Origin of the sequence: Vibrio sp. YIC-376, assembly GCF_052353105.1 — a bacterium.
In the GTDB taxonomy this organism is placed as follows: domain Bacteria; phylum Pseudomonadota; class Gammaproteobacteria; order Enterobacterales; family Vibrionaceae; genus Vibrio.
This window is the reverse complement of record NZ_JBBWFK010000005.1, coordinates 1-57,671: the sequence shown is the minus strand read 5'-3', so window position 1 is coordinate 57,671 and position 57,671 is coordinate 1. Positions and strand designations below refer to the sequence as shown.

Below are 57,671 nucleotides of genomic sequence, written 5' to 3'. Positions count from 1 at the left end.
CCCTAGTGCATTTGAAGGATTAAGAGAAGAAGTCGCTCTACATCAAAATGCTGCTCGTGAATCCGGAGCACTCCACGCAGCACTGTTTGCCGATCTACAAGGTAATATTGTCGCGTGTCGTGAAGATATCGGGCGTCACAACGCATTGGATAAACTCATTGGGGCTTTGGCCAACAATGGTATTGAACCACAAAGTGGCTTTGCGATTATGACCAGCCGTTGCAGTTTAGAGTTGATACATAAAGCCGTGCGGGCGCGAATCCCAACTCTCGTTTGTCTTTCAGCTCCAACCGCCCTGACGGTAGAGTGGGCAAGAAGAAATCACCTTAATCTGATTCACTTGCCAAAGCATGGGGCTCCAAGACTTTATAGCCCTGCGCCTTAAGCCTTAAGCCTTAAGCCTTAAGCCTTAAAAAGGTATCTGTTATCTATTACAAATTAAAACTGAGACCTGCGGGTCTCTGTTTTTTTGCAACTGATGCATCCCCCGTTCTCGTAGACTTAATTGAATCCAAGACACGCCATATCAATCAATTTGCATTACTACAATCTCTCACAAACTAAAAGCACATTCGAAGATCAATAAACTCATGAGAGTTTTGTGTGACAGTTTTCACGCTTTTCCGCCTTCCTAAGTATTTCTAGGAATTTTTCCTAATCAATCTAGGCAAGCATCTCATGTGTCATCTAAAACCACTCTCTAGAATCACTCTCAGTCAAATGTAACAAGAGCGCATGACAGTCACCGTTATGTTTCTAAAACAATTACAAGAGAGTTCATCATGTTAAAGTTCCTCGCACAGGTGCGGAAGCCTACCCTAGATCTTCCTGTCAAAGTAAGAAGAAAGATGTGGTTTAAACCGTTCATCCAATCTTACTTGGTCGTATTCATAGGCTATCTAACCATGTACTTAATTCGTAAGAACTTCAATGTCGCGCAAAACGACATGATCTCCACTTATGGTTTAAGTATGACGGATCTAGGTTTAATTGGCCTTGGTTTTTCAATCACTTATGGTATTGGGAAAACCGTAGTTTCATACTATGCTGATGGAAAAAACACCAAGCAGTTCCTACCTTTTATGCTGATCCTTTCCGGTCTTGCCATGCTTGGGTTCAGCTTCAGCATGGGGGGTGGTAACGCAAGCCTGTTCTTGATGGTGGCTTTCTATGCACTAAGTGGTTTTTTCCAAAGTACTGGTGGTCCTTCTAGTTACTCAACCATCACTAAATGGACACCTCGCAACAAACGTGGCTCATACCTTGGTTTGTGGAACATGTCGCACAACGTTGGTGGTGCTGGCGCGGCAGGTGTTGCTCTTTTCGGTGCAAACTACCTTTTTGACGGTCATGTAATTGGTATGTTCGTCTTCCCTTCTATTATTGCGATTATCGTCGGCTTTATCGGCATGCGCTTTGGTAGCGACTCTCCAGAAGCATATGGTCTGGGTAAAGTAGAAGAACTATTCGATGAAGCAGTAAGTGAAGAAGACACCACTGCAGAAGAAAACCAGATGACTAAAAAGGAAATCTTTGTTGAATACGTTCTTAAAAACAAAGTTATCTGGCTACTTTGCTTTGCCAACATCTTCCTCTACATCGTTCGTATCGGTATCGACCAATGGTCAACGGTATACGCGTATCAAGAGCTTGGCCTATCAAAAGAAACCGCTATCTCAGGCTTTACTTTGTTCGAAGTCGGTGCACTTGTAGGTACATTGATGTGGGGTTACCTGTCTGATCTTGCGAACGGTCGCCGTGCATTAGTCGCGTGTGTCTCTCTCGGTTTGATCATAGTGTCTCTTGAGTTCTACCAACATGCCACTAACGAATTCATGTACTTGTCGTCTCTGTTTGTGCTTGGCTTCCTAGTGTTTGGTCCTCAACTTCTTATCGGTGTTGCTGCAGTTGGTTTTGTTCCTAAGAAAGCAATCAGTGTGGCGGATGGTGTGAAAGGTACATTCGCTTACCTGATCGGTGACAGCTTTGCAAAACTAGGCCTAGGTATGATTGCCGATGGTACGCCTATCTTTGGTCTAACAGGCTGGAAAGGCACCTTCGCTGCTCTAGATACCTCTGCGGTTGTGTGTATTGTTCTGCTTGCTTTTGTAGCTATCGCAGAAGAGAAGAAGATTCGCCACACGAAGAAGCTGCAACTAGCACAAAACGAAGCCTAGCTTCACTGCGCGCTTTACTCCGGTAAAGCGCGCAAGATCATTAAAAAACATTGATCATTTCAGTATCATTAAAGGTTTTTCTATTGGCTCCTTTAGGAGCTTATTGTGGTTTGTTGTCTGCTCTATTTGGTTGTAATGATGATTCATGTTGCTCTAGTTGATGATCACGTCATCGTGCGTTCTGGTTTCGCACAGTTATTAAATTTAGAAAGTGATATTACCGTTGTTGGTGAGTTCGGTTCTGTCGCCGAAGCGCGTACAGGCTTACCAGCGGCACACCCGCATGTTGTGATCCTAGATATTTCCATGCCCGATGAGAGCGGTTTCAATTTGCTGAGCGAGATTCCCAGTGGCATTGCATGTGTGATGCTAAGCGTGCACGACTCCCCTGCAATGGTTGAAAAATCATTAAAGCTTGGTGCTAAAGGCTACCTTAGCAAGCGCTGTAGCCCAGACGAACTTATTCAAGCCGTGAGAACCAGTGCTTCTGGCGGCTGCTATCTTACCTCCGACATTGCTATCAAACTGGCAACACCAATTGACAAAGCCGCATCGCTTTGCCACCTCACACGACGTGAAAATGAAGTGTGTCAATTGTTAGCTAAAGGACTTGATGTTAAATCTGTCGCTTCAGAGCTAGGTTTGAGCCACAAAACCGTCCACGTTCATCGTGCAAATGCGATCGATAAACTCGGCGTGAAAAACAACGTCGAGCTCGCCAAACTGTTTTCTCAAGAGTCCTTTTAATGCGAGCATATTCTGTCACGACGATGTGTGGCCTGTTTGTAACGGCCTGCGCTTGGTTCTGTCTGTGGGTGATCGCCTATTACTTTGTGAATGATCCAGAGCTTGCCATTCTGCTTTTCCCGTTCGCGTTAAGATTGGGTATTGCCCTGCACACTCGAACAATTTACTGGCCAACTATCTACGTATCAGAATGGGCGCTAACGATTGCACTTGCAACCCTACTAGAACAACCGCAATGGTTAACTGTGCTAATTGCCAGCGTCGCCAGCATCCCGATAACCTTGATCGCGAAAAAATATTACTATGGTGACCAAAACCGCCACTTAGCCGTTATGGCTGTAGTAATCATCATTACGGCTTTCATCAATGTCATGGCTGTCGGTTTCCACGTGCCTTCGGTTTACATGGTGTGGCTGGCAAGTATTTCTGGTGGGTTAATGTTAGTTCCTATGTGTTATCTGCTATGGAACTACCTATTTCAAAGTCGATGGTCTCCGCTAACCTCACATCTACTCAACAACACAGTGGTGTTTAGCATTCGCCACATCTTATTTTACGCTGTGCTTCTGATCGGAAGCATTCTGGTACAAACCATCTTACCCGAAGAGTTAAAACGATTTGCGCCATTTTGTATGGCAATTCCGATCATTGTGCTTGCGCTACGTTACGGGTGGCAAGGAGCCCTACTCGCCACCATGCTCAACAGTATCGCGCTTATTGCTGCCCGCAGTGGTGTATCAAATTTGGAAATTACAGATTTGTTGTTGTCTCTCTCGGCACAAACCATCACTGGCATCATGCTTGGTTTAGCAGTTCAGAAACAAAAAGATCTCAACCATAAGCTACGTGGCGAGTTAGCGCGCAACCAGAATCTGTCTCGTCAACTGATTAAAGCTGAAGAATCGGTGAGACGCGATATAGCCCGTGAACTGCATGACGAAATTGGTCAAAACATCACAGCTATTCGTACTCAGGCCAACATCATCAAGCGCATCAATAATACCGAAATGAGTTCGCATTGTGCCGACACAATTGAAGGACTTTCTCTCAATGTGTACGACACCACAAAGCGGCTATTGAGCAAACTCAGGCCCAAAATGCTGGACGATTTGAACTTGAGAGAGTCCGTCGAACAACTGACGCGAGAGATGGAGTTTGCGAATCATGGAACTAAGGTTCAACTGAACTGGCAAGGCGATTACAGCAGCCTAAGTGACACTCTCAAAGTAACTCTATTCCGACTGTGCCAAGAGTCGCTGAATAACGCTGCGAAATACGCACAGGCACACTTGATCAGCATTGGACTGACGATTGGTGACACCGCGGTTTCACTGGTTATTCATGACGATGGTATCGGCTTTAAAGTTCAGGACAGTATGAAAGGCATGGGCGTTCGTGGCATGCAAGAACGTGTTCACGCGCTAGGCGGAAAAATGATCATATATTCGACCAGCGATCAAGTTGTTGGTACACAAATCAGCATTACATTACCAAAGGTGTAACTCAAGATGTTTGGATTTTTACGTTCACCTAAATTTAATCAGCCTAGTTTAAGCGACGAGCAAATTGACCAGCGTTATCATCATTGGCGTTTGCACATTATGTTGGGGATGTACATCGGCTACGCTGGTTTCTACTTTACACGGAAAACCTTTAACTACGCTGCCCCAGCGATGATTGCCGATCTTGGGTTGGATAAAGGCGACTTGGGTCTGATCGGTACACTTTTCTACATCACCTATGGCTGCTCTAAGTTCATTTCAGGCACCATTTCGGACCGATCCAACCCACGTTATTTCATGGGACTGGGTTTGATTGCGACTGGCCTGATCAACATTGCCTTTGGTTTTTCCAGTTCACTCGCGGCCATTATTACACTGTGGATCTTAAACGCATGGTTCCAGGGATGGGGCTGGCCATCGTGCTCCAAGCTCCTGACCACCTGGTATTCCCGCTCTGAGCGCGGCTTCTTGTGGGCAATCTGGAATACCGCCCACAACGTCGGTGGTGCGCTGATCCCAATTCTGGTCGGTTATGTAACGCTGCACTACAGCTGGCGGGAAGGTTTCATCCTCCCCGGTGTTATCGGTGTACTATTAGGCTTGTTCGTTTGTTGGCGCTTACGTGACAAACCCACCACTATGGGGCTACCTAGTGTCGGCCAATGGCGCAATGATGCGTTAGAGCTCGCACAAGAAAACTATGGGCGTGGTCTAACCTACCGAGAAATCCTGAAGTCCTATGTATTTAACAACAAATACATCTGGCTACTCGCTTTCAGCTACGTGTTGGTTTATATCGTCAGAACCGCAATAAATGACTGGGGAAACCTGTACTTAACCGAGCAGCATCACTACAGCCTGATCAACGCAAACACCGCATTGTCGATGTTTGAGGTCGGCGGTTTTGTTGGTTCACTGGTTGCTGGCTGGGGCTCGGATAAGCTCTTTGGGGGTAACCGCGGACCAATGAACTTGCTGTTTGCCATCGGGATATTCCTGTCAGTGTCAGCGCTTTGGCTAATGCCTCTGACCAATTTTGCTTTCCAGGCGGCAGGCCTGTTCTCAGTTGGCTTCTTCGTTTTTGGTCCACAAATGCTGATCGGCATGGCGGCGGCAGAGTGTTCTCACAAAGATTCTGCAGGCGCTGCGTCCGGATTTGTTGGCTTGTTCGCATACATGGGGGCTGCACTGTCTGGCTACCCTTTAGCGTTGATCCTTGAAGCATATCATTGGACAGGTTTCTTCATCACGATTTCTGTTTGTGCGGCTGTTATCGGCCTACTGTTGCTCCCATTTTTGCAAGCACAACCATCAAGAAAACCACTCGAGCCAATTCCTCGCTTGTAAATATATTTATCGCCTGATTGGTAAATCTGCGAGTGATATAAGCGCACTCGCCCTCCTTATTTAACGTATTTCTGCTCAATTTTTCTTCCGATTCAGTTCGGAGGGTTAACTATGGGAAAAATCATGAATTTGAACTATATTTCATCGCATAGCTTCTTTGAAATGAACAACAAAATCCAAAACTACGCTTGGGGAAGCACCTCCTCTATCCACGAGTTGTTTGGTTTTTCCAACGAAACGAACGAACCACAAGCTGAAGTGTGGATGGGAACTCACCCAAATGGATGCTCTGAGGTTAGGGTTGAACAAAACTCGTTGCCATTGTCTGATCTCATCAAACAGAATCAGTCGGCTTACTTATCATCACAAACTGCAGAAAAGTTCGGTGACCTGCCGTTTCTGTTTAAGATCTTAGCTGCGGAATCCGCACTGTCGATTCAAGTGCACCCAAGTAAGCAAGATGCCGAAGTTGGTTACGAAAAAGAGCAAAATGCGGGAGTTCCTTTAGATGCAAGTCATCGCAACTACAAAGATCCAAACCACAAGCCAGAGTTGGTTTATGCACTGACAAGCTACCAAGCAATGAACGGGTTTCGACCTTACTCAGAGATCATTGAAGCATTTAGCCAATGTGATATTGCCGAACTGCATGCTCCGCTAGACACATTTAAATGCGAAACAAACTCGAAGGGCTTACGAGATTTCTTTGTACACATACTAACGATGGAAGGCGAAACGAAAGAGCGTGCGCTTGAACAGCTTGTCACTCACGCATCACGCCAATCAGCCCAAAGCTCTAACTTTGCCGTTTACGATCTTATCGTGGAATTAAGCGCTCAATATCCGGGCGATGTGGGGTTGTTTGCACCTTTACTGTTGAATGTCATTACTCTCAAATCAGGAGAAGCTATGTTTCTGAGCTCCCGAACGCCTCATGCTTACATTAAAGGGACAGGCCTGGAGATCATGGCAAATTCTGACAACGTACTACGTGCTGGCCTTACTCCCAAACACATGGATGTTGAAGAACTGGTTAAATGCACCGACTTTGTGCCAAAACCATATGGCACCCTTATTCTTGAGCCAAATACTGTTGATAACCAAAACCACTATCCAGTACCTGTCGCAGACTTTAGCTTCAGTATTTTAAATCAACCGAATCAAGTCTTAGTTAAGACGAAAAGCGCAGAAATTCTAATGGCAATAGACGAAGACGTAACCCTTATTAGTAATAAAGGCGAAACGCTAACTGCAGCTAAAGGACAATCCGTATTTATCCCTGCATACGCAGGAAACTACCGCATTCAAAGTGCTGGGCGCGTCGCACGAGCATTTAACTAACTCGATGTGCCTTTTGTCTGACTCAAAGGACTGGGTTGGGCTATCTTCCTTCTTTGCAAACGGATCATTTCCACTCACCATTAAAAAACTGCCCGTCTTCAGCAAACGCTCGCATTTTATATTAAATTATTTGGATAATAACCGCAGACAACCAGTGCTATTTGTTGCAAAACGTATCATCAACGTTGTAATCAAGGCTGAAATCAATACAATATCTGGTTCGATTTTTCAGTGAACGTTTGTATGCCGAAGTTAAGCCTAGATAGTACCGTCCAAAACTCCACTCTTTCTAATATCGAGACCAGCAGTAAGATCGAATCGGCATTAGCACCGAAGTACCGCAAACCAGAAAAGCGTCTCTGCTTAAGCCCAGGATTGTCAAATAAGCACTTATCACGTCGCTGGGCAGTACTGGGACAAACCACTGACAAAGATCTTCTACTCGATCCTTTTACCCAAGAACATTGCGAGTCGTATTCAAATAACATTGAGCATTTCATCGGCACTGTGAATGTACCTGTTGGTATAGCTGGCCCTTTACGGGTGAACGGCTTATACGCAAACGACGATTACTTAGTCCCACTAGCGACAACTGAAGCCGCTTTGGTCGCTTCTTACAACCGTGGAGCGAATCTGATTACCGCCGCTGGTGGTGCCAGTGCGTTACTGTTAAGTGAAGGTGTCAGTCGTACACCCATTTTTGCCTTTAATAACATGGCTGAAGCAGGTCAGTTTGTCAGTTGGGTTACGACCCAGTTTGAAACATTTCGTCAAATAGCCGAATCTACAACCGCACACGGTAAGCTTAAAGACATCAACGTGAATATCGAAGGCAATCACGTGTATTTGGTTTTCGAGTATGTTACAGGTGACGCCTCTGGTCAGAATATGGTGACCATTGCAACCAACGAAGTGTTCCATCATATTTTGGCTTTAAGCCCAATAAAACCCGCAAGCGCGTTTCTCGATGGCAACCTCTCTGGCGATAAAAAAGCAAATGCTCATACATTGCGCTCTGTAAGGGGTAAAAAAGTGTCTGCAGAAGTGACTATTTCCGCAGAGTTGATCAAGAAGTACCTGCATACCACACCAGAATCTATGGTTCAGTTCGTTAAAATGAGCACTGTAGGCGGATTATTAAGTGGCACAATAGGTATTAATGCCCATTATGCCAATGCTCTCGCTGCACTTTATATTGCTTGTGGTCAAGACGCGGCTTGTGTCGCTGAGTCTGCAGTAGGGATTACCCGAATGGATATTGACGCAAAAGGTAATCTATATGCCTGTGTTACTTTACCTAACATCATGGTGGGTACTGTGGGCGGTGGCACCGGATTACCAACGCAAAAAGCATGCTTAGATATCCTGGGATTACACGGAAATGGCAAAGCCAAAGCGCTGGCAGAAGTTACTGCTGCATTGTGTCTGGCTGGCGAATTGTCGATTGTAGGGGCATTCTGTGCAGACCATTTCTCCCGAGCACACCACAAGCTGGCAAGAAAATAAAATATTAACATCAGAGGAAAAGCTTTTTTCTCTGATGTTAGTTTTCCCTCTGTGTCGAGCTACGACTTATCTTTTCCCCCTTATTAATGACTCCTCACAGGCACTCATAAACCAGTTCCCCGTTACCTACTTCGCTTCAATTGGCAAATATAGTACTAATTTCATACTCGATACTTTTTTATTAATAGTTTCAGAATTCTATACTCGTACATGCAGTTGCTTGATTTTTCGACCTTTATATAAGCCCAGTTTAAAGACTTAAGTCCTTCCTTAGGTAAGCGAGTCAACGATGATACATCTTAAAAGTAATGGAATGTTGTATTGTTTAATAGGGTTATTAACCACACTTTTGTGGTCTGCTCAGCCCGTCTATGCCGGTGATGATGAATCAGACGAGATTGCGCGTATTCTCTACCAAACAACCTTTGGCCCAACCCCGACACTACAAAAGAACGTCGAACGCCTGGGTATAGAAGATTGGATAACTAAACAGATACTACTTCCTCCAACTTATCACCAACCTCTCTACAACACGCCCTTTACCAAAGGAGCACAAGCCAACCGTGAAAACGCCTGGTACCAAACTGTTGTTACTGCAGAAGACCAACTCAGACAACGCATGGCATTTGCTCTTAGCCAAATATTAGTGGTTTCTCGTTATGGTGGTGTTCTATCCAGCAAACCGGCCGGTTTAGTTAATTACTACGACGTGCTAATAGAAAACGCGTTTGGAAATTATCGGGATCTGCTTTACGACATCGCTATCCATCCCGTGATGGGAAACTACTTATCGATGATGGGAAGTGCCAAAGAAAACCCGACTACAGGAGCACTACCAGATGAAAACTTTGCTAGGGAGTTAGTACAGCTATTTACCCTAGGTCTTTATCAACTCAATCTTGATGGAAGCAAAAAACAAGATGCTCGAACGGGAAATCCCTTACCGACTTACGGTCAAGATGATATTCAGGAGTTAGCTCGTGCACTAACGGGTTGGAAGAACTCCGATATGAAGTTTGTGCAGCCAATGGAGGTAGTAAATAATCTTCATGATTCTGGGGAAAAAACCATTATAGGTACAACCATACCAGCAGGCTTAACTGGCGAAGAAGAGCTTTTAATGGTCATAGATATTTTGATGTCACACCCCAATATTGCCCCTTTTGTTTCGAAGCTTCTGATCCAACGATTCGTAACATCTAATCCAAGCCCAGAATACGTTAGCCGAGTTGCCACGACTTTTAATAACAATGGTAAAGGAGTTAAAGGCGATTTGAGTGCTGTTATCAAAGCGATACTGCTGGATGTTGAAGCGCGTAAGCAAATTAAACATCAACCACTAAAAGTAAAAGAACCTATTTTAGTGTTGACTAATTTCCATCGAGCTACAGGATTTACGCTAACAGGTGCGAGATACGATGACGCAACCACGGTTATGAATATCACCAACCAAGGGCCATTGCGTTCACCTTCCGTATTCAACTTTTTTTCTCCAGATTATCAACCGACTAAAGAATTTATGCAGCAAACCATGGTGTCACCGGAATCCCAATTACTTGATTGGTCTGTGTACACCGATCTGGTGAACTACATGCTTACCAGCATTCGCTCCGGCGGTGATAGCACCTATTCCCTTAATTTAGATGAATTTTATTCTCTAATAGATGACCACCAAGCTTTAGTTAAACTCGTAAACGAACGATTTTTTTCGGGGACCGCCTCTGCAGAGCTATTGGCACTTATGCTTAAGGTTCTAGACAATTTTAAATCCGAGTATGTACCAAAAGCGAAACTTGCAACGGTCATCTTCACCGCCATTTCAGGTGAAGAATTTTACCTTCAGTACTAGGAGTGAACGATGGATTATTCACGACGTAATTTCATAAAAGGTACGGTTTCTTTTGGAGCTTTGGCATCACTGGGACTACCGGATTATTCACTCGCGGCTCCGAGTAACGACTTCCGTGCATTAATCTGTATTTTTTTAGTTGGTGGCAATGATTCGATCAATACGGTTTTACCACGAACAGATTTTCACTATAACCAATATGCCAGTGTAAGAGGTTCACTTTCAGTCGCTAAAGAGTCAATCATCCCCACGGGGCTAAGCGTATTGGACTCCCAAGGCCATTCAGTCCCTATTGGTTTACACCCTAAACTTTCCGCGCTATCCCCGCTGTTTGAAAAAGGCGATGCCAATATTGTTATCAATAGCGGTATTCTCGATCAGCCTCTGACCAAACAAGGCATTGAATCCGAAACCTTACCACTACCAGAGCAGCTTTTTTCTCACAACTCTCAAACGGATTCTTGGTTACTTGGTGGAATGGAAGCATCTCAAAACTTAGGTTGGGCCGGCCGTATGCTGGATGTTTTAACTTCAAATTCTGAGATAACACCACTTTATAGCGTACATGGTGAATCCCTTTGGTTGAGGTCAATGGAGCACCGCCAAACAATATTGAAAGAGGATCGTGTCGTTGAACTCGCTGCATTAAACAATCCACAATACAAAGAGATCTACGATCAAGTGCTCTTGCAACGCAGAAATAACCCGTTTAGCAATCACTTTCATCTGATGCTCAATGAATCTATGCTCATGAGTAAAGTCTTGACTGAACAACTAAACCAAATAGAAAACTCACTACTTTTTACCTCTTCAACGCTTGGCCAACAGATGCAAACTGTGTTTAAACTCATCGCTAGCCAGAGTGCGCTTAGCCAACAGCGACAAGTATTCTTTGTAAAACATAACGGCTATGACCTTCATGACTCGCAACTAGCAAGGCATCCGGTATTGTTAGAGGATTTGGCAACAAATTTATATGCGATGTACCAAGCGGTGGATAAGCTAGGCCTGAGTAAGAATGTGACCTCTTTTACGATGTCTGACTTTGGTCGACGTATGACAAGCAATGGAAATGGCACCGACCATGGTTGGGGCGGACATCAACTACTGGTAGGTGGTGCCGTAAATGGTAATCAGCAAATTGGTACCTGGCCAGAGTTAGTTATAGATGGTGAAGATGACTATGCTAGAGGTCGGCTAATCCCCAAAATTGGAGCAGACCAAGTTGGCGCGACATTGGCTCAATGGATGGGAGTCAGTGACAACGCCGCATTGGAATATGTCTTCCCCAATATCCGTAAGTTTGCAAACTCTAATCTTGGCTTTATGACTTAGCACTACCGTATCAGAAACAAAAAGGGAGCGAACATGCTCCCTTCTTAAAATAACGGTACTCTATTTCGGTTACGCTTCGTCACGGCGACGCTGGTTACAAAGTTTGATTGCACGTTCAAGCAATTCTAGCGCTGGCTTGTCACATTCAGGTAGCACCGCATCACTTTCGGACATCGGCGTTACGCGGTCACCCCATTTGAGTACCGCCGCTCCCCAAGTTAAACCTGCGCCAAACGCGGCTAGTAGCAAATTATCACCAGGCTTAACGTAACCTTGCTCTAGCGCCTCACACAATGCAATTGGTACTGTTGCGGCTGACGTATTGCCATACTTCTGTATATTCACAAACGCTTTGTCTTGTGGGATACCTGAAAGGTCACATAGTGTTTGGATTATACGGATATTTGCCTGATGAGGGATAACAACATCAATTTCTTCTGTTGTTAACTGGGATGCTTTGAGAACATTTTTCGCGGCAAGACCCATGCCTTTCACCGCTCGTTTAAAGATCTCTTGTCCCACAAAGTTAAAATCCCAGAACCCGTTATCTTCTGCAAAACGATCCATACATGTGCCGAACTTTGGCACAGAAAGAATATCACGTCCTTTTGCATCACAACCGATTTGAGATTGAAGTAGCCCTGTCTCTTTTTCAGTTCGAGATAGGACAACTGCTCCAGCCCCATCGCCAAACAATACTGCGGTATCACGCATTGCCCAGTCGATGAAGAATGAAAGTCTTTCCGCACCGATGATGATTGCGTGACGATAATTGCCAGATTGGATTAAACGTGTACCCGTTTCAAGACCATAAACAAAACCAGTACAAGCAGCATTCAAATCGAACGCAGCCGCAGAGCGGATCTCCAGATTTTGCTGAACTTTAGAAGCGATATTTGGAATCAGGGAATCCGGAGAGCATGTCGCAACGATAATTAGATCAACTTCACTTGCTTCAATACCTGCGCGTGCCAGAGCATGTTTGGCTGCAACTGTTGCCATATCAGAGGTATTGACATGACTAATTCGGCGATTTTCGATACCAGTACGGGTCCGAATCCACTCATCTGAAGTATCAAGGAAAGTGCTAAGATCATCGTTAGAAAGTACTGTTGGTGGAATACATTTCCCCCAACCAGTAATTTCAGCGTAGTAATTTGACATCACAGACCTATTTATTGTTGTAATTTAATGGAATATCTTGGAACCTAAATAGGTTCAAACAATAGATACTCGCCATTTAATGAAGAGTCAAAAGTAAAGAAGAAATTATACGCTTTATGGAGTTGACTGATAAGTCAAGTTTTCACAAAGTTGTAATAAAGGAAGAAGTCATGTCATCGTTTAAAACTCGCTGCCCGTCTTGTGGCGGTTTAAATCGTGTACCAAACGAGCGTGTTGCCGAATCTGCAACGTGCGGAAAATGTAAAAGCCCACTACTGGATGGTGCGCCAATTGAAGGCACACCGGATAATTTTTCTGCTTTATTACAAAGCACTACACCAGTTGTCGTCGATTTTTGGGCTCCTTGGTGTAATCCGTGTGTCGGCTTTGCCCCTGTTTTCTCCGATGTTGCAGAAGAACAAGCAGGAACGGCTCGATTTGTTAAAATTGACACAGAATCGCAACAACAGCTTGCGGCACAATTTGGCATTCGTAGCATCCCGACAATCATGGTTTTCAAAAATGGTCAGCGTGTTGATATGATCAACGGAGCACTCCCTAAGACTCAGTTTAAGCAGTGGTTAAATCAAGCTCTTACTAAGTGATTTATCAAGCCAGCTATCTATTTAGCTGGCTTTTTTTACCTAGCAAATCCCACCCAAACTCAATAAATATAATTTGTCGATACGACTCAAATTAATCATTTTACTTAGCAGATGATTAGCCTCATATTCGCGCCCGATCACCATCAAAAAAACTAACTAATAGGCGCAAAGCAGTGGAAAACCCAGCCTTTACTCCAGCATCACCGCGAGTTACCGTACCTGTCATTGCATTATCTTTATATGCAGTGGCTTCAGGCTATTTAATGAGCCTTATCCCTCTTATGCTTGGTGAATACAACATCTCCGCTGACTACGCGAGTTGGCTAGCTAGTGTTTTCTATGTTGGCTTATTGATTGGCGCTATATTTTTCGAACGTATTGTGCGTTCTGTTGGTCACAGAAAAGCGTTTGTTGGATGCTTAGTCGCGTTCTCACTTACTATTGTTGCTTTGCCTGTATTTGCAAACGGCTTTGTATGGTTAGTTGCACGTTTCATCGCGGGAATTACCGTAGCGGGCGTTTTTGTGATCGTTGAGTCTTGGCTAATGTCAGGAGATGAATCATCAAGAGCGAAACGCCTGAGCTTGTACATGCTATCTCTATACGGCGGTTCTGCACTAGGTCAGTTTGGCATAGGTCTTCTTGGTGTCAGCGGTAGCGTACCTTTTATTGCGATCACAACACTGATCTTGATGGCGGTTTTGGTTCTTATGTTTATCGATTGTGAACAGCCAAATAGTCATGAATCAACAGCATTGTCGTTCAAGCAGATCATGAAGCTTAATCACGCAGCAATCATCGGTTGTATTGTGTCAGGGTTAACACTGGGCGCTATTTACGGTCTTATGCCACTTGAACTCCTTAATCGCCAAATCAGTCACCAGAGTATCGGTACTTTGATGGCATTGGTAATTCTAGGCGGGATGGCAGTTCAGCCGTTAGTTACCATGTTGAACAAATACATGAGTCGTACCGTGTTAATGGCTTTCTTTTGTCTGTTAGGCATGTTTTCTATTGGTCTAACATTCGTTTCACCGTCGAATGTTGTTTTAGCCGTTTCTCTTTTCCTTATCGGCGCGGCAACATTCGCCTTATACCCTATAGCTATCAACCTCGGTTGTGCAGGACTAGACGAGCGCTTTATTGTCTCAGCGACGCAAGTCATGCTCTTTAGCTACAGTATCGGGTCAGTTGTAGGGCCTGTGATAGCAGACAGTTTTATGGGTCAGCTACACGGTTTACTCGGTTATCTATTTGCCATTTTAGTTGCGACATGCATATATATGCTGCTAGCAGCGAGCAAAACCAAACACCAGATGGCTGCTGGCCTTTAGGGCAACTTACCCATATAAAAAAACGAGAGCTTTGTGCTCTCGTTTTTTTATATGGGTACAAGCCAGTTAATACATCCTCTGTGCTTTATTTACTCATTGACGACGCTTATAACGATTCGATGCATTAGCCTCTGGCTTGCCTGGTACACTTCTACGTTCATGAATCAAGTGTCTAATAGCCAATATGGGATGCTTGGTTAGCATTCTTGGTCCTGAATATCGCATGATTAAACGCATCTGCTCTTTTGGCTCTGGTTTATAACAGTGAATTGGGCATTTGTTACAAGTGGGTTTATTCTCTCCATAAGGACAGCGATCAAGTCGTAATTCTGCGTATTCCAATAACTCACGGCATTCTGTGCAAAGCTTGTTTGAAGTGCCATGATGATCACGACAATACACTTCCACCATCGCTTTAACCGTTTTAAATTCAGTGGCGAGTTTGCCTAGTAAAATATCGCTCATGGTTTTAGCCAAATTAAAAGTTGAGAAAATGCAGTTCTAACGTTCGCCCATTATCGTATCGCTGGTGTACTTGTTCAAACCTAAAGCCCAGCTTTTTTAGCAAACTTATACTCCGGTGATTGTAAAAGTCAGGCTGGTTATAGAGTTCCAATATAAAAGGCGCATCATCTACACTCACTAGACGGAGAGTCAAACGCTCAGTGGTCAGTGTTTTCATAAGTACTCCATAAAGGTTGTAACTTGGTGGAAAAATCACTATCCTGCCCCGCTAAATTTAAGGACCAGCACTATGAATCGCAAGAAGAAAATCAATCAGATTTTAAAAGCAAAGCAGAAGAAACATAACGCTAAGTTGCAGAAGAGTAATAAGCCTCGCTACATCTCAAAAGCAGAACGTGCGAAAATGGAATCCGAAGAACAGAGCGAAGTTTCTCAATTACCTGAGCAAACTATAGACACTGAAGTGACTGACGAAGCTTAATAAAGAAGCCGCTATATGCGGCTTCTTTAATCCAATTTCTGCATGAACGGAAACCACCAGATATCAAAAGCTTAATGTAAGCCACTCTCACAGCCATCCACTAATAGCTTGCGGTTTTTCGCCAACCGTGGGCAATCTTCACAAAGCTTTTTACCTTCACACTTATAAACCAAACAGCAGCTTTTGCGAACCAATTTAAGCGGCTGAGCTATTGATATTTCGTGCAACGATTGAGCATTTTCAACGTCCAAATCGAGTGATTGTAGCCAAAGCGCAGCATGTTCTTTTATCGTCGAGTTAGTCAACTCCGGAAAATGCTGCTGTAACCTTATCAAGCCCCCCAAAATCCCATCTGAGTTTAATTGATGGGTAAAGCCTGGCCGAATACGGATCCACTCACTCATCTGGGTTTGATAATAGTCGAACAGCGCTTTAATCTGGGATCCCGCATCTTGAATCAACTTATTATGATCGCCTTGAACAAGCGATTTATCTTCAAACTGGTAGCCTGTAACAAAGCATGGCTTGACGAATTGAGCCATTTCATAAAGGTTAGGAAGAGTCTTAAAACGATAGATTGAAATCATTGCGACATAAACAGGCTGCCAGCACAGCAAGCTCCACGTTCTTGTCAGCCAATATGCTCTGCCCGCTTCAGGAAAACACTCCGCTAGATCATTATATAGAGATTGGATTATGGGATTAATGTCATTTTTAGTATGAATGGCGTCTTGGCTTATGCCTCCTAATCCTCCGCTAAGATAAGGAGTTACTGTACTAGTAGCGTTAAAAAGTTGCGGAAAAAATGCCTCTGACATAGTTATAAAGTTCAATTAATTATGCGCAATCTTCTTTATAATCAACTGTCAACATAAATGCAAACTATTCTCTTTTGCAATTAAAGAAAATAGATCCACTGCAATAGCGCACTCCGTAGCCTTACACTGCACGGTATGACATATTTGCTTACGAAAAACCTCGCCGAATAACAACAATTATTTAAACCACGTCGCATTTTTATGCACTTTTATGTCCAAATAATACACACAAAGCAAACACGTCAGTAAACAGAGATTAACAGATAGGCTCTGTAACGTGAGTTACTACTAATTCTTAAACATTGCAGATACTTATCTAATGTAATGTGAACAACATGGCGTATTTTTTCCGTGAATATAGAAACAATGGAAGCATCTGTTTTGAATAAGGAAATCCTCTCATGTTGTATATAGAGTTTCTATTTTTGCTCGTGATGCTGTATATCGGCTCACGTTATGGTGGTATCGGTCTTGGGGTAGTCTCCGGTATCGGACTCGTCATTGAAGTTTTTGTTTTTAAAATGCCCCCGACGTCCCCACCTATCAACGTAATGCTGATTATATTGGCCGTGGTTACTTGTGCTTCTATTCTGGAAGCTGCCGGTGGTTTGAAATACATGCTTCAAGTAGCAGAGCGCTTGCTGCGTAAAAACCCAAAACGCGTGACTTTAATTGCACCATTTGTGACTTACACTATGACTTTTCTGTTAGGTACAGGTCATGCGGTTTACTCAATCATGCCTATCATTGGCGATGTCGCGCTTAAAAACGGTATCCGCCCTGAACGCCCGATGGCTGCAGCCTCGGTAGCATCTCAAATTGCGATTACGGCATCTCCTATATCAGCTGCTGTTGTTTACTATCTGGCACAACTATCAGATATTCAACATGAGATCACGTTGCTTTCCATCTTACTTGTCACTGTGCCTGCCACCTTGTTTGGTACATTGCTGATGTCACTTTACAGCTTAAGACGCGGTAAAGAGCTAGAGGATGATGAAGAATACCAAAATCGCTTAAAAGATCCGGTATGGCGCGAGAAGATCCTAACTACTACAGCAACTTCTTTAGATGAAAAGCTTCCTACAAGTGCTCGTAATTCAGTTCTTCTTTTCATCTCATCAATTTTAATTATTGTTGTTATCGCGATGTGGCCAGAAGTACGCACCATCGTAGACGGTGATAAACCGATTAGCATGGCGGTAGTCATCCAAATGATGATGCTTTGCTTTGGCGGTATTATCCTTCTTGCAACAAAAACCGAACCGAGAAGTGTTCCTGACGGTGTCGTCTTCAAATCTGGTATGGTCGCAGCCATTGCGATTTTTGGTATTGCCTGGATGTCAGATACTTACTTCCAATACGCAATGCCTCAATTTCAATCCGGTATTGTCGAAATGGTAACCGACCACCCGTGGACGTTCGCTCTTGCCTTGTTCATCGTTTCTGTCGTAGTTAACTCGCAAGCAGCTACTGCTCGTATGATGTTACCCGTTGGTTTGGGTTTAGGCTTAAGTCCAGCGCTACTTATCGGTTTAATGCCAGCGGTGTACGGTTACTTCTTTATCCCGAACTACCCTTCAGATATCGCGACCGTTAACTTTGATACCTCTGGCACAACAAAAATTGGTAAGTGGTACTTCAACCACTCGTTTATGGCGGTAGGTCTGATAGGTGTGATCGGTGCATGCTGTTTAGGCTATGTCCTAGGTCAAATATTCATTCCAGCATAAGCATCTGAATTTGAATGAAGGGCGAGCCATTGTACACAAGCGTACAGCCTGAATGGTTCGCCTTTTTTTGTTCAAGTTAAAGTAAAAAGTCTTCGCTGATTCCGACAAAGGTATCGGCACAATCAATCAGAGTTTGAGAGGTTAATCGCGGAACGCCGTATACCGTGACCTTTTTGTTAAAACGTTGCTGGATACGCTCTACAAGCATACTGAAATCACCATCTCCAGAGACAAGAATGACTGTATCAACTTCAGGTGCAATCTCAATCGCATCTAGAGTAATACCCACATCCCAATCCCCTTTTGCGCTACCATCACGTCTTTGAATATAAGGCTTTAGCATAACCTCAAACCCAACGCCCCTCAGGATATGATGAAACTGGCGCTGCTTAGGGTCGTTACTCGCAATCGCATAAGCTCTGGCACTGACAACCTCTTTTCCTTGCGTGGCTACATACCAGAATTGGTTGTAATCAAAGTTGCTACGATAGGCTTCACGACAGGTGTAATACACGTTCTGTACATCGACCAGAATCGCGATTTTTTGTTTGCTTTCCGAAGTCATCTATTTCTACACGTTATTTATTTGCTGCCTACCCTAAGCCAGTTTGGCAAAAAGCACAATGAGCCATTTCCACTAAACTTAACGTATAAGCGATCACTAAACTTGCGTGGGAAAAGGCCATGAGTAAACAGTTAATCTTGATATTACTTTGTTGCTTATTATCATCGCCAACATTTGGTTACCCCTCCTACGCCCAATACTGGCCGCATCGGAGCGTACTATTCTTTGCACCTGAAAATGACGCCCGCGTGAAGCAATTTCTTTTAGAGAGTCTGATGAACGAATGTGATCTTGTAGATCGTGACGTGGTCACATTGGTAATAGCCGAAGATGGTTACACTTTCCCGTCGTGGCTAAAAGACGAACTGGATTTACACGATCTGGCTGAGCTATATCAAGTGAAAAAGGGAGAATATACGGCCATTTTACTTGGTAAAGATGGCCTAGAGAAATTTCGCTGGGGTGCTGAAACGGATTGGCAGTTCATCAACGAATTAATTGACGCAATGCCAATGCGCCAGCAAGAGATGCAAAGGGAAACTAGCCCTTGCAGGATTTAATCGTTTGAGAGAACCAATCTAGCTTGTTATGCAGTTGCGTAACGCTACCGACGACAATTAACGCAGGGCTCTTCGCGTCCTCTGCCATACGGGACAATTCGCTCAATTCGCCTTGGAACACGCGTTGTTCAGGACGCGTGCCGTTTTCGATGATTGCACAAGGCATTTCAGGCTCTAACCCATGGGTAATGAGTTTATCCATGATTTGACCACTTTGTTTCAAGCCCATGTAGAAAACAAGCGTGTTATTTGACTGCGCTAGCGAGTGCCACTCAATTTCTCGTCCATCATTCTGGACATGTCCCGTAATAAACTGAACACTTTGTGCATGGTCACGGTGAGTGAGTGGAATCCCCGCATAAGCTGTTGCCCCCGCCGCCGCTGTGATACCCGGAACCACTTCGTATTTAATTCCATGTTCGGCAAGCTCTTCTAGCTCTTCACCACCTCGGCCAAAGATGAACGAATCGCCGCCTTTCAGACGCACAACACGCTTACCTTCCTGCGCTTTACGCACCAAAATCTGGTTGATTTGTTCTTGCGGTACACAATGGAAGTCTAACTTTTTACCCACATAGATCATCTCAGCTGACTTGTCCGCTAACGCCAGAATATCTTGAGAGACCAATCGGTCATACACCACAACTTCTGCTGCTTGAATCGCTTTCAAGCCCCTTACGGTAAGCAAATCTGGATCACCCGGTCCTGCACCTACAAGTGATACAAAGCCGCTGTTTAGCGAGGTGTTAATAGTAGTCATAGCAATGCCTATTGGAAAATTTAGTTATAAAAAGTAACACTCTGATAATGCGCTAAGGCCACAAACCATTCCAAGGAGTGATTACTTTTTATAGCTAAAACAATCTCGTACGTTATGTAGATTACTATAATGGCCCCACTCAACTGGCAGTGGGGCCAAGTCTTTACTTATCTAGCGATTGCTGGCTCTGCAGCTACTTGCTCTTTTTCTGCATTTAGAGCAGGCGCTGTTTTAGCGTGAGTTAGGTACAGTGGGATAGATGTCATTACGAGGCCACCGACAATGTTACCCAGAATGGTTGGAACAAGGTTGAAGTTCAACCAAGTCGCGATACCAAAATCTGCACCCAAGATCATACCCAGCGGGAACAGGAACATATTCACTACGGTATGTTCAAATACTAGAGCGAAGAAGATGAAGATTGGGAACCACATCATCGCTACACGGCCTGATACAGAGCGAGCAGTCATATTACCAATCACGCCTAAAACAACCATCAGGTTACAGAAGATACCGCGAACAAAACACGTAATCCATCCGTCCATTCCCATATTTTCGAAACCAAGGCTACGCGCCGTTGATACTGCGACGAACTTCTGCGCGACTGCATTTAGTTCTAATGAGAAGTTTCCTGTTAGAGAGATAGCAACTAAGTACGCCACAATAAGCGAACCAATCAGGTTACCTAAACCTACGAGTCCCCAACAACGTAAAATACGCCCCCAAGTAATACCTGGACGGTTGGCAAACTTAGCTAAAGGTGCAAGTCCAAATACACCCGTCACCAGGTCATAACCCATCACACTTAGAATCACGAAGCCGACCGGGAACACCAAAGCCCCAACAACGCCCATGCCGGTCTGAACGATAGTCGTGATCGCGACGACTACTGCTAAAGAAAGAATAACGCCCGCCATGGTACCGCGAAGCAGAAGATCACGAGTGCTTGTATTTGTTTTCGCTTCACCAACGTTGATCATGGTTTGCACGAATTCAGCAGGTTTAAAGTCTATAGACATGAATGTGTCCTTATTCAAATGTAAAAGTTAAAAGTTGAAGATTGAATAGAAAAAGGCTCCACCGAATACGACACGCTGCTGTCGTGGTCATTCCCTACTCATCATCCGTTAAATGACCTTCGGAAAGCCTTTACCTATTTAATCTTGAAAAACACGCCCTCCTCCGTAGAGGAGGCGTGGTATTTACGCTGCGATTTCAACTTCTCCGTTTGTTACGCGCGCTTTGTATGCTTTGATATTAAAGCGTTCATCTTCCATGCATACACCAGTTGTTAAGTTGAAGCGCTGCTTCTTAAGCGGACTTGCAACCCATAGTTCGCCTTGGTGTTGGCAGATCAAACCACGAGATAACACGTTTGATTGAAAGAACGGATCTGTGTTGCTGATAGCCAGAACTTCTTCGGCTTCAGTTGGACGGAACACCGCGACCTGCTGACCAGCTAAGAGCGCACACACGCCAGTACCAGGTATGATGTCGTTGATGTGACAGATTTTTTCAAATGACATAATCCAACTTCCCTTATGCTTCAGTAATCGCTACGTGTAGTATGTCGCCTTTTGCTTCAGGGTGTTTTTCCGTGAAGATTGCCGGGCGGTGTTGTGAGCGCTCTGGGACAAACACAACGTTGTCGTCGCGTTGGTCAGAGTTGATAAAGTGTGCAAAACGAGTCAGTTGTGATTCATCATTGACAGTCGCCGTCCATTCACACTCGTACTCATCTACCAGCTTCGCGACGTCCGCTTCCAATTGCACGTTGATGCCAAGCTTATCGTTCACGATAACTTCGCGTAGGTAATCCACGCCACCTTCCATGTTTTCCATCCAAACTGATGTACGTTGTAATGGTGCAGCAGTGCGAATGTAGAACATCATGAAGCGATCGATGTACTTGATTAGGGTTTCTTTATCCAGATCGCTAGCCAGTAGGTCTGCGTGGCGTGGCTTCATACCACCGTTACCACACACGTACATGTTCCAGCCTGCATCCGTTGCGATGATGCCAAGGTCTTTACCTTGCGCTTCTGCACATTCACGAGTACAGCCAGATACACCGAACTTCATCTTGTGTGGAGTACGGATGCCTTTGTATCGGTTCTCAATGTATGAACCCAAGCCGACAGAATCTTGAACTCCGTAACGACACCAAGTTGAGCCGACACAAGTCTTCGCCATACGCAGTGCTTTTGCGTAAGCTTGGCCTGTTTCGAAACCCGCATCGATCAGCTTGCGCCAGATCTGTGGAAGATCGTCTTTTTGTGCACCAAACAGACCAATACGCTGAGCACCTGTCACTTTGGTGTACAGATTGTATTCTTCAGCGACCGCAGCAAGAGCACCTAAGGCTTGAGGAGTCACTTCACCGCCCGCCATACGAGGAATAACCGAGTAAGTACCATCTTTTTGGATGTTACCCAGGAAATTATCGTTGGTATCGTGCAACTTAACCAGTTGTGGCTTAAGAATATGTTCACCCCAACAAGATGCCAGAATAGAACCAGCAAGCGGCTTACACACTTCACAGCCGTAACCTGTCCCGTATTTTTCTAGAAGCTCATCAAACGTTTTAATCTCTTCGATACGAATCAGATGGAACAGCTCCTGACGAGAATACGCAAAGTGCTCACAGACGTCGTTCTTCACTTCGATACCTGATTTCACCAATTCTGCGTTAAGAACAGAAGTGACCAGCGGGATACAACCACCACAGCCAGTGCCCGCACCGGTTACTGCTTTGATGTCTGCAAGCGTATGGTGACCGTCAGCAACCGCTTGAGCGATCTTACCTTTTGTCACGTCGAAACATGAACAGATAACCGCACTTTCCGGTAGCGCATCCGCACCTAATGCTGGCTTCTCAGCACCTGCATGGGCCGGAAGAATAAGCGCATCAGGGTGTTCCGGCAGGTCAATTTCGTTGAGCATGAGCTGAAGTAAGTCACCGTAATCGGATGTATCTCCAACCAGCACAGCACCAAGCAGTTTTTTGTTGTCTTCAGAAACGATAAGACGTTTGTAAACTTCTTGCTCTTCGTTTTGGTAAACGTAGCTCTTACAACCTTCAGTACGTCCATTCGCGTCGCCAATTGAACCTACTTTCACACCAAGTAGCTTGAGTTTCGCAGACATGTCCGCGCCCTGGAATTTGCTATCGGTATTACCTAGCAAATGGTCAACGGCAATCGTCGCCATTTTGTAACCCGGAGCCACAAGACCGTAGAACATGCCGTTCCAAGAAGCACACTCACCGATTGCGTAGATGTTCTCATCTGACGTTTGGCAATGATCGTTTACTGCAACACCGCCACGAGCACCCACTTCCAGACCCATTTTGCGTGCCAACTTATCTTGAGGACGAATACCTGCAGAGAACACGATGAAGTCGGTTTCTAGCTCAGTGCCATCCGCAAAACGCATAACGTTACGCGCATTTGTGCCCTCAGGAGCAATTTCAAGCGTGTTTTTACTGGTGTGGACTTTCACGCCCATACGCTCGATCTTTTGACGCAGTTGATTACCACCAGCAAGATCAAGTTGCTCTGCCATTAGCTTTGGTGCGAATTCAACAACGTGGGTTTCCACACCGAGTGCTTTAAGTGCACCAGCAGCTTCAAGGCCTAGTAAACCACCACCGATCACCACACCTGATTTACTGTTCTTCGCACACGCTTCAATTGCTTTAAGATCTTCTATCGTACGGTAAACAAAACAATCTTTGCTTTCACGGCCGTTAATCGGTGGAACAAATGGGTATGAACCAGTCGCCAGAATCAGCTTATCGTATTGTACTTCGCGACCAGAATTTGAATAAACGATTCGATTTTCACGGTTAATATTAATGGCGCGTTCACCAATCAACATCTTGATGCCGTGTTTCTCGTAAAAGCCTTCTTTAACCAAAGAGAGCTCGTCGGCTGTGTGGTGAGAAAAATAAGAGGAAAGGTGCACACGGTCGTATGCGACTCGCGGTTCTTCACAGAAAACGGTGATATCGAGTTCAGAGACATCCGTTTTCTCGACCAAGTCTTCAATGTAACGATGCCCTACCATGCCGTTACCGATGACTACTAGCTTCAACTTGCTCATTATAATTCCTAAGGGTTAGGTTCTTATCACTGAGCGCATTGTTAATTGTGAAAGAAAATTAATACATGATGTAAATCAATTACAATTTCAAACTACCCTAAAGGGGTAGAAAGATTTATTTTCGCTAATTACCGATAAAACAACGTAATTTAAAAACGAACCTTCGTCTTTTAACAAGCAAAGTTTCGTCGTTTTAAAAACAATTTCACGCATTTTATCTATCACGTATTTAATTTTTCCTGTTACTTTTTCTTTGAATTTTTACCTTACCAAGCCATGTGGTTGGCATATAAAAATCAATCCTATCAATAAAAATCTTTTACTAGCCAATAGATTGCATAACGACTAGAATCAACCTTCATTCATGTGGTTTAACCCCATTTGATATAACCGTATTTGACATATAAAAAGCCGTCCCATTTTTATGAGGCGGCCTTTTATTTTGGGAGTCATAAAATGTCAGGAAGCAATCCTATCTATATATCAAACATTGATATCAATAGAATCACAGCAATGCTGGATAAAATGCCAAGTGTCGCGGAAGAGTTAATCAAACTTGAAGAAGAGCTTGATAGAGCAATCGTACTTGAGCCAGAAGAAATGCCGGATAACGTGGTAAGAATGAACTCAACAGTAGAATTCAAGTTCTCTGGTGATGAAAAAGTACTGACCAGAACGCTTGTTTACCCGCAAGATCTGAAAAGCAGCAACGATATTTCGATTTTCGCTCCAGTCGGTAGCGCGTTAATCGGTCTCTCTATTGGACAAAAACTCGATTGGCCAATGCCAAATAAACAAACGAAAACCATTGAGATAGTCAATGTCACCTTTCAATCTGAGCAAAGTGGCGCCCTAACCCGCTAGACTCAGTCGTCCCGGTGCAAAGAGTTCGGATAAGACTTTGCACCAGGAGAGAAACCCACTTAATTTCAAACTCTTCCCTATCACGCCTTTATATCTTCTCAAAACAAGCAATGATCTATTTTCCCCGAAACAGTGAAGATGAGGTCGTCTCAGTAAAGACTTTTCACGAAAATCTGATAGCGCAAGATATGGAATGAAACGACATGAAATATAAGGAAATGGGAACAGTTGCATCACAAGATCGAGCCACGCAGATACGAAAAAACCAGTCATCAAGACTGGTTCTAAGAATTTTGGAGGCGCCTCCCGGAGTCGAACCTAGATCCACTACCATAAAATTAACTCCATAAACTCATCCAACCACTTAAAAATTAAATGTATCTCATCACCTAAAACACGAAAACTGTAAACCTGTGTTACACATTGTTCACCCCGAACACTTCTATGACTTTCTTATGAAAGTCATACCATTACAACATTACGTTAACATACCCACTTATAACAACTGTTCTCATAAGTCCTAAAAAATAAATTTTATCTTATATTTCAACCGTATAAATAACGGATTACTTCTTGCTTGTGTACGCACGTATGTCATGAACTCCCTCCAGCTTTGGGGAAATTTGGGATCGTTTGCCTTTTTCATTCAAAGCGGTCGCGAGTCTCTTTGATTTTCATTGAAACGGAGAGAATAAGATGGACTTTAGTAACTTAAAATTCATTATTCGAATGTCGTGTTTAGGGCTGATACTCAGCTTTTTCACAACATCTGCCTGGGCGGTACATGATACTGGCACGTTTGAGCTAGATGGTAACGCTGTAAGTGAGGCCCCCCCAGGCGACGACTGGGAAAACGTTTATAATAATACGGATTCCGCTAACGTAACTTCATTCAAAGCAGATCCCGCACCTCAGACAATCTTTGACGGTGGTAAAAAAGATATTCAGGATGTCTCTGATTGGTCTTGGAAACATGGTTCTGTACCAGATAAAGATGATATAACCAATGCTTATGCGGCTGCATATGAAGTCGATGGAGATTTGGTTATCTACTTTGGGGCTGACCGCTTTTCAAACGTCGGTGATGCCTTTTTGGGTTTCTGGTTCTTCAAAGACGAAGTGACGGCACTGCCTAATGGTGATTTTTCTGGTAACCATACAAACGGTGATGTGCTGGTTTTAGTCAACTTCCCTCAAGCGAATAATGCCGTACCATACATCGCTGTTGTTTTGTGGGATGACACTTGTTCAAAAGCTGATAGCAACAGCCCAATGCCTGGTGACTGTGCTGCAAAGAACTTGCGTCTAGAACTCGAATCTGACGGTACACATCCTGCTGAGTGTGAATTCACTGGTGCTGGCGATTTTGCCTGTGCTACCACTAACCATGATGACGAGACATCGCCTTGGCCATATACACCAAAAGCAGGCGTTCCGGGTGTATTTCCATTCGAAAGTTTATATGAAGGTGGTATTAACATAAGCGAACTTATCGGTAGTGACACTTGTTTTAGTAGCTTTATGGCAGAATCACGTTCCTCAAGCTCGTTTACTGCATCGCTAAAAGACTTTGTCTTAGATCAGTTCAAATTGTGTGGTCTTGAACTAGTCAAGACTTGTCCAATTGGTGAAATTCAGCCTGACGGTCTCACAATTCGTTATACCTATGAGTTAGAAGTAACTAATACAGGATTTGGTGCTTTATATGAAATTAACGCAACAGATATCACTGCAGGTGACTACCCTAACAACGGTAATACGTTCTATCAAGCTGTTTTAGATGCCAACTCTAGCACGACGTTCTCAGGGTACTTCGACGTTGATGTAGCAGGTACAATTCGTAATTATGCAGAAGTAACCGCAGCACTTACAGTCGACGGTGAAGTCAGCCTAACAGCCGAAGATGATGTTGATTGTGCTCCCCCAACACCGGCTGGTGTAGTGTATCTTGAAAAAGATTGTGATGCTTTAGTGGCGGAAAATGTGGCCGGCGTTTATGGCCTGAAAGTCAAATACAGTGGTCAAATATGTAGTATCTCTGACTACGCAATAAACAACGTTAATGTTGTTGAAACACATGATGGTGGAGATCCAATACCAGTCCTAATTAATCAAGAACTGGCACCGAATAGTTGTATTCCTTATTATGGTAGCTACATTCCAGTACCTGGAGATGACATAGCCCCTGGTGAAGTCATTACTGCGGATGAAGTACGTTTATTCTCAGACACAGTTGATGCAACAGCTACGTTTTATCTTGATGGCTCGCCGGTACCAGCGATTATGCAAGTTAATGCGTCCTGTGAGCTTTGTATAGAAGCACCTGAGCGTACTGCACTAGATGAACCTGAACCCGAGTTGTAGAGACTAATAAGATCAATAAAAAACCACCCATATTTGGGTGGTTTTTCTTCGGAACTTACTTATTATTTCCCTTGCCCTTTGAGCCAGAAGATGAGGACTGTAATTGTATATACACCGTAGCGGTTGAACTCATACCATTACTACTAATCGTGTAAGTGAAACTGTCACTGTTCTTAAACCGGTTTGCAGGAGTATATTGAAGCTGACCATCAGACAATAACTTAACGCTACCTTTACTTGGGCTTGAAAATGATACAATAGTTACCGAATTTTGATCCGTTGCAATATCGTTAGCCAGGACATCAATGGTTGTCGTTGATACAGAGCTGATTGTCACTGAATCATCCTGCGCTAGTAACTCGCCCGTATCTCCTCCAGAGACAGTGTAAACGGTTTGTACCGATGTTGTGTAAACAGAACTGTTTACGTCAGTCGCTTGGAACGTCACATCATGGTCACCGTCTGTTGCATTTTGATCCGAAGTCACTGTCATCGTTACAGTACTGCTTTCACCCGGTGCAAGTGTCACAGATTGAGTGTCAGAACTCCAGCCAGACTCCAAGTCAGCTGATACTTCAAACTGTTGTGAATCACATTGGCTACCAGTCGCAACATTTTCAACGGTTAACTGATATTCCACTGATGCACCGGCAAGAGCAGTTTGCCCGTTGTCGTTAGAAAGTGTCAACATAGGTGCAGAGAGCTCACAAGTGTTACCAGGGGATTCATTAAAAGACACATAGACTTCGGCTGAATCACCACTAGTGCTTACTAAATTCAGAGTGATACCTGTCTCTGGATCGGTATAAGTGTTACCAACAGGCAACGCAGGATCCAACCAGTCTTTTTGCCCAAATACCTCATTATAAGTTGAAGCCATGTTCATATATAGCAAACTACTTGCTTGCCCATCTTGTTCGGCGATACGGACTACAATACCGTCAGTCACATCGCCACGATACATTTTATAAGAGCGATCATCTAAAAACTGATCGAATCCTATCGCTTGACGATATTCAATATAAAACCATTCAGGCAGACCATTGGCACTTGTCGTTCCACGGGGAATCTTTAGGGCAATTGTCTGATTCGGGTCGGTAGACTCATAGTTTGTTAATGTGTATGTCCCATTATTGGTTACTTTTTGTACCTTGGGTTCATTCGTATTATTTATCCAGCCTAGTTGCTCTTTGCTGTATGCATTGAAGTAACCCATAGCTGATACGCCCATAACATCGTAGCTATCACCATACTCCATTTCTTTACAATTGCTGCCCAGAGTAACATCACCGCAATCCAACGCATGCGCGTGGTACAAACCAAGGTTGTGTCCTAACTCATGTGCGATCACTCGGGCATCAACGGTGTTGTGAATGTAAGCTCTGGTCGGCAAAGTATCCATAGTACCTATTCCACCTTCCAGGCATGCTGTGCCGCTAACAATATAGATAATTCTCTGATAGTCGTTGACGTCAACACCGTCTTGTAAAGCGAGTGCGTCTGCTTCGTCCCGCTGTGAAGCCGTATCACAAACTTGATTTGATAACGGAAGCGTATACCAGCCCAGAACTTGCCCACTTAACCAGGTCTTGCCATAAGAGTTTTCCTGGTAAAAGCTGTTTACCTCACCGAATACGAGATCCGTTGCTTCACTAACCGAAATCGGTTGATCATTTGGGTTTTCCTGAAAGTTCAACAACATCACTAAGGTGTCTTGTTGACCAGTAGTACTTCCTACTGCATATACATTTTGTATATTCTGTAAATAAATGAAAAACGTAAGTAAAATTAGCAGTCCTTTAGAGGTTACTGCTCTATTTATATTGAATAGTTTTGTCACCGATCCACCTGATAATTATATTTTTAATTATTAGCCATAACGCTAAAAACAAGAATGTAATATATAAAAATAAGAGAATAATATTTTAGACAAAATAAAGGTAGAGTTTACTTATTAAGTAAATCCCATATATTCTGCAGATACAATTTAATCTAAATAATTATTTTCTATATTAAAAAGGAAGCCGAATCATAACAAAATAATCGATTAAAATTCAATCATCTGGAATTAAAAATTAAGTTAATTCTTTGTCAGAAGAATTTTTTACCTTTATTATCATATGGTTAAAATAATTCATTTAAAAATTACACACTTCCCTATATTAAACTGGGAATATAATCAATTAATTGCACTTAGATAAAATAATAATTACTGTTAATCAGAGAGATATATTACTCTAATAATAATCATTACCTAAAAAACTTCAAAATATTAGTGTGGTAAAATACAAATAAATCATATTAATCAATAATTTACATTAAATTAAAATAAACCCATTGAGAATATTAAACACAATGTAAATAAAACAAGAAATAAATGTTATACAGTTGTGTATTTTTGTGTTTATATTAAACAGGGTTATATGTATTAAATAGATATGAAATTAAAACAATAATAGTTTCAGACGGCTATTAAAAATATCGAACTTAAATAATTAAATTATACTTAATATCCAAAGACAGATAATTAATCTATTTAAGATAGATACTGTATAAATTTAGATTTAGAAGACAACTTAGAAATTATTGAGGGAGTACTTGAAAAACGATTTAGATATGAATCTTAATGGAGGCGCCTCCCGGAGTCGAACCGAGGTCCACGGATTTGCAATCCGCTGCATAGCCACTCTGCCAAGGCGCCTTTTAGATTATTACTCTGTGAAAAGAGTTAGATGGTGCCCCGAGCCGTGCTTGATGGTCCGACACTCGGCCGGTCAGCTCGACGGCGGGATTCTATATCCACACATCTTTTTTGATGGTGCCCCGGGCCGGACTTGAACCGGCACAGCGCGAACGCCGAGGGATTTTAAATCCCTTGTGTCTACCAATTCCACCACCAGGGCAACGCAATCATGCGTGGTAACACCACCTGCCTCAGCGACCTTCGCCGTGAGAACGAGGCGTACTTTAACCGATTGAGATTAACCGTCAACAAAAAAGTTATCTTTTTGATTTAAATGGTCAAATCCCAAGCAATGCAGATTACAGAACAATCAATTGGCACAACTATTAGTCATGCCAGCCTTATCTACGACATAGTTCCATGTATTCCTTTAAGCTCTTCCTAACAGAATTTATCTCGTTATTCTTCTTTGAAAACACAAGCGTAATCTTTATACAAAGTCTATGCAGATATAAACCACCACATAATATTACCCTTGCATATAAATCTACTATTTTTCTCCTTCGTTTAGATGTTTCCCATGTAACACATTGCAACACACGCGTTACAACGACGAAACAATTTATTATTTATATAAATCATAAAGTTAAAAAAATTCCGCAATAATACTGTTTCAGGCTGAACAGTCTCTATCTGATAAAAAACAAATAAGTAGTTTAAATTCAATAAATTAAAATCAGGCATATATATTGCGTATTTACGGCCAGGATTTTTAAATCTAATGGAGGAATAACGATATTGGCTAATTTAAGTGATTAAGGATAAAGACCTCAACTTTATTTCTTTTAGATTCAAATTCATGAGAAGAAGTTAATAAGGATATCCAATGAAAGAGAACATATATAGAACTTCTCTCTTTAAGAGAGTAACCAGAGCCCTGACCATAGTGTTAGGTTGTATTATATGGATATGCGCCCTACCAGCATATGCCGTAGATGGAGCAGGCACTGTAGTTTCAAATGGCTGTATGCAAGATATTGCCGGGTTTGACCTTGGGTGTACCGCGAATGATGTAAGAGTTTCGGGCGTTGCAGACGTCACTGGCGATGGGATTGTTGATGAAGATGACATCACTTTCGCTCCAATCTGTGATGCTATAGCTTTAAATGCCGGAGCAGATTGTAGTTCGGATCCAAATATTTGTCTGGATTCTGATGGAGTAGCAGCGCCAGAAATGTGTGGTGACAGATGTTCGTACCCCGGAGACACGACCCAATTCAGCGCTACCTTTATCTTCGAGCTAAGCGCACAAGCGCGTTATGACGTTGGCGCTTACTTTGAAGTTGAGCCAGATACTGCTGAGGATGGAGCACTAACAGGTGCGTGTCAAATAGTTACCCTTCCAGAAGACGGAACTGGATTCACTCGACCTGATGGCACTACAGGGAACTTTGTCGACCTTGATTCAACGTGTAAAGGTGGAGGTTGTCCTCAACCAACCGATCTATGTGGGGACATTGATGACGACAATAATCCTATCTACTACGATATGAAAGGTGCTAAAGCAACAGCAGATTATATTACCGCAACATGTATCGACCCTGATGGTGATGGAAAGTTAAACCTGCCTAACTGTACAAGCTGGCGTCAATCAGGTGCTAATGACTTATGTTACGACGGAACCGATGCTTTTCCAGGCTCGCCGTCTAAATGTAATTGTGACCCTAATTTCCAAGTTCCGATTACTGTCCCACCAGCAACTATTACTGTTGAAAAAACGGCTAATCCAACTTCTGCACCTGAGGATATCTCGGGACTCCCTGTTCAGTATACGGTCGACATAACCAATAACAGTATATTTGCCGTCGTCACGATTGACACACTAGTCGATGACATATTTGGTGACATTACCAGTTCTGGACATGATGGCATTACCAGCACAACGTGTTCAGTTCCATTTGATATTGCAGCAGGTGCAACAGAAACATGTACGTTTAATGCTACCATTACAGCCCAGGGAGGAACTGAGCACACAAACACTGTTACAGCATCCGGCTATGATGAAAATGAAAATCCAATGTCAGACGATGATGACGCTACAGTAATCATCACTAACGTCCCATTCGAATTCAGTGTAACCAAGACAGCTAACCCAACAGCACTTGATGAGCCTGGGGGTCAGTTTACTTTCGATGTTGTGGTAACAAATGACAGTTCCGCTGATGCAATAGAAGTCACAGTATTAGATGATGATATCTATGGCGATATTACCTCGACTTTAGGTGATATCATTTCTACAGATTGTTCAACACCACAAACTATAGCTATTGGTGGGAACTATAGCTGTAGTTTCACAGTGGAAGAACTCCATCAACCGCCGTGGAGTCAAACTGACACAGTAACAGCTACCGCCAGTGATGAAGAAGGCCCAGAAGACACTAGAAGCGACACTGCAACTATCAACATAAACGATGTTGATTCCTCGATATCTGTTGATAAAACTGCCAATCCAACATCATTTGATGAACCGAGTGAAGACGTAACGTATACCATTGTTGTTACTAATACCTCAACAAAAGATACGGTTGATATTAATTCACTAGATGACACTATTCTCAATGATGTTACTACTACTGGTCATGATGGTATTACCAGCACAACTTGTTCTGTACCACAAACACTATTGGTTGGAGATGGAAGTTCAGCAACTACTGCGGATGGCGATACCTATAGCTGTGAAGTCACTGTTAGCGAAACCGGTAATGCTGATGACACGATCACCAATGTTGTAACAGCAAGTGGTTTAGATGACGATGGAGAGCCAGTTACATCCAATGATGATGCTACGGTTACTGTTAATGATGTTCAACCAACAGCAACGTTAGACAAATCTGTAACGTCTATGGATGTACTCTACACTGTTGTCGTAACCAATACTTCTGTAGCTGAGGATTTAGATCTAACCGATTTAACTGATAACTTGTTCGGTGACATTACCTCTGTACAAGGTAACGTTTTGGAAACAGAGTGTAACGTACCACAAACTATTGCTATTGGAGACGACTATACTTGTACATTTGTAGGCAGAGTATACGGTCCTCACACAAATACTGTAACAGGTACAGTGTCTGATGATGATGGCAACACTATCAACCCTTCTGACACAGCAACAGTAAGCTTCTCAGCAGATTAAAGACCTCCATTGGAGATAATCTGAGACGAAGTAACACCACATAAGCGAGGCCAGATAGAAAATTTCTAGCCTCGCTTTTTTTTTTATAAACCAGTGCGAGCACGTAGTCGAATAGTCACATCTTTCTTGTTGTTCATGTTCTTCGCCAATAGCTTGTACACTTGCGCATTTTTAGGTTCAGTATACACAGAACCGCTATCGCTAAATAGCTCAACACCTTTTTCATCAATCAATGTCAAGCGAACATTGTTACGTTCAACCAACGGGTCACTTGAATTTTTTGTTGTGTAATAACCAAAATACATCAGGCCACCAATATCTGATTCATTGCAACCTGCTAAATCAAGATTTATCTCAACTGATTCTCCCGGAGCAAGCTCAAAATGGTTGGTAGTCATTGTATATTCACAGCCAGGATCCTGAGCAGTCACTACCATATCTTCTGGAGCAGCTAGGGCACCGCCAACAATGCCGAACGTAAGAGGTAAAGTCGTGAATAGTGTTTTCAGCTTCATTATTATTCCTAAATTAAGTACCAATATTAAAATTAATTGTTGAATTCCATAGAAAATAAACCTATGTCATTCAGGTATCTGTTTGCTAGCCTTGACATAAGCCAACGAAAGACTAACAACAAAACGATTACTGGCACAAATAATTGTTTGTAAAATTAACGTCAACCATTAATAAACATCTAATAATTAAGAAGATTAAATTTAATTAGACTAGAGATACCTAAATTACCAAAAGCGACCATTAAAAAACCCAATAAAATCAAAAAACTATATTATCCAGTATGATAATCAGAACATAAATTAATAGTAAACACAGTTAAAGTAAAATTAGTTGAATATAAATAGGAAAATAAAAAGGCAACCTATATCGGTTGCCTATACTTAATTTCCACTTTTACTTTATGATTATTCTACTTCTTTTTCTTGTTCTTTTTCTTTTCCTAATTCATTTAACAATGATTCAAAAACTGGATATCGTTGAGCTCCGACTACGATTTGTGGCGCTATAAGTTGATTGTTTTCCACACGACCAATAAGAAAACTCGGTGTACCTCGCACTCCCAATGATTGACCGAGCGTCAAATCTTCCTTAACTTTGTCGGCTACCGCTGGATCCTTCAAACAGTTAGAAAATGCTTCCATATCCAATGACAGATCTGTTGCGGCTTTTTGATAAAGCTCATCACCTAACTGTTTAACGTTAGTGAATAACATATCTCGCATTGGCCAATAGGAGTCTTGTTTAAAACTGCATGTTGCTGCAATGGCGGCTGGCATTGCTTGTGGGTGAAAACCTAGAGGAAAGTCTCGTGCGACATATTGCACTTTACCTGTGTCAATAAAGTTTTCCTTTATCTGTTTAAAAGAAGTATCCGTAAAACGTTTACAATATGGGCATTGAAAATCCGAAAACTCAATGATTGCAATTTTCGCTTCTTTACTGCCCAGAACCGGAAGGTTGCCGTCATCAGTAAAGTTAGGTTGATTAGGTAATATGAGTGGCTCTTTTTTTTGCGGTTTGAATGCCAACTCTTTCATGTCTTTTACTTCACTTTCTATCTTCCCAACCGACTCAGACAGCTGACTGATCTCTTGCTTCAACGATGCTATCTCTGATTTCAACTGATCCGTATCTTCTGACTGACAGCCAAAAATCAATGGCAGTAAAACGACCGGAACTACCAATTTTATTACGTGCCTTACCATGTTATGCCCCCACTATGAAACCGTTTAGATACGCTTAAGTCGTACCTAGTCTTCACTACATGAAAGGTATACTGCTAAATACTATAAATATAAGTTGTTTATATAAAAACTAATATCAATATTATTAATAATATTATGAAAATAAAAATCCACTTAAACCTATAGTGTCATTAGTGCATATAAATCTTCAAAAAATATTACACAAGTTATTGTTAAACAGTAATTTCTTTCAAGTTGTTAAAAAGTATCGTAAAGGAGCGGTTATAAGTCAATTTGGTAAAAAATGATTTTATCTGATCTGCCGTGATATCTGCCTACGAATCAATATGATATTAAACATGTACCAAAAATAAGAATGTAATTAGAAATATAAAAGATTAGTGAAAAACAATATATTCATTAAACGGTTGACACAAATCAACTATCAGTCGGATTCTCTAAATCGCTAATTACCTTAAACTAAAATTACTTATAGAGAGAAAATTTTAAGCTTAATAGCAATATATCAACATCACGCAGAAAGGAGGATTAGTTATGACCATTCGCAATAAAGAACTTACCCTCTTAGTCATTGTATGTATTGTGTTTCTAGCTTGTATTACGCTTGGACGATAGAAATGCATCAAGATGCCAGATACCGAGCACCCTATTTGAGCCTGTCCATCTCATATCGCCTCCGTTAAGAAGCAAAACTAGGGTGCTCGAATTGTCCACATAATCTGATAGATCACTGTCTCTTGCCTCTGCAAGGCTATGTAAGCCAGTTTTCTTTACCGACCTATCACTTCAACGGTCAGTCATTCTCATACCATTTCGTGCTCTTTTAATGTACGAGCATCGATACCAGTCGAAACTCACTTAAATGAGTAATTTTATTTGCAACTGATTTATATTTATGCACCTAGTCTTATAAAAACAATAATGCTAAACACCCCTATGATTAATATGGAAATTAAACAATATGCTGTGCTAATGTAGCGTCATAAAAATTTATAACCCCTATAACTTCAGCAGATATGACAAAACAGAGCACAAGGACATTTTTACCAGCAAAGTCATTGCGGTACGCAATAGTCTGGCTTCTATCTGTGATGGTAGTTTCTATTTTCACTTGTCTTGTCTATTTTTTAAACTCATTAGATGACCTAGCATCTGACGAGCTGGTTCAAAGGATCGGCTTAGCAAGAAAGCTTGAGTTCCGAACCGCCCGTGACTTACTTGAAGAGTACACATTCTGGGATGAGGCGTTTCAGAAAATAATCATAGAGCACGATGTTCACTGGGTTGAGCATAACTCAGGTGGCTACTTGATGCGTGAACAAGATTACGACTTTAGCGTCGCAGTAAGCGAAGGTAATCAAGAAGTTTACTTAGTCAAAAGCCCAGACGCTAAAAACATTAACTATCGAGACATAGAACATCCTCTTATAGAGCTAATGGATATATCGCAACAGTTGGACACAAAAACTAAGTTAACTAACGGCATCTTCCGCATAAATGGTGAGTTGTACCATATCGTTGGCGGGCCCTTTATCAGTGAAGTGACAAAACGCCAACATAAGGGCACCTATTTAGCAGTAGGAAAACGTATAGATTCCGATTACCTGAGTATCCTTGAGAACGATTATCAGCTTTTCGGCTTAAACGTAAGCTCTACCGCTGAAAGGCTCGAAAATTATCTGACCTTATACTCTCCTAAAGGTGATGTCGTTGGATATGTATCGTGGAAGCCACACTACCCTAGTAAGACAATCGTCCCTGCGATAACACTCATCACCATTTTGTTTGCTTTTATCATTACGGCTGTTACAACATACATACTAAAGAAAGAACAAATGAGTCGCGAAGAGTATGAAAGCCAACTGTTTGTAGAGGCCACGACCGACTCCCTCACTAAAGTCAAGAATCGACGCTACTTTATGATGATGGGGGGCAATGAATTTAATACCTGCCAGCTTCGAGATGAAAAATTACTTTCTGTTTTAGTTATGGACATTGACAACTTTAAACAGATCAATGACCAGTTTGGACATGGCGTTGGTGATAAAGCGTTGACACACTTCTCTCAATTATGCCGTTCAGGTCTGAGACAGAGCGATATTTTAGGTCGTATAGGGGGCGAAGAATTTGCGATTATATTGCCACTTACTAATACAAAAAAGTCTGTTGAGATTGCTAACCGTATAAGAATCTTGATTGAAAAGAGCCCCTGCCTTTCTAGTGGTAAGCTTGTCAATTTAACCGTTAGCATTGGTGTTTCTTCGTACCGTGAACAAGTTAATTTCGAAACATTACTTGATGAGGCCGATAAAGCGTTGTACGAAGCAAAACACAAAGGCAGGAACCGTGTCATTACTTATAGTGACGACATGCGGACATTTACTTAAGACCTATGAGAAATTAGTTTCTATAGTTACCTCTGGCATTCATCCCAATCTCGAAGAATTGTCTATTTGGGTATACGCTCAAGTTATCCATAACAACCGGGTTTGGGAGTTCCACGACAATGTTTCGAAAGTCTGCAGCTCGATTGCCATTATATTTTGACTCTGATCTCTGCTTTGTTTTACCGAATTTTCTACTTAGCGAATTCAACTACGTAAAATCGCTGGAAAGAGGGTTATCACTTGGGCAAGATCCCGAATGCAATCATCAGTATCGCGTCACACTTAGACGTATTCGCTCTGTATCCCTCCTATTAAAAGACATTTTGTCCCCGTTCGAACAGAAAATCATCAAACCACACTTAAAGGTATTGATGAAACAAACCAACTTGTTGCGCGATTTAGATGTCTTCATCATTGATAAACCTCGTTATATGACCATGATTCCAGAGCACAAGGCGTCATTAGAAAGCGTGTTTGCGGTTATAGAAACCCGTCAATATAACGAACAACAACGTGTTAGCCATTGGTTGAAAAGCCGCGCATATCGAAGCGCTACCGTGATTGTCGAAAATAGCCTACTTCGCGCACAACATTACGAACTCAGAACCAAACCTCTTTCTCCACTCCAATATGCGAATAATAAAATTCTTAATCAATTTCAAAAGGTCAGTAGAGCAAGCAAGAAGGTTACTGAGTTTAGTGAAGACAAAATCATCCATTCATTACGCATAAAATGTAAATCGCTTCGGTATCTTCTTGAGTGCTTCTCAGCGCTCTATTCTGCTGACCAGCATAAAGAGAATGTAAAACATCTTAAGTTTCTGCAGGACCAATTAGGTGACTTTAACGACACATCGACCCAAATCGACTTTTTTACTCATCTGAGAAAGACGTCAATGAGCCAAAAAGCAGACCGAAAAGCACTTAAGGATCTAACCAAAGTGATAAAGCACCAACACGGGAAATCACGTCAGTCTATTCTTGTCCATATAACCCAATTCGATCAGTTCCTACAGGAGACTTCGGCTTTGGAAGTGTATCGCTCTTAAGCAACGAACCTAATTCTCTTCATCCCCGCTCTTTAGACATTTTGGTTCACGCATTCTTCATATTTCAGATCTAGAGTATCTTGTTGAATATGACTAAGTAAGATACCGTGAAACCACTCAAACGATACCAATACGAACGCTATGCTGTCTTATGCAATCTGGCATATCCTCGGGTCTTCAAGCAAACACGTTATGGGTTCGATCCAAATGGTCAACGAATCATCAGAAATGAGCACGGAAAAATAATGATTCGGGTACTCTGGAGTAAAAATAAAGAAGAGGCCGTCGTGGTAGTGAAAGGCTCTCATAGCCTTTCCGATTGGTTGCTAAACTTTGCCATGTGGACAAGGAGCTGTCGCCGTCTGGGTCTTAATTATCGCATTCACGCTGGCTTTTACCATTTGTTGTTCCAAGAAAGTATGCCAAGTAGAAATGAAGACCGGTTAGGACTGAGTGTTATCGAACGCCTGGAATCCGTGGTTGTACAACTAATACTTGAAGGCAAGCGTATAACCGTTACTGGTCATTCATCTGGAGGCGCAATCGGCAGTGTCTTCGCAGATTATATTGAGATGAAATACCCCAAGAGCATCAAACGCGTCGTGACATTTGGACAACCGGCAATCGGAGATTGGACGTTTAAGAAGCGGTACGGTTTAGGGCATAAAACCTATCGTATCTGTTGCGATATAGACATTGTTACTTTTATGCCACCAGTGCCCTTTCTTTACTGGCACGTCGGTAAAATGCTTTGGTTATATAACGGCAGGATTTATGAAAATACACCGACAATGATCCGATTAGGGCGTTCGTTGATAAGTTGGTTATTACGCCCTTTCTCTTACCATTTGATGAGCAAATATATTCGTAATAAAGACTTTTTTGATGAAAGGTGACCTGTATTAAAAAAGCCGAACTCAATCGGCTTATTTAACAATATCGGGATTACAAAGATGCGATTTCTTTCTCAAGTTGATATTTACTGTCAGTGACGATATTCTCTAGTACTTCCACTCGTCGCTTTAAATCAACTACTTGTTTCTTTAGGATGTCCTGCTCTTCTTGGCTCATTGCATTACGTTCAGAAACCTCCAAAGCTCGCAATTCCTTTTTATGGTTCAAGATAAGCTTGGTTATCCCTCCACCAAATATAGAACCGAACACAATAGCAACAACCAATACCTCAGCAAAAGATTCCATTCTTATATTCCTCTAGATAATGCTCAAATATAAGTTACTCATTTGTTAAATGAATATCAAATAACGTATTGATTCACCGCAAAGTTTCATCAAAATTTGCCAGTTCTGTATCAAAATCACAAGAATACGTTACTCAACGCCAACCCAAACCGAGACAGATCCACCATTAACTGGGAACTCAGCCCAACCATTTGCATCTGTCCAAACTTCTTCGGTTCGAATACCCAGCTTATCGACATAGCGCGTACTCGGTTTGCCCGTGTACATCCACTTCGAGCCACCTGGGCCATCACTCATGATAACCGCCATCGAGTTCGGGTGGTCAGCATCACCTTCACGAGTCCAACCGATTACATCCCAGTGGTCAAGATAAGAATATTGTTTACCATACGCATAGTCTTTACGTAGTGTGACGAGCTTTTCAATGTGAGGCACTTTGACCATATTGATGTCATACCCGTTATCATTATATTGCGCACCGTAGTAATCTGCATAAAATACCGATGGATAACCCTCTTCGCGTAACAATATGAACGCATACGCCAGCGGCTTAAACCACCAATCAACCGTTGACTCCAACGCCTGCAGCGGCTGCGTATCATGGTTTTCAACTAAGGTCACCGCTTTGACTGGGTTTTCCTTCATCAGCGTACCATCCATGATTTGACGCATGTCGTAGTTACCACTCGACTTAGACGCACTGTAAAAGTTCATATGTAACGGTGCGTCGAATAGAGACATGCTGCCAGAGGTTTTAGTGATAAAGTTGTGCAGCTGATTCACATCGTAGTTCCAGTACTCTCCAACCGTGAACAGTTCTTTGCCTGTTTTCCAACGCAGATGCTCAATCCATTCTTGCAAGTATTGGTATTTGATGTGCTTCACTGCATCCATTCTAAAACCATCCACACCCGTCATGTTAATGTACCACTCCCCCCAGTCTTTCAGCTCTTGTTTGACTTCAGGGTGATCCATATCGAGGTCGGCATACATAAGGTAATCGTAATTACCCTTTTCAGAGCTCACTTCCCAATCCCACGCCTTGCCTTCACCTTTGAATTTAAAGATGGCTTTTTCTTTACCTGCATCGTCCCAATCCACACCATCAAAGTGGTACCATGTCCAATGGAAGTTTGAGTACTTGTCGTTGCGTCCGGGAAAGTTAAATTCCACCCAGGCTTCAATCCATTTGTCACCTAGTTCGATATTACGGTTGTCCCAATCTACGCGCTTAGTATCAACCCAAGACTTACCATCTGCACCACCGCGATGGTTAAAAACCACGTCACCATAGATCTGGATATTGTTATTGTGAGCGGCATTAATAGCGCTGAGGTACTGATCTTTAGTGCCATACTTGGTACTCACAGATCCTTTTTGATCAAACTCCCCCAAATCGTACATGTCATACACACCGTAACCAACATCATAACTACCACCAGCACCTTTGTAAGCAGGCGGTAGCCAAAGTGCTGTGAACCCATTGTCTGCCAATGATGGCGCGTTATTTTCCACTTGAGTCCATAATGCACCGTCATTAGGCACATACCAGTGGAAGTACTGCATCATGGTGCCATTTTGCGCAGCGAATACAGGTGAACTCAGCAGTAAGGTTAAAGGTAAAATAGTGTGTTTCAGTTTAAATGTTTTCATTATTTTTCTCTCACGTTAAGGACTAAAACCCTCCTTTTCTGAGTCTAAACAGCGAGCAAAGTCAGCAGTAACACTCACTAAGGTGTTGCCTTTTAAACAGAAAGTTCGGATTACAATCGGAGAGAAACTAACACCAATCTACCTATACAATTATTGAGTTGTTTAACATTTATAAAATCAATAAAAAGCACGTGTAATATATTGAATGGTGATCAAACCGTGTGTGAACTTAGTGAGGACTGAACGAGTAGAGAATTATGGAGTAAAAATGAAAAAAGCCAGTCACACGGACTGGCTTTCGAAATAATGGAGGCGCCTCCAGGAGTCGAACCGAGGTCCACGGATTTGCAATCCGCTGCATAGCCACTCTGCCAAGGCGCCTTAATAAATGGTTACTCTGTCGGAAAAGAGTTAGATGGTACCCCGGGCCGTGCTTGATGGTCCGACACTCGGCCGGCACAGCGCGAACGCCGAGGGATTTTAAATCCATTGTGCCTGCAAATTTCACCGCCAGATCTAAGCAACCAAGCGATGATAACACCAACCGTTCCGACGTGATTATTGCGGGAACGGGATGTAATTTGACAGAAACAGAACCCTTGACCTTGTTATATTCCAGTTGTTGGTTCGACTATAAAAGGTATAAACATGCCCATTTCATAATGGGTTGGTATATTACAGAGAAGCAAATACTTTCCAGGTTTCAGATTAACGGTAAGAGTTCCTGACTGACCGGGTTCAAGTTCGGAAACCTCGCCAAAATCTTGCACCTTATCCTCGATTACGCGTGCTTCATCTGTCTGATATGGAAAGCTTTCATGGAAGTTGTCGACTTTTATCACCAACATTTCATGAACCAAGGTCTTAGAACTGTTGATAACTTCAAAGGTCACCTGACCTGCAACTGCACTTGGTTTATCTAACTTGATACCCATCACTGTTCCCTGATCCCACAAATCAGCGTGGACAACCTGAGTAGCAGCACTCGCGGCCTGAACCTGAGCAGCGATTACAATCATCACGAATGTGGCCATTTTTAATAAACTTTTCAAAATAACATCTCCACGTAATTGATTTTAAAAAAATAACCACCTGCTAATTCCAGAAGTCCTTAATCCGATACAGCAAATTAAATGTAACAATTTATTAAATTATAATTCTAATTTCTTAAGAAAGTCTGAATCTCATAGTAATGAACAGTACTGATGAGAAGGATTACAAAGCGACATCAGAATTGATGGAGGCATTTAGGTAGAGAGAAAAGAGTAGGAATTTAGAAAACGAAAAAGCCAGTCATGAGACTGGCTTTCGAAATAATGGAGGCGCGTACCGGAATCGAACCGATGTACACGGATTTGCAATCCGGTGCATAACCACTCTGCTAACGCGCCTTTTTAACTTTGATGGTGCCCCGGGCCGGACTTGAACCGGCACAGCGCGAACGCCGAGGGATTTTAAATCCCTTGTGTCTACCAATTCCACCACCAGGGCAACGCAATCATGCGATGGTAACACCACCTTTCTCAACGACCTTTGCCGTGAGAACGAGGCGTACTTTAACGGATTGAATTTTCTGGTCAATAAAAAATTTATGCCGGACGGTTCGAATGCTTAAAAAGCGATCGCTGAAGACTATTAAGCATGCAAACCGCACAAAGGTTACACACAAATATCTAACCCTTTGCTATTTGTGTTCAGTCATAGCCACACTCAGCTCAATAGGAGTCGCAAAGTCAAAAGGCATTGCTACTGACTTCATAGGGGCCACAAACTAGACCAAACCCAACATGGCCTCTCCCCAAGCAGAGAATATGACTTCCCTTTCATGCTAGAGACTTATTTAAGCAACAGCCCGCTAATGCGCCAAGATTCAACACAATACCACCGGAAACCAAATTGCCGTGCAGAACTTAGTTGTCGGTTCACTTACCAAACGAAACAACTTGTAACATTTGGTTACAATGAATATAGTAATCATTCTTATTTGAATTAAGTGAGATATTCATAGATGAAAAAATTCCTTTTGCTGCCATTACTGATGACTGTTAGTTTGCCTTCTTTGGCTGAAACACCAACCTTCGAGATTGAAATCAAAGATCATCAGTTTCATCCTGCACAAGTCGAAATCCCGGCCAACCAACAGGTGAAACTAATCGTCAAAAACCTCGATGACACCGCTGAAGAATTTGAAGGCGAAGACTTTCATGCCGAAAAAGTCATTGGTGGTCACAAAGAGGCAACCATTTTAGTGGGCCCTTTTGGCCCGGGTGTATTTGAGTTTGTCGGCGAATTTCATGAAGATACAGCTAAAGGTGCATTGATAGTTAAATAAGCGAGGAAGACTCATGCTGAGTTCCGCAATTATTGTCTTTCGCGAAGTGCTTGAAGCCGCGTTGATTGTCACCATTTTGATGGCGGCAACAAAGGGGGTATCAGGTCGTAGTCGCTGGATATTTGGTGGCGTCACCGCAGGCTTGTTTGGTGCATTGATTGTTGCCTTCTCTGCAAGTGCGATTGCATCGACCTTTGAAGGTATGGGTCAGGAGCTGTTTAATGCTGGCATACTTTTGAGTGCGGTTTTGATGTTGGCATGGCACAACATCTGGATGTCCAAGCACGCTCGTGAGCTGGTGGCTCATCTGAAACAGGTTAGCTCAAAGATCACTGAGGGCTCATTACCGATGTACTTTTTATCGGTTGCGACAGCGCTTGCAGTTTTACGTGAAGGCTCTGAAGTCGTGTTGTTCCTGTATGGCGTTTCTGCAGGTGGCGACTCAGGACTTTCCATGCTGATAGGCGGAGTCTTTGGTGTTGTTTCGGGCATCATTGCAGGTTCCCTGCTCTACTTCGGCTTGCTACGCATTCCGACACATTGGCTGTTCAGGATAACAGGTTGGATGATCCTGTTCCTTGCTGCCGGTCTTGCGGCCTCAGCGGCCGGGTATCTGATGCAAGCTGGTGTATTGACTGCACAAGCACCTTTATGGAACTCCAGTGCAATTCTGTCTGAGCGCTCGATGTTAGGTCAGTTAATGCATATTCTTGTTGGCTATCAGAGCCGTCCGACAGCGACGCAACTGGCATTTTATCTGGTTACAATCGTCGTCATTTCTTCAGGTATGCGCTGGGCTGGTCGCGTTGAGCCGGCCACCGGCAAAGTATCAAAAATCTAAATGATGTTACGGCTCCTTTCTGGGGCCGTTTTTTTTGTCACCGTTTTCCACTTTGCTTGTACTTATCGACAATCACTCATCTCCTATCCTTCCTGCGTTTCAACATTTATCTTTTCTCCATAATCTCTTAGTTGTGTTTGAAAACACCCGTAATTGATGATAGAGATACTGTTCACAAAAATATAACAACAATCTTGTTTGGAATATTCCCTATTCCGGCTGGCTAGGTATCTGTATGACAGAAAATCAACAACAACTCTATCCTTCTTCTAAAGGACTGCACGAGTTTACCCGTTTAGATGTATGGGGCGGGTTTACACAACTATTGCCCCTATCCTTTTTCGTGGTGATATTCGGCCTCGCGTTTGGCGTGGCGGCGGCTCAAACTGGCTTAGACGCTTTTCCAACATTACTGATGAGCACACTCGTGTTCGCGGGTGCTTCTCAATTTGCAACTCTGGAAATGTGGGGAGCTGAAGTCCCGTTGATTCCCGTGCTCATCACCGTGTTTGCCATCAACGCGCGACACCTGCTCATGGGCGCAACACTTTACCCATGGTTACGCCAACTTCCACCAGCCAAGCGTTACGGCGTCATGTTAGTTGCATCCGATGCAAACTGGGCAATGGCTATGAACGCATTCGGAAAAAAAGAGCCCGGATTGGGCTTGTTAGTTGGCGGAGGTCTTGCTCTTTGGGGGTTCTGGATTGTCGGTACTTGGATTGGTATCTACTTCGGTAGTGCGATTAAAGATCCTGTAAGCCTTGGACTGGATATGGTGATGGGCTGTTTCTTACTTTCTATGGTCGTAGTAGGCCCTAAAAACCTGCGAATATTTGCCATCTGGGGAGTTGCGGCATGCTCATCACTACTGGCTTATTCGTATTTACCTGAAAATAGCCACGTAGTTGTTGGCGCAATCGCGGGTGGAGTGCTTGGGGCGTGCTGGAAGGAGAAAAAAGCATGAGTATTGAAACGAGTTTTGGCGGCACGCTCCTTATCATCTTCGCCATGGCAATTGTGACACTAATGACGCGCTGGGGTGGCGTATTTGTCATGTCATTTATTCCTATCAGCGAACGAGTTCAACGTTTTATCACTGCCATGTCAGGCTCCGTATTAGTCGCGCTGTTGGCACCGCTTGCTGTTGAAGGTGACGCCGGAGCAAGAATCTCACTGCTTTCCACTGCCGTAGTGATGTTCATCGTTAAAAAGCCTTTACCAGCTATCGCGGCGGGCATAATCGCTGCCGCTGCAGTACGTGCTATTTAACCCAACCTCCCATAATCGAGCGATAGTCCAAAATAAAAAGCCCTTCCACGACAAACAAGTAGAAGGGCTTAACGTTGTAGATTGGCTCGCTTAAAACGAGTAAAGGATTAAGCGCAGCAGTTACAGTTACGCTTAAATTTGTCCATTTTTCCAATGCCCGGGTTGAAGGTATTGGTTGGGTCTAGCTGATGATAGAACTTCTGCAACGAGTTCTCTGCTTCATACAAGTGCCCCACATTGTGCTCAGCTGGGTATTTCGCACCGCGGCTATTTAAGTGCTCTAGCATTAGCTTCTTCATCAGTTTGGTATCCGTGCCCTTTTTAAACACATAATCCTGATGGAAGACATAACACATGAAATGTCCATAGTAGAGAGACTGAACCAAGTTCTTACTAACTTCTTCTGGCAAGGTTTCAAGCCATTCTTCATCGTTACGACGCAGCGCAATATCTAACGCAACAATATCTTCAACTTCTTTACGATGAATCGTCTCATAACGAATTGCAGCACCAGCCGCAGCAAAGCGATGCAGAAACGCCTTCTTGCCTTCTTCCGGGGTACATTCGAAGAAATCGCAATCACTTTCAACAGCCCATACTTCTTTCAGGTACTTTTGAGCTTCTGCAATGCCGCCATCGCTCATTTTCAGGATTAGGTGATGCTCATACTTATCACGGTAATCCAACATGCGTTCAGGCAAATGTTGTGGGAATAATTTACTGGCGTAGTACAAAATTGAGTCTGGCAGATATTTACTCACAAAAGGCACGCGCTCTAAAAAGTTCTCTACTTTCGCCTTCAGAGCAAACATCTTAGGCAATCTATCCGTCCCCAGTTTATCGATTGACAGGAATACATCCTTGCCGTATTTCTCTGCCATATTGAAGATATCTCTATGCAGATATTCCCCCATTTCAGGCAGATTTTCGAACGTCGATAAAAAGTCTCTTCTTAGCTTGGTTAGCTTGGCTGGATCGTTAGTGCCCAGGTAGAAGACTTGTTCTTTTTCTGGCACTGGATAACTGTCAACACGAACGGCAAACACACCGAGTTTACCTGCACAACCGCTGGCTTCGAACAGTCGACGCTCATCGGCATTAAATCGAGATGGAATATCTGAGGTAACGTCACGAACTCGCTCATCATATTCTTTATCTGAAGCCATACGATCATCATGAATAATCTTGGCAGGATCAAAGTTGCCTTCCTGCAAGTTTGTCAGGATTTCTTCTGGTGTATCACCCAAGCCTTCAATACCGAGGTGGTTAACAAGGTTTAGGTTACCCTTTTTGTCCACCTGAGCATAAATGGCCAATTCAGTATAAGCGGGGCCACGTTTAACCAACGCTCCACCAGAGTTATTAGCGATACCACCCACCACCGTAGCACCCAGTGACGAAGAACCGATGATGGAATGCGGAGCGCGATTTACCGCTTTCAGCGATTTTTCAAGCGAGTGTAAGCTTGCTCCTGGTAAACAAACCGCCTGCTTACCACCGTCGATTAGATGAATCTTCTTAATTTTTGTAATGTTGATTACGACAACATCGCGGTCGTAATCGTTGCCACTAGGGGCGGAACCTTCAGTAAGACCTGTCTTGGCCGCTTGCATAATGATGATGCAGTTTGCCTCGACACACTGTTTAATGATCTTCCACTGTTCTAATAAGGTGTTAGGAAACACAACAGCAAGCGCTGTACCACTACCCGAGCGAAAGCCTGAGCGGTAATACTTAGTCTTAACTTGATCTGTCAGGACGTTTTCTTCACCGACGATCGTTTTAAATTCTTCTATCAGCTGCTTTTGTTTCATATCCATATCTCTAATTATTTTGCTTCACTCGTATACCAGCAAAAGCTGCGGGAGTTTGAGTTTGGCTCACTATAAGCAGTCAGTTTTCCTGCGTCTATCGATGTAATTCCCACACACCGTACCCAGTCATAATTGAATACAATAAATTTATTAAATTTCATAAAGTTAGATAACAAACTCATAAAAATTAACGAAAGAAACAGACCGTTTCCTTAGGGAAACAATATCAAAACCATTCTTTAACATATGTGCGCGATATCGAGTTATTAGACTCGTTGATAATTTGGCTTAGTCACGTAACTTTCTAAATAGGAAGGATATTTGAGGTATGTGCAAAACACATAAACACAACATCATACTCTCCTATGATGTTGCATTTATGTTCAAATAGAGGAATTAAAAACGGTGGCTCTGGCTTTGAAAGCTGGCGTATAAGTGATCGATAAAGATCTTCACCTTCTCTGGCTGCTGCCGTGTATAAGGGTACACCGCATAAATACCAAGACACTTTGCGGCTTCGTCCTTAAACAATTGGATTAACCGACCCTGTTTTAAATCGTCATAAACCAAAACACGTGGAACGTAGATAAACCCCTGACCGAGCAGAGCGACATTTCTAAGCACGGACGAGTTATTGATACAGAGATTTCCATCAACCGTGACTTGATAAACGTTCTCCCCATCTTTGAAAGCCCATTCTCGAGCCCCCGTTTCCTGATAGGCATACACAAGACAGTTATGCTTGTCTAACTCAGTTGGTCGTTTGGGGATACCATTCCTGGCGAGGTACTGTGGCGATGCACACACTATCCAATTCGCATCGACAAGTTTTCTGGCTATCAGACTCGAATCTGGCAACACTCCAGTTCGTATAGCCAAATCAAATCTCTCATTAACAATATCGACGAAACGATTATCGAGTTCCATATCGATCTTGATGTCTGGATATTTGTTATTAAATTCTGCGATAACCCCAGGAAGAATCAATTCACCAGAAATAGTAGGAACGGTTATTTTGATGTTACCGGATAAATTCCGACCCAAACCAACAATTGATTCTTCAGCGGTGGCAACTGCCTGATATACCGCTTTTGCATGCTCGTAAAAATACTGCCCCGCTTCACTCAGCGTTATTGTTCGTGTCGTGCGATACAGCAGTTGAACACCGAGATCTTGCTCCAACTTGGCAATACGTTTACTGACGACGGATTTTGTCAGTTCCATTTGTCTCGCTGCGCCGCTGAACGAGCCTTGTTCGACCAAATGGTAAAATATGATGTAATCGTCGGTATTTCTCATGCTGCTTCATTAAGTCCTATAGAAGAGCGTATTGTAGGGGGATTGAGCTTTAGGTGCTGAAAGTAGAGTCACACTTATCCTATCACCTGAACTGCAAATACAAAAAAACCAGCTTTCGCTGGCCTAGTGTTGATGCTTTGAGCATCGAGATATCGCTGGAAGCAATATCTGAGAAATTTGAGATGGAGGCGCCTCCCGGAGTCGAACCGAGGTCCACGGATTTGCAATCCGCTGCATAGCCACTCTGCCAAGGCGCCGTCACATTAACGCTTTAAGAGGTCTCCCCCGTTGCGTTGGTTGCTACTTTACGGATTCAGAAAAGATAGTCAAACATAAATCCACCATTTCCTGTTTGTTTGCTTCCTTTTACGTCATTTAGATGAAGAGTCGACCGATTTGAGCATTTATTAACGCTTTAATCCAAGTAAATGTCTTACCTATTATGTAAAAAATAAAGCGGCGAAATCGCCGCTTTACAATGTTTAATCGCTATATTTAACCGTTGCTAACGCGTTTAAGTAAACGTCCCACAACGTTAGGATGATATGACCAAACATGATCAAACATCGACATTAACGCCGGATTACCATATTTCGACAAGCTGATCGCATGAAAGCGGTTCTTCTTCGCTTTAAGCGCATCTACTTTAGCAAGCAGTTCATCTTGTTGCTTTGGTGCAATAAAGTCAGAAATTACAACCATATCGGCATTTTTGTATTTTTCGCCGCTCATTAGATCAATCGATTTTATCAGTGTCGGTCCTAGATCTGTGCCGCCATGGAAACTGTACGTTAAGAAGTCTGCGGCTTCACGCAATCCATCCTGCTTAGTCAACTCGTAGGTAATGTGCTCGGTAGAGAAAATGATTACGTAACAATCACGTTGCTCCGCCAGCGCAATCTGCATTAAGGCGTACGCCATCGCCTTCGCACATTGCTCAGGAAAGCCACTCATAGAACCAGAAGCGTCCACACAGACAATGAAAGGGCCTTTTTCGATATCGACCGCTTTATTATCAGGGCGGTGAGCTTTTACTTTACGTAATGTACGGGATTTACCCTGCGTACGATAGTTCATCAGGCGCTTGTCGACCAGATGCTTGTAGAACACGACTTCCAGCTCAGGATACGCCAGAAACATCGTTTCGTTTGGAAGTAACTTATTTAAATCGTCACTTTGGTGGATACCAACAATATCATCAGTCGCTTCGTCACTTTTCTCTTCAACCATTTGCAACTCTTCAGCTGGAGCACGGTTAAGATCGGGATCATTCACCTGCCCAGCCATACGACCAAGTTGCTCAGCTATTTCCTGAAGTCCTTTGTGTTTTTTCAAGAACTCAGCATGGCGCTTCATCACCGTGAGGTCAGTCTTACTCAGCTTGGCAGACGCCATGTCCCATAAACGACCAACACTTTCCTCATCACCAGACTCAGTTACTTTATCCATATTACGCATGGTTTCCATACGCTGATAAAGGTCATTGAGCACTTTCTCTTTGTTTGCTTCCAGTTCGCTCACCTGAGCTTGTTTGATCGCATCAGCTAAGCTTTGATACCACTGGTCGCAAAAGTAGTGTGGGAACATTGGGTTATTGACCCCTTTGTTCTTTTCCATCATGCGACGCGCTTGCATGTAAAACGCAGAGTGCCACTCGAGTTTTTTGATTACCTCTTCAATGCGGTCAAAAAACTCATCTTCGTTCCAGTGGATGACTTCCTGATACAAAGCGAGTTCCTGCTGAAATCGCTCAGTTTCACAAACTTTCGTAATACGCTTCTTAACGTTACCACGCCATTTTAAAAGATGATTTTTAACCGAAGATTTCACGCCTCGGTTTTCCGCCATCATCATAACCTGAGAGCGCGCCAAAAGATCGTTCACCGCACTGTCGATGATTCCAGAGTCTGCAATCATCAATGCCAAGTTGAATCCATCTGCACCTAACATGTTGTCTCCTTAAGAGAAAAACTGTTGTAAGTTCTTAAAGCGCTGAATAATTTTTTCGCTTTCACCTTGGATAGATTCAAGCCTTTGACTCACTTGTTGCAGACTCGACTCCATTAAACGCGGTAACTCTGGATCCACAAAGCTGTGTGGCAGAGCATCATGGAAGTTGGCTTTCACTTTACGCATGTGATGTTCCGCTTCATTTAACTGGCTTACAGCTTTTTCGCTTTGAGTAAGCCAATTTTCGTAGCGTTCCATATCCAAACCTTGCTGCGTTACTAAGCCAACGAGAATACCCCGGTTGGCAATATCACGGATAACCAAGTTATTTTCTGCATCGATATCAAAACGTAAGCGGCACATGTTGGTGTTTTGGTTAACGTACCCGTACACGTCACCGTGCCCATCTTTAATAACGCGATCCAATTCGTCTTTCGGCACATAAACCCAGCGGCTGTCGCCTTTTTCTGACTCAGAAACTGACATGTTGCTTTGTAGAATCACCAGCTTCACTAAGTTAACTGCAGCACCTACTTTGTAGCTTCTGGCCTTTGATGTGTCGAAACGCATGGTTTCTTTTCGTAGTATGCCCGTCGCCGCCTCTGTCGTTAGCGTCATACGGTAGGTATCTTCAAGCTCGTGTTGCACGTCTACAAGAGTCTCTCGGCAGTATTCGATTTCTTGTTCTGCATCTTGCTGATCGAAAGCATGTTTAAGCGCAAACTCTTGGACGACATCGCGAACTACGTCTCGGGACTCAGGGCTATTCCACAGACAGTCTTGTAGAAGCAACAGGTCAAGCGGATTGATCTCATCGCGGCCATTAAAGAACGCACTCGCTTTAAGTAGTTTCACCGCTTTTTTCCAGCGACGGTCAGACACATACATGTCCGTATTGGCGACGTCACCAAATTGTGCCTCAACCTTGCTCTCTAACATGGTTTTGAGTTGGAATAGCTTTTCGAAGGCATTGTCTGTGAGAGTTAGCTTGTCGAACTGCTGCTGCCACTGATGATATTCTTCATCTGTAATCGCCAGTCCTTCTGGAATCTGTGCTTCCTGAGACGTACCTACCGTCAGCATCGATTTAAAATTCTGTTTGTTCTGAATTCGGTTTACAAATATACGCACCAGCATCCGGTCATAGAGTGCATCTAAACCACTGTCTTCATCTGGCAATTCATTCGAAGCTGAAATAAGTAAGCGCATTGGCACGCGTTCAATGTCACTGCCGTTCTTAAATGTTTTTTCGTTTACGACCGTAAGCAACGTGTTCAAAATCGCTGGACCGGCTTTCCAAATCTCATCCAGGAAAACAACTTGAGCGGTAGGCAAGTAACCTTTGGTCAAACGGACATAACGGCCATTATCTTTAAGTTCTTGAATACTAAGTGGGCCGAATACTTCTTCAGGCGTCGAGAACCGGGTCATCAAATATTCAAAATAGCTACTGTTATCAAACGCCTGAATCAAACGCTTCGCAATTAAGCTTTTCGCAATACCTGGAGGGCCCAAAAGGAATACACTTTCACCTGCAAGAGCGGCGAGAAGGCAAAGTTTGATCGTATGTTCACGTTCGTATACGCCATCAGTCAAAGCTTTAGCCAACTTATTGATTCGCTCGGAAAGGAGTGCTTTATCGGCATTTGATGCAAAAGAGGGTTGGATCATGAGGGCTCCGGATGCTGAACTGATGCGGTATGTTTATTTTTATACATTTGTTATCACAATGTTACAAGTGTAATTTATTGTAACTACCCTTATATCAGATGCTTCCCCAGCACATTGCTAAGAAATCAAAGTTTCCATTTATGAGATGCATCTCACTGAAAAAGCAAACGCTTTCGTGCTCGAAATATACTTTTACTTTTGTTTGTCGACGAATGTCGTTAATGTTCAAGCACGCCTTTATCTCTAGGATTCACACTTCATGACGAAAACCATTCATAAATGGAAGCAGATTGCATTGGTAGAAAAAGATGTTGAGCTGCCAACAGGTCAGACAATTACGCATACCACTATCCTTCACCCCGGCGCTGCGGTAATTTTGCCTATCAACGATAACGGTGAAATAGTACTTGTTAATCAATTTCGCCCATCTCTTAACAAATGGCTGCTAGAACTTCCTGCGGGAACCCGTGAAGGTAATGAAGATCCTCTCTCTTGCGCTCAGAGAGAGCTGGAAGAAGAAACGGGATTTAGCGCGCAGACATTTACTTCTCTTGGTCAGGTTACGCCATTAGCAGGCTTCTGTGATGAGATTCAATATCTGTTTGTCGCGAAGCAGTTAACCAAAACCAACCGCTACCAATGTGATGAAGATGAAGTAATCGAAGTGGTGACATTGTCACTTACACAACTAGAAGAAAAGATCATTGATGGCACAATTACCGATGCAAAAACTATTGCTTGCTTAAGCAAAGCACGCCTTTGCGGATATATTTAGAACAAGGAGATATTCATGGATTTTCGATCAGATACTGTTACTCAACCTACTCAGGCCATGCGAGAAGCCATGTTTACTGCGCCTGTCGGCGATGATGTCTACGGTGATGACCCAACGGTTAATGAGCTGGAACAATACGCCGCAGAACTGGCTGGTTTCGAGGCCGCTCTATTTACCACTTCAGGCACACAGGCCAATCTATTAGGTTTGATGGCGCACTGTGAGCGCGGTGATGAATACCTATGTGGTCAACAAGCACATAACTATCGCTTCGAAGCGGGTGGCGCTGCCGTACTCGGCTCGATTCAACCTCAGCCGATCGAGAACAATCCCGATGGTACTCTGCCTTTTGATAAGCTTGCAGCCGCTATTAAGCCTGACGATATGCACTTCGCTCGTACGCGATTGCTCAGTCTGGAAAATACCATTAATGGTAAAGTTCTCCCGCTTTCTTACCTTGCCGAAGCTCGTGAGTTCGTAAATCAGCACGGGCTCAAGTTACACCTTGACGGCGCACGTGTGTTTAACGCGGCAGTGGCATTGGATGTGCCAGTTAAAGAAATCGGTCAGTATTTTGATTCCATGACCATTTGTCTCTCAAAAGGGCTCGCGGCGCCAGTTGGTTCGCTTCTGCTTGGTAGCAAAGAGTACATTGCAAAAGCGCGACGCCTGAGAAAAATGGTCGGTGGCGGTATGCGTCAAGCCGGTATCTTAGCAGCGGCAGGTAAACTTGCGATTACCGAGCAAGTTACGCAGCTAAAACAGGATCATATCAACGCAAAAACGTTAGCAGAGGGATTGGCAGAGCTTCCTGGATTCTCAATAAACCCAGAACTCGTCCAAACCAACATTGTGTTTGCCAAGTTGGACCCTCAAGTTGATATCTATGGCATCGCTGAACAATTGAAGCAACAAGGCATCATTATTTCACCAGGAAACCCTATCCGTTTTGTTACGCACAAAGACATTTCCGATCAAAATGTTGCTACGTTTCTATCTGCCCTGAAATCTCTTCTTTAAGTTGATTTTGATCATTGAGCTTCCCCTTAGGGGAAGCTTTATTGTAGCTCCCATATTTTTAGTTTAGAGCGTGCTCAATGTTCAGATTTCTCCTGATTACCTCGGTTATATTCTCATCATTCGCAATAGCAGAGCCATTTGGTGACGCCGCCAAAGGTAAGATCAAATCACCTAGCTGTGTCTATTGCCACGGCGCAACTGGTATTAGTGTGAATCAAGCATACCCGAGTCTCGCTGGGCAGAACGCTCAATATCTGTATAACGCGATGAAAGCTTACCAAAACAGCGAACGCCAAGGCCCGCTATCTGAGATGATGGGCGCACAACTAAAAATGCTTAATGATGACGATATTCGTGATGTCGCTGCGTATTACTCAGAACAACTAACCCATTGATGTTTATTGACTCATCTCCCCTAAATAATGCATAACAGCGCAAGGCTAGCAGCGCAAAATTCTGCTGGTACTTTACCCTCGTACTCTTTACCCTATCGGTTATCATTTTTGTACTAAAAGCCAAATTAGTGAGTAACCATCAGCACTGATGTTTTTTGGAGCGACAACTTTAATGGCAACACAATTTTCCGGCGACGTTATTCAAGGACATCAGATAATTCAATCTCTTGATGTCACCGACATTCCCCCTGGTGAACATAAATTCTGGTTCCGCATTTCAACCAATGCCCTCTCTCAGTGGCAACACCTGCCTGTGCTAGTTTTTAAAGGAAATAAGCCAGGTAAGAAGATCATGATTACGGCTGGTGTTCATGGTGATGAATACAATGGTGTTTTGGCTGCGCAAAAAACCGCCAGAGAACTTATTGGAGTGGAACTTGCCGGAACAGTAACCATCGTACCTGGAATTAATCTGACAGGTATGTTGAATAAAAGTCGCGATTTTTGTTCTCCTGATCCAGATGCTGCGCGTGCGAACTTAAACAGATTCTTTCCGGGCAACGAGTTCGGAAATGAAGCTAACCGCTACTTACACACGTTGTGGACTAACCTGTTAAAGCCAAATGCAGAGTTAGCGATTGACTTACACACTCAAACCAGCGGTGCAGCCTATCCACTTTATGTATTCGCTGACTTCCGCATTGGAGATTCTCTACAAATGGCACGCCAGATTAATCCTGACGTAATTTTGGATGATCCAGGTGATAGTGGCGTACTAGAAACGGTGTGGAACAACTGTGGCGTTCCCTCCATCACTGTAGAAGTCGGTACGGGTCGTTATACCGATGAAACCCTGATCAATCGTACAGTAAACGGGATTTTCAACATCCTTAAACATTACGAAGTTATATCTGGGCTTCCAGAAACAATTCACCCCTGCGTAGAAGGTCGCGAGATTGTAACCATTAGAGCTGAGCTTGGAGGATTTGTTCTGCCACAAGTCAGTATTTTGGAACCTGTCGTTCAAGGCCAACTGGTTGCTATCCAATATGATGGGTTTGGTGACGAGATACAGCGCTACAATGCTCCAACTTCTGGCACGGTTATCAGCCATAATGTCGAGTCGATACGGGCCGCTGGTTCATTACTGGTACGCCTGATCAAATAGCCTGAGTTAAATATCCCCTTTTTAAAGGGGATATCAGACTGCTGACAAAGGACTAGCCATCAGGCTAGTCCTTTGATCTAATAGGAGTATCGAAATCTGGATACCTCGACATGCTTCAAGAACCTTCTCCACAACAATACGAACTTGAAATGGTGACGATGGAACAACTTGTTCCCAAAGACCACCTTGTGCGTAAAATTGACTCTGCTATCGATTTTGAATTCATTCGTGATGAAGTCGCCCACCTCTATTGCAAAGACAATGGCCGACCACCTGTAGACCCTGTCCGCCTATTCAAAATTATCCTACTGGGGTACATCTTCGGCGTAAAAAGCGAGCGTCAGCTTGTCAAAGAAATCGAAGTGAATGTCGCATATCGTTGGTTCCTCCGCATGTCCCTCACTGAAAAGGTCATCCATGCCTCGACACTCAGTCAAAACCGTATCCGTCGCTTCAATGGTACGGATGTCTTCGAACGTATCTTTATTAACATCGTTCAACAAGCGATGGCTAAAGGCTTAGTCGCTGGACAAGAGCTCTTTACTGACAGCACTCACCTCAAAGCGAACGCGAACAAAAACAAGCACACCAATAAACAAACGGCAGTCCGAGCGAGTGCATATTTAGATATGCTGGATGAAGACGTTGCACTAGACCGAGCAAAAGAGGGAAAGAAGCCACTTAAAGAACGAACTTCTGAGCAGAAAGCTAATAACACGAAGAGCAGTACGACTGACCCAGAAAGTGGCTTCATGACCCGAGACAATAAGCCGCAAGGGTTCTTCTATCTCGACCATCGCACGGTTGATGGTCAGCATGGCATCATCGTTGATACCCATGCGACCGCGGGGAATGTCAATGACTCCCAGCCTTATATCTGCCGTCTCGACCACACGCTTGAACAGTTTAACCTCAATCCTATCGCCGTTGGTCTTGATGCCGGTTACTTCACGGCCCCTGTTGCTGAATCCCTTGAGCGCCGAGGGATACTTGGCGTGTTCGGCTATCGCCGACCATCACGCACAAAGAATGCCTTCAAGAAGAAACACTTTATCTATAACAAAGAAAAAGACAGCTATCGTTGCCCCAACGGACAGGACCTTATCTACAAGACGACGTCACGCGGCGCTTACCGAGAGTATCACTCAGACCCTAAAGAATGTGCGTTCTGCCCAATGCGTGATGACTGTACTCAAAGTAAAAACATGAAGAAGGTCATCACGAGGCATATCTATACGGAGGCCATGGATAGAGCCAACCAGATGCGGCTCTCTGCTTATGGAAAGAAAACCTACAGGCGGAGAAGTGAAACGGTAGAAAGAAGCTTCGCCGATGCAAAACAACATCACGGTCATCGATACGCTCGCTTTCGAGGGTTAGCCAAGGTGCAGATGCAGTGCTGGTTGGCGGCGGCTGCTCAAAACATCAAGAAGATAGCGTTGGTGGTGAGCACTCTGCGTAAACTCGGCCTAAATCGAGGTGAAATAGCGCAAATCCTCACTTATATACGCCAATTTAAGAACACTAACGCTCTAGAGTTTATCTAACAAAAAATATCGCGATCGCGGCCTGCGGCCGCAAAAAAAACAGAACCCCACCTTAAAAGTGGGGTTCGTCATCAATCTGA

General features: G+C 43.2%; 48 protein-coding genes and 6 tRNA genes (1 of these 54 running past the window's edge). 29 read left to right on the top strand and 25 right to left on the bottom strand.

Annotation, left to right across the window (positions count from 1 at the left end; genetic code table 11):
• The 9 genes from fdhD to WJM94_RS11010 form a co-directional block, all read left to right on the top strand.
• On the top strand, window positions 1-385 hold the final stretch of the coding sequence (fdhD, locus tag WJM94_RS11050) for a formate dehydrogenase accessory sulfurtransferase FdhD (protein ID WP_444494275.1). The gene continues 446 nt to the left of window position 1, outside the view; the window shows 385 of its 831 coding nt (coding positions 447-831); its start codon lies off the left edge, out of view; the stop codon is at window positions 383-385.
• A 397-nt stretch (window positions 386-782) separates the two neighbouring features.
• A complete protein-coding gene (gene uhpT / locus WJM94_RS11045; protein WP_444494274.1) occupies window positions 783-2,177 on the top strand; it encodes a hexose-6-phosphate:phosphate antiporter in 1,395 nt (464 codons plus the stop codon).
• Between the two features lie 138 nt (window positions 2,178-2,315).
• On the top strand, window positions 2,316-2,924 hold the full coding sequence (gene uhpA, locus WJM94_RS11040) for a transcriptional regulator UhpA (RefSeq protein WP_444494521.1): 609 nt from the start codon (window positions 2,316-2,318) through the stop codon (window positions 2,922-2,924).
• The gene (gene uhpB / locus WJM94_RS11035; RefSeq protein ID WP_444494273.1) at window positions 2,924-4,426 is read left to right on the top strand and encodes a signal transduction histidine-protein kinase/phosphatase UhpB; all 1,503 of its coding nucleotides are present in this window, start codon (window positions 2,924-2,926) and stop codon (window positions 4,424-4,426) included. The genes uhpA and uhpB overlap by 1 nt, the downstream gene beginning before the upstream one ends.
• A gap of 6 nt (window positions 4,427-4,432) precedes the next feature.
• Window positions 4,433-5,773: an MFS transporter gene (locus tag WJM94_RS11030; protein WP_444494272.1), complete on the top strand. Its 1,341-nt coding sequence runs from the start codon at window positions 4,433-4,435 to the stop codon at window positions 5,771-5,773.
• A gap of 123 nt (window positions 5,774-5,896) precedes the next feature.
• On the top strand, window positions 5,897-7,114 hold the full coding sequence (gene manA, locus WJM94_RS11025; protein ID WP_444494271.1) for a mannose-6-phosphate isomerase, class I: 1,218 nt from the start codon (window positions 5,897-5,899) through the stop codon (window positions 7,112-7,114).
• 243 nt (window positions 7,115-7,357) lie between these two features.
• Window positions 7,358-8,620 (top strand): hydroxymethylglutaryl-CoA reductase, encoded by a 1,263-nt coding sequence (locus tag WJM94_RS11020; RefSeq protein ID WP_444494270.1) that lies wholly within the window; start codon window positions 7,358-7,360, stop codon window positions 8,618-8,620.
• A 313-nt stretch (window positions 8,621-8,933) separates the two neighbouring features.
• Entirely contained in the window at window positions 8,934-10,469 is a 1,536-nt protein-coding gene (locus WJM94_RS11015; protein WP_444494269.1) for a DUF1800 domain-containing protein, read from the top strand.
• A gap of 9 nt (window positions 10,470-10,478) precedes the next feature.
• Complete coding sequence (locus WJM94_RS11010; RefSeq protein WP_444494268.1) at window positions 10,479-11,804, top strand: DUF1501 domain-containing protein; 1,326 nt, start codon at window positions 10,479-10,481, stop codon at window positions 11,802-11,804.
• Between the two features lie 69 nt (window positions 11,805-11,873).
• Here WJM94_RS11010 and WJM94_RS11005 read toward each other — a convergent pair whose 3' ends face one another.
• The gene (locus WJM94_RS11005) at window positions 11,874-12,968 is read right to left on the bottom strand and encodes a ketoacyl-ACP synthase III (protein WP_444494267.1); all 1,095 of its coding nucleotides are present in this window, start codon (window positions 12,966-12,968) and stop codon (window positions 11,874-11,876) included.
• 170 nt (window positions 12,969-13,138) lie between these two features.
• On the opposite strand from WJM94_RS11005, the gene trxC reads away from it, so the two are divergent.
• The gene (trxC, locus tag WJM94_RS11000) at window positions 13,139-13,573 is read left to right on the top strand and encodes a thioredoxin TrxC (protein WP_444494266.1); all 435 of its coding nucleotides are present in this window, start codon (window positions 13,139-13,141) and stop codon (window positions 13,571-13,573) included.
• Window positions 13,574-13,746: 173 nt separating this feature from the next.
• The gene (locus WJM94_RS10995) at window positions 13,747-14,907 is read left to right on the top strand and encodes an MFS transporter (protein WP_444494265.1); all 1,161 of its coding nucleotides are present in this window, start codon (window positions 13,747-13,749) and stop codon (window positions 14,905-14,907) included.
• 93 nt (window positions 14,908-15,000) lie between these two features.
• Here the strand turns inward: WJM94_RS10995 and WJM94_RS10990 are convergent, their stop codons facing one another.
• Together WJM94_RS10990 and WJM94_RS10985 are read right to left on the bottom strand one after the other, a co-directional pair.
• Window positions 15,001-15,372, bottom strand: coding sequence for a nitrous oxide-stimulated promoter family protein (locus WJM94_RS10990; RefSeq protein WP_444494264.1), 372 nt, complete (start codon window positions 15,370-15,372; stop codon window positions 15,001-15,003).
• 13 nt (window positions 15,373-15,385) lie between these two features.
• On the bottom strand, window positions 15,386-15,589 hold the full coding sequence (locus WJM94_RS10985; RefSeq protein ID WP_444494263.1) for a GNAT family N-acetyltransferase: 204 nt from the start codon (window positions 15,587-15,589) through the stop codon (window positions 15,386-15,388).
• 72 nt (window positions 15,590-15,661) lie between these two features.
• Here WJM94_RS10985 and WJM94_RS10980 point away from each other — a divergent pair, with 72 nt between their 5' ends.
• Window positions 15,662-15,853, top strand: a complete 192-nt coding sequence (locus WJM94_RS10980) for a DUF2986 domain-containing protein (protein ID WP_444494262.1) — start codon at window positions 15,662-15,664, stop codon at window positions 15,851-15,853.
• Window positions 15,854-15,924: 71 nt separating this feature from the next.
• Here WJM94_RS10980 and WJM94_RS10975 read toward each other — a convergent pair whose 3' ends face one another.
• Window positions 15,925-16,671, bottom strand: a complete 747-nt coding sequence (locus WJM94_RS10975; protein ID WP_444494261.1) for a siderophore ferric iron reductase — start codon at window positions 16,669-16,671, stop codon at window positions 15,925-15,927.
• A 401-nt stretch (window positions 16,672-17,072) separates the two neighbouring features.
• On the opposite strand from WJM94_RS10975, the gene WJM94_RS10970 reads away from it, so the two are divergent.
• Window positions 17,073-18,404, top strand: a complete 1,332-nt coding sequence (locus tag WJM94_RS10970; protein ID WP_444494260.1) for an anaerobic C4-dicarboxylate transporter — start codon at window positions 17,073-17,075, stop codon at window positions 18,402-18,404.
• 76 nt (window positions 18,405-18,480) lie between these two features.
• Here the strand turns inward: WJM94_RS10970 and WJM94_RS10965 are convergent, their stop codons facing one another.
• Window positions 18,481-18,969 carry a LabA-like NYN domain-containing protein gene (locus WJM94_RS10965; protein WP_444494259.1) on the bottom strand — a complete coding sequence of 163 codons (489 nt, stop codon included), beginning with the start codon at window positions 18,967-18,969 and terminating at the stop codon, window positions 18,481-18,483.
• 119 nt (window positions 18,970-19,088) lie between these two features.
• On the opposite strand from WJM94_RS10965, the gene WJM94_RS10960 reads away from it, so the two are divergent.
• Window positions 19,089-19,529 carry a DUF4174 domain-containing protein gene (locus WJM94_RS10960; protein ID WP_444494258.1) on the top strand — a complete coding sequence of 147 codons (441 nt, stop codon included), beginning with the start codon at window positions 19,089-19,091 and terminating at the stop codon, window positions 19,527-19,529.
• On the opposite strand, the gene cobA is transcribed toward WJM94_RS10960, so the two are convergent.
• The 4 genes from cobA to nirB form a co-directional block, all read right to left on the bottom strand.
• Window positions 19,510-20,289, bottom strand: a complete 780-nt coding sequence (gene cobA, locus WJM94_RS10955) for a uroporphyrinogen-III C-methyltransferase (RefSeq protein ID WP_444494257.1) — start codon at window positions 20,287-20,289, stop codon at window positions 19,510-19,512. The genes WJM94_RS10960 and cobA overlap by 20 nt on opposite strands.
• Window positions 20,290-20,456: 167 nt before the next feature.
• Window positions 20,457-21,308 carry a formate/nitrite transporter family protein gene (locus WJM94_RS10950; protein ID WP_444494256.1) on the bottom strand — a complete coding sequence of 284 codons (852 nt, stop codon included), beginning with the start codon at window positions 21,306-21,308 and terminating at the stop codon, window positions 20,457-20,459.
• A gap of 183 nt (window positions 21,309-21,491) precedes the next feature.
• Window positions 21,492-21,815: a nitrite reductase small subunit NirD gene (gene nirD / locus WJM94_RS10945; RefSeq protein ID WP_444494255.1), complete on the bottom strand. Its 324-nt coding sequence runs from the start codon at window positions 21,813-21,815 to the stop codon at window positions 21,492-21,494.
• Window positions 21,816-21,828: 13 nt separating this feature from the next.
• Entirely contained in the window at window positions 21,829-24,393 is a 2,565-nt protein-coding gene (gene nirB, locus WJM94_RS10940) for a nitrite reductase large subunit NirB (protein ID WP_444494254.1), read from the bottom strand.
• Window positions 24,394-24,849: 456 nt separating this feature from the next.
• Between nirB and rnk the strand changes: the two genes are divergently transcribed.
• On the top strand, window positions 24,850-25,257 hold the full coding sequence (gene rnk / locus WJM94_RS10935) for a nucleoside diphosphate kinase regulator (protein ID WP_444494253.1): 408 nt from the start codon (window positions 24,850-24,852) through the stop codon (window positions 25,255-25,257).
• Window positions 25,258-25,953: 696 nt separating this feature from the next.
• The gene (locus tag WJM94_RS10930; protein WP_444494252.1) at window positions 25,954-27,621 is read left to right on the top strand and encodes a hypothetical protein; all 1,668 of its coding nucleotides are present in this window, start codon (window positions 25,954-25,956) and stop codon (window positions 27,619-27,621) included.
• Window positions 27,622-27,676: 55 nt separating this feature from the next.
• On the opposite strand, the gene WJM94_RS10925 is transcribed toward WJM94_RS10930, so the two are convergent.
• The 3 genes from WJM94_RS10925 to WJM94_RS10915 all read right to left on the bottom strand — a co-directional run bounded on the left by WJM94_RS10925 (window position 27,677) and on the right by WJM94_RS10915 (window position 30,524).
• Entirely contained in the window at window positions 27,677-29,461 is a 1,785-nt protein-coding gene (locus WJM94_RS10925; RefSeq protein ID WP_444494251.1) for an Ig-like domain-containing protein, read from the bottom strand.
• 787 nt (window positions 29,462-30,248) lie between these two features.
• Window positions 30,249-30,322 (bottom strand) — tRNA-Cys (locus WJM94_RS10920).
• A gap of 115 nt (window positions 30,323-30,437) precedes the next feature.
• A tRNA-Leu gene (locus WJM94_RS10915) sits at window positions 30,438-30,524 on the bottom strand.
• A gap of 666 nt (window positions 30,525-31,190) precedes the next feature.
• On the opposite strand from WJM94_RS10915, the gene WJM94_RS10910 reads away from it, so the two are divergent.
• On the top strand, window positions 31,191-33,497 hold the full coding sequence (locus WJM94_RS10910; RefSeq protein WP_444494250.1) for a hypothetical protein: 2,307 nt from the start codon (window positions 31,191-31,193) through the stop codon (window positions 33,495-33,497).
• Window positions 33,498-33,580: 83 nt separating this feature from the next.
• Here the strand turns inward: WJM94_RS10910 and WJM94_RS10905 are convergent, their stop codons facing one another.
• Window positions 33,581-34,012: a hypothetical protein gene (locus WJM94_RS10905; RefSeq protein WP_444494249.1), complete on the bottom strand. Its 432-nt coding sequence runs from the start codon at window positions 34,010-34,012 to the stop codon at window positions 33,581-33,583.
• A 405-nt stretch (window positions 34,013-34,417) separates the two neighbouring features.
• Complete coding sequence (locus tag WJM94_RS10900; protein WP_444494248.1) at window positions 34,418-35,218, bottom strand: thioredoxin domain-containing protein; 801 nt, start codon at window positions 35,216-35,218, stop codon at window positions 34,418-34,420.
• 1,091 nt (window positions 35,219-36,309) lie between these two features.
• Between WJM94_RS10900 and WJM94_RS10895 the strand changes: the two genes are divergently transcribed.
• The 3 genes from WJM94_RS10895 (at window position 36,310) to WJM94_RS10885 (ending at window position 39,550) form a co-directional block, all read left to right on the top strand.
• On the top strand, window positions 36,310-37,605 hold the full coding sequence (locus WJM94_RS10895; RefSeq protein ID WP_444494520.1) for a sensor domain-containing diguanylate cyclase: 1,296 nt from the start codon (window positions 36,310-36,312) through the stop codon (window positions 37,603-37,605).
• A 119-nt stretch (window positions 37,606-37,724) separates the two neighbouring features.
• A complete protein-coding gene (locus WJM94_RS10890) occupies window positions 37,725-38,654 on the top strand; it encodes a CHAD domain-containing protein (protein ID WP_444494247.1) in 930 nt (309 codons plus the stop codon).
• Between the two features lie 107 nt (window positions 38,655-38,761).
• Window positions 38,762-39,550, top strand: a complete 789-nt coding sequence (locus WJM94_RS10885; RefSeq protein ID WP_444494246.1) for a lipase family protein — start codon at window positions 38,762-38,764, stop codon at window positions 39,548-39,550.
• Between the two features lie 49 nt (window positions 39,551-39,599).
• Here WJM94_RS10885 and WJM94_RS10880 read toward each other — a convergent pair whose 3' ends face one another.
• From WJM94_RS10880 to WJM94_RS10855, 6 genes are all read right to left on the bottom strand, one after another.
• Window positions 39,600-39,854 carry a nitrite reductase gene (locus WJM94_RS10880; RefSeq protein WP_444494245.1) on the bottom strand — a complete coding sequence of 85 codons (255 nt, stop codon included), beginning with the start codon at window positions 39,852-39,854 and terminating at the stop codon, window positions 39,600-39,602.
• Between the two features lie 129 nt (window positions 39,855-39,983).
• Complete coding sequence (amyS, locus tag WJM94_RS10875) at window positions 39,984-41,507, bottom strand: alpha-amylase (protein WP_444494244.1); 1,524 nt, start codon at window positions 41,505-41,507, stop codon at window positions 39,984-39,986.
• Between the two features lie 307 nt (window positions 41,508-41,814).
• Window positions 41,815-41,888 (bottom strand) — tRNA-Cys (locus WJM94_RS10870).
• A 227-nt stretch (window positions 41,889-42,115) separates the two neighbouring features.
• Window positions 42,116-42,559 carry a hypothetical protein gene (locus WJM94_RS10865; RefSeq protein WP_444494243.1) on the bottom strand — a complete coding sequence of 148 codons (444 nt, stop codon included), beginning with the start codon at window positions 42,557-42,559 and terminating at the stop codon, window positions 42,116-42,118.
• A 265-nt stretch (window positions 42,560-42,824) separates the two neighbouring features.
• A tRNA-Cys gene (locus WJM94_RS10860) sits at window positions 42,825-42,898 on the bottom strand.
• A gap of 13 nt (window positions 42,899-42,911) precedes the next feature.
• A tRNA-Leu gene (locus WJM94_RS10855) sits at window positions 42,912-42,998 on the bottom strand.
• 517 nt (window positions 42,999-43,515) lie between these two features.
• On the opposite strand from WJM94_RS10855, the gene WJM94_RS10850 reads away from it, so the two are divergent.
• From WJM94_RS10850 to WJM94_RS10835, 4 genes are all read left to right on the top strand, one after another.
• Complete coding sequence (locus tag WJM94_RS10850) at window positions 43,516-43,839, top strand: cupredoxin domain-containing protein (RefSeq protein ID WP_444494242.1); 324 nt, start codon at window positions 43,516-43,518, stop codon at window positions 43,837-43,839.
• A gap of 13 nt (window positions 43,840-43,852) precedes the next feature.
• The gene (locus WJM94_RS10845) at window positions 43,853-44,680 is read left to right on the top strand and encodes an FTR1 family iron permease (protein ID WP_444494241.1); all 828 of its coding nucleotides are present in this window, start codon (window positions 43,853-43,855) and stop codon (window positions 44,678-44,680) included.
• A 235-nt stretch (window positions 44,681-44,915) separates the two neighbouring features.
• On the top strand, window positions 44,916-45,647 hold the full coding sequence (locus tag WJM94_RS10840) for an AzlC family ABC transporter permease (protein WP_444494240.1): 732 nt from the start codon (window positions 44,916-44,918) through the stop codon (window positions 45,645-45,647).
• Window positions 45,644-45,952 (top strand): AzlD family protein, encoded by a 309-nt coding sequence (locus tag WJM94_RS10835; RefSeq protein WP_444494239.1) that lies wholly within the window; start codon window positions 45,644-45,646, stop codon window positions 45,950-45,952. The genes WJM94_RS10840 and WJM94_RS10835 overlap by 4 nt, the downstream gene beginning before the upstream one ends.
• 107 nt (window positions 45,953-46,059) lie before the next feature.
• Here WJM94_RS10835 and dld read toward each other — a convergent pair whose 3' ends face one another.
• From dld to WJM94_RS10810, 5 genes are all read right to left on the bottom strand, one after another.
• Window positions 46,060-47,766: a D-lactate dehydrogenase gene (dld, locus tag WJM94_RS10830; protein WP_444494238.1), complete on the bottom strand. Its 1,707-nt coding sequence runs from the start codon at window positions 47,764-47,766 to the stop codon at window positions 46,060-46,062.
• Window positions 47,767-48,162: 396 nt separating this feature from the next.
• Window positions 48,163-49,065: a LysR substrate-binding domain-containing protein gene (locus WJM94_RS10825; protein ID WP_444494237.1), complete on the bottom strand. Its 903-nt coding sequence runs from the start codon at window positions 49,063-49,065 to the stop codon at window positions 48,163-48,165.
• A gap of 183 nt (window positions 49,066-49,248) precedes the next feature.
• Window positions 49,249-49,322, bottom strand: a tRNA-Cys gene (locus WJM94_RS10820).
• A gap of 238 nt (window positions 49,323-49,560) precedes the next feature.
• Window positions 49,561-51,015 (bottom strand): ATPase RavA stimulator ViaA, encoded by a 1,455-nt coding sequence (gene viaA, locus WJM94_RS10815; protein WP_444494236.1) that lies wholly within the window; start codon window positions 51,013-51,015, stop codon window positions 49,561-49,563.
• Between the two features lie 9 nt (window positions 51,016-51,024).
• A complete protein-coding gene (locus WJM94_RS10810; RefSeq protein WP_444494235.1) occupies window positions 51,025-52,686 on the bottom strand; it encodes an ATPase RavA domain-containing protein in 1,662 nt (553 codons plus the stop codon).
• Window positions 52,687-52,945: 259 nt separating this feature from the next.
• Here WJM94_RS10810 and WJM94_RS10805 point away from each other — a divergent pair, with 259 nt between their 5' ends.
• From WJM94_RS10805 to WJM94_RS10785, 5 genes are all read left to right on the top strand, one after another.
• Window positions 52,946-53,461, top strand: a complete 516-nt coding sequence (locus tag WJM94_RS10805; protein ID WP_444494234.1) for an NUDIX hydrolase — start codon at window positions 52,946-52,948, stop codon at window positions 53,459-53,461.
• Window positions 53,462-53,476: 15 nt separating this feature from the next.
• Entirely contained in the window at window positions 53,477-54,481 is a 1,005-nt protein-coding gene (gene ltaE / locus WJM94_RS10800) for a low-specificity L-threonine aldolase (protein ID WP_444494233.1), read from the top strand.
• Window positions 54,482-54,558: 77 nt separating this feature from the next.
• Complete coding sequence (locus WJM94_RS10795; RefSeq protein WP_444494232.1) at window positions 54,559-54,876, top strand: c-type cytochrome; 318 nt, start codon at window positions 54,559-54,561, stop codon at window positions 54,874-54,876.
• 172 nt (window positions 54,877-55,048) lie between these two features.
• Entirely contained in the window at window positions 55,049-56,044 is a 996-nt protein-coding gene (locus tag WJM94_RS10790; RefSeq protein ID WP_444494231.1) for a succinylglutamate desuccinylase/aspartoacylase family protein, read from the top strand.
• A gap of 110 nt (window positions 56,045-56,154) precedes the next feature.
• Window positions 56,155-57,591, top strand: a complete 1,437-nt coding sequence (locus WJM94_RS10785; protein WP_444493534.1) for an IS1182 family transposase — start codon at window positions 56,155-56,157, stop codon at window positions 57,589-57,591.
• The last annotated feature ends 80 nt before the right edge of the window (window positions 57,592-57,671 follow it).

What these genes read in the sequence shown, in the direction of transcription:
- WJM94_RS10880 (WP_444494245.1), bottom strand. Translation starts at nt 39,854, where the DNA reads ATGGAATCTTTTGCTGAGGTATTGGTTGTTGCTATTGTGTTCGGTTCT.
- WJM94_RS11010 (WP_444494268.1), top strand. Translation starts at nt 10,479, where the DNA reads ATGGATTATTCACGACGTAATTTCATAAAAGGTACGGTTTCTTTTGGA.
- amyS (WP_444494244.1), bottom strand. Translation starts at nt 41,507, where the DNA reads ATGAAAACATTTAAACTGAAACACACTATTTTACCTTTAACCTTACTG.
- WJM94_RS11030 (WP_444494272.1), top strand. Translation starts at nt 4,433, where the DNA reads ATGTTTGGATTTTTACGTTCACCTAAATTTAATCAGCCTAGTTTAAGC.
- WJM94_RS10905 (WP_444494249.1), bottom strand. Translation starts at nt 34,012, where the DNA reads ATGAAGCTGAAAACACTATTCACGACTTTACCTCTTACGTTCGGCATT.
- manA (WP_444494271.1), top strand. Translation starts at nt 5,897, where the DNA reads ATGAATTTGAACTATATTTCATCGCATAGCTTCTTTGAAATGAACAAC.
- WJM94_RS10980 (WP_444494262.1), top strand. Translation starts at nt 15,662, where the DNA reads ATGAATCGCAAGAAGAAAATCAATCAGATTTTAAAAGCAAAGCAGAAG.
- WJM94_RS10985 (WP_444494263.1), bottom strand. Translation starts at nt 15,589, where the DNA reads ATGAAAACACTGACCACTGAGCGTTTGACTCTCCGTCTAGTGAGTGTA.
- nirB (WP_444494254.1), bottom strand. Translation starts at nt 24,393, where the DNA reads ATGAGCAAGTTGAAGCTAGTAGTCATCGGTAACGGCATGGTAGGGCAT.
- uhpT (WP_444494274.1), top strand. Translation starts at nt 783, where the DNA reads ATGTTAAAGTTCCTCGCACAGGTGCGGAAGCCTACCCTAGATCTTCCT.
- WJM94_RS10960 (WP_444494258.1), top strand. Translation starts at nt 19,089, where the DNA reads ATGAGTAAACAGTTAATCTTGATATTACTTTGTTGCTTATTATCATCG.
- WJM94_RS11005 (WP_444494267.1), bottom strand. Translation starts at nt 12,968, where the DNA reads ATGTCAAATTACTACGCTGAAATTACTGGTTGGGGGAAATGTATTCCA.
- nirD (WP_444494255.1), bottom strand. Translation starts at nt 21,815, where the DNA reads ATGTCATTTGAAAAAATCTGTCACATCAACGACATCATACCTGGTACT.
- WJM94_RS10840 (WP_444494240.1), top strand. Translation starts at nt 44,916, where the DNA reads ATGACAGAAAATCAACAACAACTCTATCCTTCTTCTAAAGGACTGCAC.
- ltaE (WP_444494233.1), top strand. Translation starts at nt 53,477, where the DNA reads ATGGATTTTCGATCAGATACTGTTACTCAACCTACTCAGGCCATGCGA.
- WJM94_RS10930 (WP_444494252.1), top strand. Translation starts at nt 25,954, where the DNA reads ATGGACTTTAGTAACTTAAAATTCATTATTCGAATGTCGTGTTTAGGG.
- WJM94_RS10950 (WP_444494256.1), bottom strand. Translation starts at nt 21,308, where the DNA reads ATGTCTATAGACTTTAAACCTGCTGAATTCGTGCAAACCATGATCAAC.
- WJM94_RS10965 (WP_444494259.1), bottom strand. Translation starts at nt 18,969, where the DNA reads ATGACTTCGGAAAGCAAACAAAAAATCGCGATTCTGGTCGATGTACAG.
- WJM94_RS10845 (WP_444494241.1), top strand. Translation starts at nt 43,853, where the DNA reads ATGCTGAGTTCCGCAATTATTGTCTTTCGCGAAGTGCTTGAAGCCGCG.
- dld (WP_444494238.1), bottom strand. Translation starts at nt 47,766, where the DNA reads ATGAAACAAAAGCAGCTGATAGAAGAATTTAAAACGATCGTCGGTGAA.
- WJM94_RS10900 (WP_444494248.1), bottom strand. Translation starts at nt 35,218, where the DNA reads ATGGTAAGGCACGTAATAAAATTGGTAGTTCCGGTCGTTTTACTGCCA.
- cobA (WP_444494257.1), bottom strand. Translation starts at nt 20,289, where the DNA reads ATGACTACTATTAACACCTCGCTAAACAGCGGCTTTGTATCACTTGTA.
- WJM94_RS10795 (WP_444494232.1), top strand. Translation starts at nt 54,559, where the DNA reads ATGTTCAGATTTCTCCTGATTACCTCGGTTATATTCTCATCATTCGCA.
- WJM94_RS10890 (WP_444494247.1), top strand. Translation starts at nt 37,725, where the DNA reads ATGTTTCGAAAGTCTGCAGCTCGATTGCCATTATATTTTGACTCTGAT.
- WJM94_RS10850 (WP_444494242.1), top strand. Translation starts at nt 43,516, where the DNA reads ATGAAAAAATTCCTTTTGCTGCCATTACTGATGACTGTTAGTTTGCCT.
- WJM94_RS10805 (WP_444494234.1), top strand. Translation starts at nt 52,946, where the DNA reads ATGACGAAAACCATTCATAAATGGAAGCAGATTGCATTGGTAGAAAAA.
- WJM94_RS10785 (WP_444493534.1), top strand. Translation starts at nt 56,155, where the DNA reads ATGCTTCAAGAACCTTCTCCACAACAATACGAACTTGAAATGGTGACG.
- WJM94_RS10970 (WP_444494260.1), top strand. Translation starts at nt 17,073, where the DNA reads ATGTTGTATATAGAGTTTCTATTTTTGCTCGTGATGCTGTATATCGGC.
- uhpA (WP_444494521.1), top strand. Translation starts at nt 2,316, where the DNA reads ATGATTCATGTTGCTCTAGTTGATGATCACGTCATCGTGCGTTCTGGT.
- WJM94_RS10810 (WP_444494235.1), bottom strand. Translation starts at nt 52,686, where the DNA reads ATGATCCAACCCTCTTTTGCATCAAATGCCGATAAAGCACTCCTTTCC.
- WJM94_RS10895 (WP_444494520.1), top strand. Translation starts at nt 36,310, where the DNA reads ATGGTAGTTTCTATTTTCACTTGTCTTGTCTATTTTTTAAACTCATTA.
- WJM94_RS10910 (WP_444494250.1), top strand. Translation starts at nt 31,191, where the DNA reads ATGAAAGAGAACATATATAGAACTTCTCTCTTTAAGAGAGTAACCAGA.
- uhpB (WP_444494273.1), top strand. Translation starts at nt 2,924, where the DNA reads ATGCGAGCATATTCTGTCACGACGATGTGTGGCCTGTTTGTAACGGCC.
- trxC (WP_444494266.1), top strand. Translation starts at nt 13,139, where the DNA reads ATGTCATCGTTTAAAACTCGCTGCCCGTCTTGTGGCGGTTTAAATCGT.
- WJM94_RS10835 (WP_444494239.1), top strand. Translation starts at nt 45,644, where the DNA reads ATGAGTATTGAAACGAGTTTTGGCGGCACGCTCCTTATCATCTTCGCC.
- WJM94_RS10990 (WP_444494264.1), bottom strand. Translation starts at nt 15,372, where the DNA reads ATGAGCGATATTTTACTAGGCAAACTCGCCACTGAATTTAAAACGGTT.
- WJM94_RS10975 (WP_444494261.1), bottom strand. Translation starts at nt 16,671, where the DNA reads ATGTCAGAGGCATTTTTTCCGCAACTTTTTAACGCTACTAGTACAGTA.
- WJM94_RS11015 (WP_444494269.1), top strand. Translation starts at nt 8,934, where the DNA reads ATGTTGTATTGTTTAATAGGGTTATTAACCACACTTTTGTGGTCTGCT.
- WJM94_RS11020 (WP_444494270.1), top strand. Translation starts at nt 7,358, where the DNA reads ATGCCGAAGTTAAGCCTAGATAGTACCGTCCAAAACTCCACTCTTTCT.
- viaA (WP_444494236.1), bottom strand. Translation starts at nt 51,015, where the DNA reads ATGTTAGGTGCAGATGGATTCAACTTGGCATTGATGATTGCAGACTCT.
- WJM94_RS10790 (WP_444494231.1), top strand. Translation starts at nt 55,049, where the DNA reads ATGGCAACACAATTTTCCGGCGACGTTATTCAAGGACATCAGATAATT.
- WJM94_RS10825 (WP_444494237.1), bottom strand. Translation starts at nt 49,065, where the DNA reads ATGAGAAATACCGACGATTACATCATATTTTACCATTTGGTCGAACAA.
- rnk (WP_444494253.1), top strand. Translation starts at nt 24,850, where the DNA reads ATGTCAGGAAGCAATCCTATCTATATATCAAACATTGATATCAATAGA.